44 protein-coding genes and 3 tRNA genes (1 of these 47 running past the window's edge) are annotated in these 57,671 nt (G+C 54.8%); 40 read left to right on the top strand and 7 right to left on the bottom strand.

The annotated features are described in order from the left end of the window. From purL to der, 11 genes are all read left to right on the top strand, one after another. Positions 1 to 2,213, top strand: the 3' portion of a protein-coding gene (gene purL / locus CRO05_RS00240; RefSeq protein WP_097065315.1) for a phosphoribosylformylglycinamidine synthase. The gene continues 1,810 nt to the left of window position 1, outside the view; the window shows 2,213 of its 4,023 coding nt (coding positions 1,811-4,023); its start codon lies off the left edge, out of view; it ends in the stop codon at positions 2,211 to 2,213. 286 nt (positions 2,214 to 2,499) lie between these two features. Beyond that, positions 2,500 to 3,753, top strand: coding sequence for a ChaN family lipoprotein (locus CRO05_RS00235; protein ID WP_235001224.1), 1,254 nt, complete (start codon positions 2,500 to 2,502; stop codon positions 3,751 to 3,753). 29 nt (positions 3,754 to 3,782) lie between these two features. Then, positions 3,783 to 5,837, top strand: coding sequence for a M1 family metallopeptidase (locus tag CRO05_RS00230; protein WP_235001223.1), 2,055 nt, complete (start codon positions 3,783 to 3,785; stop codon positions 5,835 to 5,837). Between the two features lie 212 nt (positions 5,838 to 6,049). Further along, positions 6,050 to 6,475, top strand: a complete 426-nt coding sequence (gene ndk, locus CRO05_RS00225) for a nucleoside-diphosphate kinase (RefSeq protein WP_097065314.1) — start codon at positions 6,050 to 6,052, stop codon at positions 6,473 to 6,475. 19 nt (positions 6,476 to 6,494) lie between these two features. Next, positions 6,495 to 7,592, top strand: coding sequence for a 23S rRNA (adenine(2503)-C(2))-methyltransferase RlmN (gene rlmN / locus CRO05_RS00220; RefSeq protein ID WP_097065313.1), 1,098 nt, complete (start codon positions 6,495 to 6,497; stop codon positions 7,590 to 7,592). A gap of 123 nt (positions 7,593 to 7,715) precedes the next feature. Then, positions 7,716 to 8,684, top strand: coding sequence for a RodZ domain-containing protein (locus tag CRO05_RS00215; RefSeq protein WP_097065312.1), 969 nt, complete (start codon positions 7,716 to 7,718; stop codon positions 8,682 to 8,684). A 39-nt stretch (positions 8,685 to 8,723) separates the two neighbouring features. Then, a complete protein-coding gene (ispG, locus tag CRO05_RS00210) occupies positions 8,724 to 9,968 on the top strand; it encodes a flavodoxin-dependent (E)-4-hydroxy-3-methylbut-2-enyl-diphosphate synthase (protein WP_097065311.1) in 1,245 nt (414 codons plus the stop codon). After that, on the top strand, positions 9,958 to 11,223 hold the full coding sequence (gene hisS, locus CRO05_RS00205; RefSeq protein WP_097065310.1) for a histidine--tRNA ligase: 1,266 nt from the start codon (positions 9,958 to 9,960) through the stop codon (positions 11,221 to 11,223). Before ispG ends, hisS begins: the two co-directional genes overlap by 11 nt. A 28-nt stretch (positions 11,224 to 11,251) precedes the next feature. Beyond that, positions 11,252 to 11,878 (top strand): tetratricopeptide repeat protein, encoded by a 627-nt coding sequence (locus tag CRO05_RS00200; protein ID WP_097065309.1) that lies wholly within the window; start codon positions 11,252 to 11,254, stop codon positions 11,876 to 11,878. A gap of 173 nt (positions 11,879 to 12,051) precedes the next feature. After that, complete coding sequence (gene bamB / locus CRO05_RS00195) at positions 12,052 to 13,371, top strand: outer membrane protein assembly factor BamB (protein ID WP_097065308.1); 1,320 nt, start codon at positions 12,052 to 12,054, stop codon at positions 13,369 to 13,371. Positions 13,372 to 13,507: 136 nt separating this feature from the next. Beyond that, positions 13,508 to 14,908: a ribosome biogenesis GTPase Der gene (der, locus tag CRO05_RS00190; RefSeq protein ID WP_097065307.1), complete on the top strand. Its 1,401-nt coding sequence runs from the start codon at positions 13,508 to 13,510 to the stop codon at positions 14,906 to 14,908. A 132-nt stretch (positions 14,909 to 15,040) separates the two neighbouring features. Here the strand turns inward: der and apaG are convergent, their stop codons facing one another. After that, a complete protein-coding gene (gene apaG, locus CRO05_RS00185) occupies positions 15,041 to 15,424 on the bottom strand; it encodes a Co2+/Mg2+ efflux protein ApaG (RefSeq protein ID WP_097066566.1) in 384 nt (127 codons plus the stop codon). Positions 15,425 to 15,593: 169 nt separating this feature from the next. Between apaG and rpe the strand changes: the two genes are divergently transcribed. From rpe to trpE, 3 genes are all read left to right on the top strand, one after another. After that, complete coding sequence (rpe, locus tag CRO05_RS00180; RefSeq protein ID WP_097065306.1) at positions 15,594 to 16,277, top strand: ribulose-phosphate 3-epimerase; 684 nt, start codon at positions 15,594 to 15,596, stop codon at positions 16,275 to 16,277. A gap of 159 nt (positions 16,278 to 16,436) precedes the next feature. Next, complete coding sequence (locus tag CRO05_RS00175) at positions 16,437 to 17,120, top strand: phosphoglycolate phosphatase (protein ID WP_097066565.1); 684 nt, start codon at positions 16,437 to 16,439, stop codon at positions 17,118 to 17,120. A gap of 140 nt (positions 17,121 to 17,260) precedes the next feature. Then, entirely contained in the window at positions 17,261 to 18,739 is a 1,479-nt protein-coding gene (gene trpE / locus CRO05_RS00170; protein WP_097065305.1) for an anthranilate synthase component I, read from the top strand. 241 nt (positions 18,740 to 18,980) lie between these two features. Here trpE and dacB read toward each other — a convergent pair whose 3' ends face one another. Beyond that, the gene (gene dacB / locus CRO05_RS00165) at positions 18,981 to 20,582 is read right to left on the bottom strand and encodes a D-alanyl-D-alanine carboxypeptidase/D-alanyl-D-alanine-endopeptidase (RefSeq protein ID WP_097065304.1); all 1,602 of its coding nucleotides are present in this window, start codon (positions 20,580 to 20,582) and stop codon (positions 18,981 to 18,983) included. Between the two features lie 119 nt (positions 20,583 to 20,701). Continuing rightward, positions 20,702 to 22,012, bottom strand: coding sequence for an adenosylmethionine--8-amino-7-oxononanoate transaminase (bioA, locus tag CRO05_RS00160; protein ID WP_097065303.1), 1,311 nt, complete (start codon positions 22,010 to 22,012; stop codon positions 20,702 to 20,704). Between the two features lie 158 nt (positions 22,013 to 22,170). On the opposite strand from bioA, the gene groES reads away from it, so the two are divergent. The 13 genes from groES (at position 22,171) to CRO05_RS00095 (ending at position 35,089) form a co-directional block, all read left to right on the top strand. Next, positions 22,171 to 22,461: a co-chaperone GroES gene (groES, locus tag CRO05_RS00155; protein WP_090883385.1), complete on the top strand. Its 291-nt coding sequence runs from the start codon at positions 22,171 to 22,173 to the stop codon at positions 22,459 to 22,461. Between the two features lie 51 nt (positions 22,462 to 22,512). Beyond that, entirely contained in the window at positions 22,513 to 24,171 is a 1,659-nt protein-coding gene (gene groL, locus CRO05_RS00150; RefSeq protein WP_097065302.1) for a chaperonin GroEL, read from the top strand. A gap of 344 nt (positions 24,172 to 24,515) precedes the next feature. Continuing rightward, positions 24,516 to 25,361, top strand: coding sequence for a presqualene diphosphate synthase HpnD (gene hpnD, locus CRO05_RS00145; protein ID WP_097065301.1), 846 nt, complete (start codon positions 24,516 to 24,518; stop codon positions 25,359 to 25,361). Between the two features lie 237 nt (positions 25,362 to 25,598). Continuing rightward, positions 25,599 to 26,345, top strand: a complete 747-nt coding sequence (locus CRO05_RS00140; protein ID WP_097065300.1) for a YciK family oxidoreductase — start codon at positions 25,599 to 25,601, stop codon at positions 26,343 to 26,345. Between the two features lie 128 nt (positions 26,346 to 26,473). Next, a tRNA-Leu gene (locus CRO05_RS00135) sits at positions 26,474 to 26,558 on the top strand. Positions 26,559 to 26,654: 96 nt separating this feature from the next. Continuing rightward, on the top strand, positions 26,655 to 27,959 hold the full coding sequence (gene tig / locus CRO05_RS00130) for a trigger factor (RefSeq protein ID WP_097065299.1): 1,305 nt from the start codon (positions 26,655 to 26,657) through the stop codon (positions 27,957 to 27,959). A gap of 1 nt (position 27,960) precedes the next feature. After that, positions 27,961 to 28,605 carry an ATP-dependent Clp endopeptidase proteolytic subunit ClpP gene (gene clpP, locus CRO05_RS00125; protein WP_218142103.1) on the top strand — a complete coding sequence of 215 codons (645 nt, stop codon included), beginning with the start codon at positions 27,961 to 27,963 and terminating at the stop codon, positions 28,603 to 28,605. Positions 28,606 to 28,676: 71 nt separating this feature from the next. Further along, the gene (clpX, locus tag CRO05_RS00120; protein WP_181319801.1) at positions 28,677 to 29,954 is read left to right on the top strand and encodes an ATP-dependent Clp protease ATP-binding subunit ClpX; all 1,278 of its coding nucleotides are present in this window, start codon (positions 28,677 to 28,679) and stop codon (positions 29,952 to 29,954) included. 90 nt (positions 29,955 to 30,044) lie between these two features. After that, a complete protein-coding gene (gene lon, locus CRO05_RS00115; protein WP_097065297.1) occupies positions 30,045 to 32,462 on the top strand; it encodes an endopeptidase La in 2,418 nt (805 codons plus the stop codon). 224 nt (positions 32,463 to 32,686) lie between these two features. Then, positions 32,687 to 32,959: an HU family DNA-binding protein gene (locus CRO05_RS00110; RefSeq protein WP_097065296.1), complete on the top strand. Its 273-nt coding sequence runs from the start codon at positions 32,687 to 32,689 to the stop codon at positions 32,957 to 32,959. 13 nt (positions 32,960 to 32,972) lie between these two features. Beyond that, positions 32,973 to 33,048: transfer RNA gene (locus CRO05_RS00105), tRNA-Val, on the top strand. Between the two features lie 16 nt (positions 33,049 to 33,064). After that, positions 33,065 to 33,141, top strand: a tRNA-Asp gene (locus CRO05_RS00100). Between the two features lie 61 nt (positions 33,142 to 33,202). Continuing rightward, positions 33,203 to 35,089: a SurA N-terminal domain-containing protein gene (locus CRO05_RS00095; protein WP_097065295.1), complete on the top strand. Its 1,887-nt coding sequence runs from the start codon at positions 33,203 to 33,205 to the stop codon at positions 35,087 to 35,089. 175 nt (positions 35,090 to 35,264) lie between these two features. Here the strand turns inward: CRO05_RS00095 and CRO05_RS00090 are convergent, their stop codons facing one another. After that, entirely contained in the window at positions 35,265 to 36,053 is a 789-nt protein-coding gene (locus CRO05_RS00090) for an enoyl-ACP reductase (protein WP_097065294.1), read from the bottom strand. Positions 36,054 to 36,562: 509 nt separating this feature from the next. Between CRO05_RS00090 and CRO05_RS00085 the strand changes: the two genes are divergently transcribed. From CRO05_RS00085 to CRO05_RS00065, 5 genes are read left to right on the top strand one after another with little or no spacing between them, the layout of a single operon-like run. Further along, positions 36,563 to 38,746 (top strand): ABC transporter substrate-binding protein, encoded by a 2,184-nt coding sequence (locus tag CRO05_RS00085; RefSeq protein WP_097065293.1) that lies wholly within the window; start codon positions 36,563 to 36,565, stop codon positions 38,744 to 38,746. Positions 38,747 to 38,752: 6 nt separating this feature from the next. Then, entirely contained in the window at positions 38,753 to 39,730 is a 978-nt protein-coding gene (locus tag CRO05_RS00080; protein WP_097065292.1) for an ABC transporter permease, read from the top strand. A gap of 22 nt (positions 39,731 to 39,752) precedes the next feature. Then, entirely contained in the window at positions 39,753 to 41,252 is a 1,500-nt protein-coding gene (locus CRO05_RS00075; protein ID WP_097065291.1) for an ABC transporter permease, read from the top strand. Continuing rightward, positions 41,249 to 43,354: an ABC transporter ATP-binding protein gene (locus tag CRO05_RS00070; protein ID WP_097065290.1), complete on the top strand. Its 2,106-nt coding sequence runs from the start codon at positions 41,249 to 41,251 to the stop codon at positions 43,352 to 43,354. Before CRO05_RS00075 ends, CRO05_RS00070 begins: the two co-directional genes overlap by 4 nt. A 35-nt stretch (positions 43,355 to 43,389) precedes the next feature. Beyond that, positions 43,390 to 44,994 (top strand): peptide chain release factor 3, encoded by a 1,605-nt coding sequence (locus CRO05_RS00065; protein WP_097065289.1) that lies wholly within the window; start codon positions 43,390 to 43,392, stop codon positions 44,992 to 44,994. Positions 44,995 to 45,122: 128 nt separating this feature from the next. Here the strand turns inward: CRO05_RS00065 and CRO05_RS00060 are convergent, their stop codons facing one another. From CRO05_RS00060 to CRO05_RS00050, 3 genes are all read right to left on the bottom strand, one after another. After that, positions 45,123 to 46,016, bottom strand: coding sequence for a fructosamine kinase family protein (locus tag CRO05_RS00060; protein ID WP_097065288.1), 894 nt, complete (start codon positions 46,014 to 46,016; stop codon positions 45,123 to 45,125). Between the two features lie 12 nt (positions 46,017 to 46,028). Continuing rightward, positions 46,029 to 47,462, bottom strand: coding sequence for an argininosuccinate lyase (gene argH / locus CRO05_RS00055; RefSeq protein WP_097065287.1), 1,434 nt, complete (start codon positions 47,460 to 47,462; stop codon positions 46,029 to 46,031). A 254-nt stretch (positions 47,463 to 47,716) separates the two neighbouring features. Beyond that, entirely contained in the window at positions 47,717 to 49,921 is a 2,205-nt protein-coding gene (locus tag CRO05_RS00050; RefSeq protein WP_097065286.1) for a primosomal protein N', read from the bottom strand. Between the two features lie 979 nt (positions 49,922 to 50,900). Between CRO05_RS00050 and CRO05_RS00045 the strand changes: the two genes are divergently transcribed. The 8 genes from CRO05_RS00045 to CRO05_RS00005 all read left to right on the top strand — a co-directional run bounded on the left by CRO05_RS00045 (position 50,901) and on the right by CRO05_RS00005 (position 57,503). Next, complete coding sequence (locus CRO05_RS00045) at positions 50,901 to 51,710, top strand: methane monooxygenase/ammonia monooxygenase subunit C (protein WP_097065285.1); 810 nt, start codon at positions 50,901 to 50,903, stop codon at positions 51,708 to 51,710. Between the two features lie 429 nt (positions 51,711 to 52,139). Beyond that, on the top strand, positions 52,140 to 52,964 hold the full coding sequence (locus tag CRO05_RS00035; protein WP_097065283.1) for a methane monooxygenase/ammonia monooxygenase subunit A: 825 nt from the start codon (positions 52,140 to 52,142) through the stop codon (positions 52,962 to 52,964). Further along, positions 52,965 to 54,251, top strand: coding sequence for a methane monooxygenase/ammonia monooxygenase subunit B (locus CRO05_RS00030; RefSeq protein ID WP_097065282.1), 1,287 nt, complete (start codon positions 52,965 to 52,967; stop codon positions 54,249 to 54,251). A gap of 209 nt (positions 54,252 to 54,460) precedes the next feature. Then, positions 54,461 to 55,036, top strand: coding sequence for a hypothetical protein (locus CRO05_RS00025; RefSeq protein WP_097066564.1), 576 nt, complete (start codon positions 54,461 to 54,463; stop codon positions 55,034 to 55,036). A gap of 119 nt (positions 55,037 to 55,155) precedes the next feature. Continuing rightward, the gene (locus CRO05_RS00020) at positions 55,156 to 55,743 is read left to right on the top strand and encodes a hypothetical protein (RefSeq protein ID WP_235001222.1); all 588 of its coding nucleotides are present in this window, start codon (positions 55,156 to 55,158) and stop codon (positions 55,741 to 55,743) included. A 129-nt stretch (positions 55,744 to 55,872) separates the two neighbouring features. Continuing rightward, complete coding sequence (locus CRO05_RS00015) at positions 55,873 to 56,301, top strand: copper resistance CopC family protein (protein WP_235001221.1); 429 nt, start codon at positions 55,873 to 55,875, stop codon at positions 56,299 to 56,301. Between the two features lie 106 nt (positions 56,302 to 56,407). Next, positions 56,408 to 57,004: a hypothetical protein gene (locus CRO05_RS15755; protein WP_097065281.1), complete on the top strand. Its 597-nt coding sequence runs from the start codon at positions 56,408 to 56,410 to the stop codon at positions 57,002 to 57,004. A gap of 4 nt (positions 57,005 to 57,008) precedes the next feature. Next, positions 57,009 to 57,503 carry a CopD family protein gene (locus tag CRO05_RS00005; RefSeq protein ID WP_143860864.1) on the top strand — a complete coding sequence of 165 codons (495 nt, stop codon included), beginning with the start codon at positions 57,009 to 57,011 and terminating at the stop codon, positions 57,501 to 57,503. The last annotated feature ends 168 nt before the right edge of the window (positions 57,504 to 57,671 follow it).

Below are 57,671 nucleotides of genomic sequence, written 5' to 3'. Positions count from 1 at the left end.
ATCCCTTGTTCGGCGACCGCCCAGTTGATATGGATCTCTCGGTACTGCTGGGCAAGCCGCCGAAAATGATCCGCGACGTGACACATGTCAAAAAAATGCTGATGCCATTTGATGCGGCGGGACTGAACCTGCGGGAAGCGGCATACCGTGTGCTTCGGTTGCCCTCCGTAGCGGACAAGACGTTTCTCATCAGTATTGGCGACCGCAGCGTTGGCGGTATGACCGCACGCGACCAGATGGTGGGACCGTGGCAGATTCCCGTTGCGGATGTGGCGGTAACACTGATGGGTTACCGCACCACTCTGGGCGAGGCCTTCGCCGTGGGCGAGCGCACCCCGGTGGCGTTGGTCGATCCCGCTGCTTCGGCACGCATGGCGGTAGGCGAAGCCATTACCAATATTACCGCCGCGCAGATTGGAGATATAGGAGAGATCAAGCTTTCAGCCAACTGGATGGCCGCGGCGGGGCATCCGGGCGAAGATGCAGCCCTGTTCGATGCAGTGCACGCGGTGGGAATGGAATTGTGCCCCCGGCTGGGAATCAGCATTCCAGTGGGTAAAGATTCGATGTCCATGAAAACTGTCTGGGAAGCGGATACCGGCCATGCCGATGCTGCAGCACGAAAAGAAGTCATTGCGCCTCTGTCCCTGATCGTTTCCGCGTTTGCGAGAGTAGCGGATGCGCGTAAAACGCTTACCCCGCAATTGCGCACCGATTGTGGCGCGACAGAACTCATACTGATCGATCTTGGAGCTGGGAGAAACCGCTTGGCCGGTTCGGCGCTTGCCCAGGTTTACAAGCAGGTAGGCGATGAAGCGCCGGACATAGATGGTCTGGAAGGAGCTGACCGACTCAAGGGATTTTTCGCAGCCATACAGCGCCTGAATCGCGAGAACAGGATAATCGCATATCATGACCGCTCCGACGGCGGCGTGTTTTCGACCTTGTGCGAGATGGCTTTTGCGGGACACGCAGGCATAAGCGTCAACCTGGATCAGTTGTGTTTCGATGCGCTCGCGACCGACATCGATGGCAGCGAACGGGAACCGGAAGCACTGGGCGGAAGATTCGTGGCGCGCATCCTGTCTGTTCTATTTAATGAAGAACTGGGCGCAGTGATCCAGATAAAGACCGATCATCGCCGGGATGTGCTGGGTGTATTATCGGAAGAAGGTTTACGCGACTTGAGTTTTGTGATTGGTAGCGTTAATGGCGAGGATGAAATCCGGTTTCTGCGCAACAACAAGCCGGTATTCGCAGAGAAGCGCGTCGCCCTGCACCGCGCCTGGTCGGAAACCACTTATCGTATGCAGAAGCTGCGCGACAATCCGGAATGCGCGCAACAGGAGTACGACCGCATACTCGATGTCGGCGATCCAGGTCTGCATGCACAACTGAGCTTCGACGTGGATCATGACATCGCCGCGCCCTACGTTCATGCAGGAACGAGGCCGCGAATCGCAATTTTGCGCGAGCAAGGTGTAAATGGTCACGTTGAGATGGCTGCGGCCTTTGATCGGGCCGGATTTGCGGCGACCGACGTACACATGAGCGATATCATTGCGGGTCGCGTCTCTCTCAGTGATTACAGGGGCTTTGCAGCATGCGGCGGATTTTCGTACGGGGACGTGCTGGGCGCGGGGGAAGGCTGGGCAAACTCCATTCTGTTTAATCCGCGAGCTCGCGACGAATTTGAAACATTTTTTGCGCAGAGCGATACCTTTGCACTGGGAGTATGCAACGGCTGCCAGATGATGAGCAACTTGCACGAAATGATTCCTGGGGCCGAGCATTGGCCCAAATTCATACGAAATAAATCGGAGCAGTTCGAGGCGCGCTTCGTCATGGCGGAGGTTCAGCAAAGCCCGTCCCTGTTTTTCGACGGCATGGCCGGGAGCCGGATACCTATTGCGGTTGCGCACGGTGAAGGTTATGCGGAATTTACCGATGAAAGCGGGGTCTCAGTAATCGCGCCTTTGGTTGCGTTGCGTTTCGTGGATAATCGGGGCAAACACACCGAGACTTATCCGCTTAATCCCAACGGCTCTCCTCAGGGTATTGCTGGTGTAACCACTGCGGATGGCCGTTTCAGCATCCTAATGCCTCACCCGGAACGCGGCTTCCGGGCCGCGCAGAACTCGTGGCATCCGGGCTGGCGCGAGGATGCGCCCTGGATGCGGATGTTCAGGAATGCGCGTAAGTGGGTGGGATGAGCAATCGAACTGGGCGACGTGGCAGCAAGATAGGTGGCAGCAAGATATCCGTCGAGAATATTATCGTAGACTTCGTCATTCCGGGCTTGACCCGGAATCCAGTCCAGATCAGAAATGGCATGCTTGGAGCGTCCCTTATACCTTCGTCATTCCGGGCTTGACCCGAACCCGTCCAAACCGGCAAGGTGTGCCTTGAACGCCCCCGATAGCGCTTTCGACGGCATGACGTTTATACTGTTTGTTCATCGAATCAAATAATTTGGATAAGAGTAAAGGAGTATCCAGCTTGAAAATTTCCCAAAGCGCTTTTTTTGCCTCCTTTGCCTCCTTTGGCGCTTTCCTGGTCTTCACTGTATTTGCGTCCAGCGTTTTCCTTGATAACGCATCGGCACAGACGAAGCCCACGGCTAGCAAGGAGAAAGAACAGCAAAGCGCGGACTGTGTCCCGGCCGGAAGCTGGCTCGCCCCTGGCAACGGGAAAATTTCCAGCACGGAAGTCATTACTCGCGCCGCCCAACGTTCGGTAGTGCTACTGGGTGAAATGCACGATAACCCCGAGCACCACCGTTGGCAATTACAGACGCTGGCGGGCCTGCATGCGCTGCGTCCCGGCATGGTGATCGGTTTCGAAATGTTTCCGCGCCGTGTGCAGAAGGCGCTCGACCAGTGGGTGGCGGGAGAACTCACGGAATCGGAGTTTCTCGCAGCCGCCGACTGGAACGGGGTCTGGAGCACCGACGTCAATCTTTACTTGCCACTTTTCCATTTTGCCCGCATGAACCGCGTGCCGATGGTCGCTCTCAATATCGATACGCGTTTGAGACGGGCGGTTGCGGCGAAGGGTTTTGGTGGCGTTCCGGAGAATGAACGCGAAGGCGTGATGCCTCCCGCTGCGCCGAGCGAAGCTTATCTTGGTTACCTGCTGCCGATCTATGGCGAGCACGAGCGCGGCGGCAAGAAGCGGGCGAATGCAGGTCGCGATGACCCCGACTTTGTACGCTTTGTCGAGGGGCAACAGCTCTGGGACCGGGCAATGGCACAGGCAATACAATCCGCGGCGAATCGGCCGGGACATCCTCTCGTTGTCGGGATCATGGGGTCGGGACATATCAAGTATGGTTATGGGGTCCCTCACCAACTGAAAGATCTCGGTATAACCGATATCGGCACGCTGTTGCCCTGGAACAGCGGCACAGGGTGCGGAAAAATCAGTGCAGGAATGGCCGACGCAATATTCGGTACCGCATCGCCCTCTGTTATATCGCACGAACCCCAGCGGCAGCGTCTCGGTATCCGGTTCGAAATGGCACAGGATGGGGGGGCTCGGGTGCTGCAGGTGGAAAAGGGCAGCATTGCCGAGAAATCGGGTCTCCGCGACAGCGACATAATTATTGAAGCCGCAGGTGCCTCGGTCAAGCGAATGGAGGATATCGTGGAAACAGTCAAGCGTCAGGCGCCCGGCACCTGGTTACCGCTCAAGCTGAAGCGCGGGGGGGATACGATTGAGATTGTGGCCAAATTTCCGGCGTTGCCAGGGTGATAATGATGAGGTGGATGATGAGGCTTACGATGGGATCGCGTACGCTGGATATATGGAGAGGCGTCGCGTGTGTTCTGCTCTCGATTCTCGCCACAACAGGCGCATACGCCGCGTCCAGGGGCACGGACACCACCGATATCCACTATGACATTACCGTGAATATTGACCCCGTCGCGCGTAGCATCGAAGGACGCAGTGTTATTACGGCAAATACACCGGAAGAGCTGACCCTTGTGCTGGGGCGCCGTTTTGGAGTGATGCATGCGCGTGTTGATGGCACCAGTTTGGGACCTGCCGCAAGCATGGGCAAGATGCGAGCCTGGGGAATTCCAGGGATTTCAGGCGAGGGGCAGTTGCCGCGCCGTATCGAGGTTCACTGGAAAGGAGACCTCTCTGCGCTTGATGCGTCGCTTGATCATTCCCAGACGCTGGGGCGGGACGAGCCGGCAAGCGGCGAGGCCGGTACTTTTCTGCCTGATTCAAGCGGCTGGTATCCGTACATCGCGGGAAAGCTGGCCAGCTATCAGGTGAATATCGAGCTTCCAGCCGGGCAGCGCGGCATTGTCCCAGGCCGATTGATGGAGGAATCCGATTCGGACAAGGGATACCGTGCACGTTTTGAATTCCCGTCCCCTACGGGTGGGATTGATCTCATGGCTGGTCCCTACGCTGTCGAAACAAGTGCCATGCGTGGCGCGGGTGGTAAGTCGATCCAGTTGAGAACCTATTTCCACCCGCAGATTGCCGACCTTGCGCCTGCTTATCTAGATTCGGTAAAAGGATATATCGAGCTTTATGAATCCTGGATCGGCGAGTATCCGTTCACGGAGTTCAGTGTCGTATCGAGTCCGACGCCGACAGGTTTTGGCATGCCGACCCTCACCTACCTTGGGATAGAGGTGTTGCGGCTACCGTTTATCCGTTCCACCTCGCTGGGCCATGAGGTGCTGCATAACTGGTGGGGAAATGGGGTATATCCCGATTATGCGAAAGGCAACTGGTCGGAGGGGTTGACCACTTTCATGGCGGATTACGCTTACAAAGAGCGCGGAAGCCCCGAAGCAGCCCTGGATATGCGGCGGGGCTGGCTGCGCGACTTTGCCGCGCTTTCTCCGGGACAGGACGCATCCCTTGCAAGTTTCACTTCACGCACGCACGGGGCCACGCAGATCGTCGGCTATAACAAGGCAGCAATGATTTTCCTCATGCTGCGCGATTTGCTCGGGCGCGAAACCTTCGATCGCGCGCTTCATGCATTCTGGCGCGAGCAGCGCTTCCGCGTTGCTTCATGGGCGGATTTGCAGCGCGCATTCGAAGCAGCATCCGGACGGGATCTGACCGTGTTTTTCGACCAGTGGCTCACTCGTGCGGGGGCACCGGTTCTTCGCATTGCGGAAGCCGAACCTGTGAAGTCAGACTCAGGCCATCACCGTGTTACAGTCACGCTTGAACAAGGGGATCCCGCGTACCGGTTGCATGTGCCGGTGGCAATCCATACCGCCGAGGGCGAGGAGCTTCGTACGCTTGACCTTGAGAAGCCTCGTCAGACGTTCATGCTTGATATAGGCGCTCAGCCGCTAAAGGTGACCCTTGATCCGGACCTCCGGTTGTTCCGGCGTCTGATGCCCGAGGAGGCCCCGCCGATTCTGCGGCAAGTAATGGTAGACCGGACAGCGGCCACCGTTTTACTTCCGGAAAGCGGAGACGCGCGCGGTGCAGCCGAAACGCTCGCGACAAAAATTCAAAATCGTGCCCCCAAGCTGGTCTCGGCGACGGACAGTCCTCCGGTTGTGCCAACACTGGTGATCGGCCTGCAGGACCAGGTCGACGCCTGGCTTGCGCGGCATCAGTTGCCTGAGCGGCCTGAGATGGTGGGAAACAAAGGCTCCGCGCAGGCCTGGACGGTGAGACGGACCAATGGCGGGACACTCGCAATCGTATCCGCACGTGACCTCGCGTCTCTCGTTGCGGTGACACGGCCGCTGCCGCATTATGGGCGCCAGAGTTATGTCGTTTTTGACGGCGCGAAGATGATCGGGCGCGGCTCATGGCCGACACGGTCGCAGGTGGTGAAACTGGATTGATGGCTCAGGGCGGAAGCTTCAGAGCGGAAGCGGTAGACACCGGATTTGAACCAAATTACCTCTGAACGGTCTCCCGGGACTGTTTCAGATGTTATTTGTCATATTATTTCGTAGACCGGAATCATCACCAGTCAACCTTTCCGATTTCCCGACTTCGAAGCGGGTATTTTTGGTAAAATGAAGTTTAATTTATTAATTTTTTGGAGTATTTGATGGCCGTCGAGAGAACTCTGTCTATCATCAAGCCTGATGCGGTGGCAAAAAATGTGATAGGAGAAATCTATTCCCGTTTTGAGAGCAATGGATTGAAAATAATCGCGGCGCGGATGTTATGGCTGTCGCAGGCGGATGCCGAGGGTTTTTACGCAGTGCATCGCAGTAGGCCGTTTTTTAACGATCTGGTGAAATTCATGATTTCCGGACCAGTCATGGTGCAGGTACTCGAGGGCGAAGACGCGATCAGAAAAAACAGGGAGCTGATGGGCGCGACAGATCCGCAAAAGGCCGAGAAAGGAACTATCCGTGCGGATTTCGCCGACAGCATCGACGCCAACGCAGTGCACGGCTCCGACGGACCCGAGACCGCGGCGGTTGAGATTGCTTATTATTTTCCCGAATTGAACATTTATTCTCGATAGACCGGCCACGACTCAACTTATGACCGTTAATCTCCTCGATTTCGATGCGAAAAGCCTCGCGGGTTTCTGTATGGAAATCGGCGAGAAGCCGTTTCGCGCCAAGCAATTGCTGCGCTGGATCCATCGATCCGGCGAGGCGGATTTCGCCGGGATGAGCGATCTGGCGAAAGGGTTGCGGGACAAGCTCTCCGCAACCGCCGTGATTGAGCCCCCGCAGGTGATCGGCGATCATGCCGCTGCCGATGGTACCCGTAAGTGGCTATTGTCAGTGGGTGCCGGTAACGGTATCGAGACAGTTTTCATACCTGAAACAAACCGTGGGACCTTGTGTATTTCCAGCCAGGTCGGTTGCGCGCTGGCATGCACTTTTTGCTCTACCGGCAGGCAGGGGTTTAACCGGAACCTGACAGTAGCGGAAATCATCGGTCAGTTATGGTGGGCGAATAAAGCGCTGGCTGAAGCGTCGGGTGGCGTGTCCGGACGTGATCGCGCCATCACGAATGTGGTGATGATGGGCATGGGCGAGCCGCTGGCCAATTTCGAGAATGTGGTGACGGCGCTCGATCTCATGCTGGACGATAATGCCTATGGCCTGTCGCGGCGGCGCGTTACGGTTAGTACCTCGGGTCTCGTACCCGCCATGGACCGTCTGCGCCAGCGCTGCCCGGTCGCACTGGCGGTATCGTTGCATGCGCCCAACGATGCGTTGCGCGACCAGCTGGTGCCGATCAACAAGAAATATCCGATCAGGGAATTGTTGGCGGCATGCGAACGTTATCTGGAATCGGCGCCGCGAGACTTCATTACTTTTGAGTATGTCATGCTGGATGGTGTCAACGACAGCGTGGCTCATGCACAAGAATTGGTGAAATTGGTACGCCACATCCCTTGCAAATTCAACCTGATCCCCTTTAATCCGTTTCCCGATTCCGGTTACCGGCGTTCGTCGGCAGATGCTGTACGCTGTTTTCGGGACGTGCTGATGCAGGCTGGACTGATCACAACGGTACGCAAGACGCGGGGAGACGATATCGCCGCTGCTTGCGGTCAGCTTGCGGGAAAAGTGCATGATAAGACCCGGCGGGCAAGCCGCGGGCTTATGGAAATGGCAAGATGAGACACATGCAGATGCAGATGGATTTCTTCAGGCGCAGTGCGCACCCCGCGCACTCTGTGGTGATAGCGACGATTTTGCCACACGACGCAGGCACCAGGTGCTGCCCAACGGCGGATTCGAGTCATGGACGCCCCTGATAACAACGACATCGGTCGTAGAGCAGAAGCAGCGCCAGCGCCAATCCAGAAAGAACGCGGCCCGGGCCGGTTGCTGCAGGATGCGCGGCTGGAGCGCGGTTTAAGTATCGAGGATGTTGCGCGCCAGTTGCGATTATCGGTACGGCAGGTCGTTGCGTTGGAGGAGGATGATTACGACAAAGTGGCGGGTGGAACGTTTTTGCGCGGATTTGTACGGAATTACGCCAAGCTGCTGCAGATCGACTCGGCACCGTTGTTGCGGCAGTTGGAGGATGTGCTTCCGCCCCCTCCCGCTCCAACCATTTCCTATCCGAGCGAAGGTATTCCCTTCCCCTCGAATCAGAAAATGGGAAAGCGCAACCTGATTATTGGTGGAGCCGTAGTTCTGGCGCTGCTTTTGCTGATTTATGAAATTTATCGTGGTAGTGAGGCCAATGTCGAAAAGCAGCCCAGCGTGCAGGCCGAAGCCGGAATTGAGGGTGAGCAAGCCGCGACATTGCCACAACTTCAGTCGTCAGACGCAATGTCGAACGGTAAGCCCCATGCAATGTCGCCTGATATGGGAGACGGCGCGCCTGAGCAGCAGAGTATTCCCTTCTCTGTCCCGCCCCCGGTTCAGCAGATTATCCCTGGATCGCCGGGCGCGGTTTCTCCCCGATCGGAGAACCCTGGATCGGCAAATATTGCCGGGACGCCGGGTCCTGTCATTGGAGAAAACGGTGTTCATCTGATATTTGAAGGAGAATCGTGGACGGAAATCAGGGACGGCAGGGGCAGGCTGCTTCTTTCCCGAGTTAACCCGCGCGGGACCGAGCAAGTCGTGCACGGTACACCGCCAATCTCCCTGACAATCGGCAACGCCGCCGAAGTCAAGCTGGTCTACAATAACAAGCCGGTGGATCTGGCGCCTTTCATCAATGCCTATGGTGGAACGGCGCGCTTGTCGCTCAAATAGAATCTCAACATTTACAATATTCTTTATTCTTATATGACTATGTCTCCCAATACTTTCCCACAACGTCGAAACAGCGTGGGCGTCCGCGTAGATGGCATCAAGGTTGGCGGCGGTGCGCCGGTGGTGGTGCAATCCATGACCAATACCGATACGGAAAATGAAGTTGCCACTGCGGTACAAGTGGCGCAGCTTGCGCGTGCGGGATCGGAACTGGTGCGCATTACCGTCAATACCGCCGCAGCAGCGCAAGCAGTGCCGGGTATCCGGGCACGCCTCGACGACATGGGGTGTGACGTGCCCCTGATAGGCGATTTCCATTTCAATGGTCATAAGCTGGTGACCGATTATCCTGATTGTGCGAAGGCGCTGGCCAAATACCGTATCAATCCGGGTAATGTGGGCCATGGCAGGAAACGCGACGAACAATTTTCCATTCTGATCGAAACAGCCTGCAAATATGGCAAACCGGTGCGTATCGGTGTTAACTGGGGCAGCCTTGATCCCGAACTGCTGACGCGAGTGATGGATGAGAATGCGCGTTCCAGCGACCCGAAGGATGCGGCCCATGTAATGCGCGAAGCGTTGATTACCTCGGCGCTTGAAAGTGCGGCAAGAGCGGAAGAGATTGGGTTGGGCCGCGACCGGATCATATTGTCATGCAAAGTAAGTGGCGTGCGTGACTTGATTTCCGTCTACCGCGACCTGGCGGCCCGGTGCGATTATGCGCTGCATCTGGGATTGACCGAAGCGGGCATGGGCTCCAAGGGAATTGTTGCCTCTACCGCCGCATTGTCGGTGCTGCTTCTGGAAGGCATCGGCGACACAATACGCATATCGCTTACGCCCGAGCCAGGGGGTGACCGCTCGCGTGAAGTTATCGTGGCGCAGGAGATTCTGCAAACGACGGGATTGCGCGCATTTGTGCCGCTGGTCGCGGCCTGTCCGGGCTGCGGTCGAACCACCAGCACCTATTTCCAGGAACTGGCGGAAAGCATCCAGGGTTACGTTCGCAGCCAGATGCTCGTTTGGCGCGAAGAATACGATGGCGTGGAAAACATGACACTGGCTGTGATGGGGTGCGTGGTCAACGGGCCCGGCGAAAGCAAGCATGCCAATATCGGCATCAGTCTGCCTGGTTCGGGAGAGAGACCTGTTGCGCCGGTTTATGTGGACGGGCAGAAGTCTGTAACGTTGAAAGGCGACAATATTGCGGGTGAGTTCCGGCAGATCGTCGATGAATATGTGCAGGCGAAATACCCGAAGAAAGCTGTCAATGCCCAATAGAGGGATACAAGCCATTCGCGGGATGAACGACATCCTGCCTGAACAGATATACCTTTGGGAATTCTTCGAGCAGGTGGTACGGGATTGGATGGCGGCTTATGGTTACCGTAACATTCGCATGCCAATTGTCGAGCAGACTGACTTGTTCGTGCGTTCCATCGGTGCGGTAACAGACATCGTCGAGAAGGAGATGTATACCTTTCTCGATCATCTCAATGGCGACAGCCTTACCTTGCGCCCTGAGGGAACCGCGTCCTGTGTGCGCGCAGTGCTGGAACACAATCTTCTCTACGCGGGTCCGCAACGGCTGTACTATTCCGGTCCCATGTTCCGTCATGAGCGTCCGCAGAAAGGACGTTACCGGCAATTCCACCAGGTGGGCGTGGAAGCACTTGGGTACGTCGGTCCGGATATCGATGCCGAACTCATCGTCATGTGTGCGGAATTGTGGAAAAGATTGCGTATTTCTGGTGTGCGTCTGGAAATTGGCACGCTTGGCAGTGCCGAATCGCGGGCAGTACACCGGGCTCGATTGATCGGATATCTGGAGCGGCATCTGGGCAGGCTCGATGATGATGCTTCGCGGCGATTGCACAGTAATCCGTTGCGAATACTCGACAGCAAGAACGCCGAGATGAGGGAAATCATTGATGGCGCGCCACGGTTGATGGACGATCTGGATGAGGATTCATTAGCCCATTTCGAGAAGCTCCAGGAGATCCTGCGCTCGCAGGGAACAGACTTCGAGATCAATCCGCGACTGGTGAGAGGACTGGATTATTACAACCGCACGGTGTTCGAATGGATAACCGACAAGCTGGGCGCCCAGGGGACAATATGTGCGGGCGGACGTTATGACGGATTGGTGGAACAGATCGGGGGAAAGGCTGCGCCGGCGTGCGGTTTTGCTCTGGGTGTGGAGCGGGTGCTGGCGCTGATGGCGGAAAATGCCAGCGAAGTAACGCGTCCCGTACCCGACGTTTATGTGATACATCAGGGTGACGCTGCCGATGGCCTGGCCTGGAAAACGGCGAGGCACTTGCGGGACGAGGGATTCAAGGCAATATTGCATTGCGGTGAGGGCAGCTTCAAGGCACAAATGAAGAAAGCTGACGCGAGCGGGGCGCGCTTTGCCATCATCATCGGGGACGACGAAGCGGCAGCCGATGAGATAAGCATCAAGCCTTTGCGGGAAGCAGCAGAGCAAGTGAGAGTCGGGCTCGCGGAAGCAGCGGATCTGCTTAAAAGAACCTGAACCAGAAAATTTTTAATCGGGAAGCTAAATGGCAGCCTACAATCCGGAAGAGCAAGAAAACATAGAGGAACTGAAATCCTGGTGGAGCACATATGGCACGCTGGTGATTGTCGTTATAGCGGCTTTTGTCACCGGTATAGGGGGTACTCAAGCCTGGAATTATTACCAGAGACAGCAGGTCGAACAGGCAGCGGAATTGTATGACTCGCTGTTGCAGGTCCAGGGAGGTGGAGATCCCAAGAAGATCAGCGATGCCGCTGGTCTGCTCATGGAAGGTTTTTCCGGGAGCGGCTACGCCTCACGCGCAGCGCTGATTTCGGCCCGAGCCAGCCTTGATGCAGGGGATTTGCAAACCGCAAAAGGCCGTCTGCAGTGGGTGCTGGATAATTCGAAGGAAGACGAACTGAAAGACCTCGTTCGTCTGCATCTGGCCGCGGTATTGCTGGATGAAAAGAAATATGATGAAGCGCTGCGCATGCTGGAAACCAGACACGGCGAATCGTTTGACGGCCTGTATGCCGATCTCAAGGGCGATGTGCTGACTGCTGCGGGCAAAGTGACAGAGGCGCGCGCTGCTTATCAAATGGCACTCGCCAAGATGGGCGGGAAAGGTACCTATCACAATATCGTTCAAATAAAACTGGACGCCTTGTGAAACATCAGCTAACGAATTTTCGATAGAGAAGGCCGAATATACCCCGCTCGGCGCTCGAGGGCGGCGCGCTGGGGCGATTGTACATTCCGACCTGCTCAGGGCCTGAATGGCTGAAAATGGTCATTAACCGCACTAATCTTTCTCAGTAGTCTCCTTTCATTGTGAATTGGAACATGCCTGCAGGCAAGCCCGCGTCTCCGAACAAATCCCTGCTTCCACGTGAGACCGCAGCCCCCTGCGCCGAATCCCATGGCGGATCGACCCAGGGTATTCCCGGGAATGCCGGCTCGATTCGCCGGCATGCTTTGCTGCTGGCGTCGTCGTTCATACTCTCCGGATGTGCAGGCATGGTAGATATGGTGCGCGATGTGGCACGCAGCCTGGCCGATATCGACGTGTCGGGCGTCACCGATATGTTCGGTGGCGGACGTGTTGAACTGACTCCCGAGCAGATTGCCCAATTGGCGGTAATTCCTCCGGCCCGGCTACTGTGGCGGAACGAGGTTGAAGAAGGACAGGCCGCCATATTTGTGCCAGTGTTGGGCGCGGATGCGGTGTATGCGGCAGGCATGGATGGGCGTATGGTGCGTTTTGATCCCGCATCAGGCAAGGAATTCGGCATTGTCGATACCAAGCACCGACTGTCGGGCGGCATCGGCAGGGGTGAGGGCATGTTGCTGGTTGGAACCTTCAGAGGTGAGGTTCTGGCATTCGATGAGAAAACTGGCGACCCTTTATGGACGGCGTTGGTATCCAGCGAGGTATTAAGTCCGCCGCAGGCTGCAAACGGCATGGTAGTGGTTCGCAGTGGAGACGGTAGAATTTTTTGCCTGGACGCGAAAGACGGCAAGCGCAAGTGGATTTATCAGGGCGCCACTCCATCGCTTACGGTGCGGAGTTTTGCCGGTGTTTTGATCGCGGATGATAAGGTGTACGCTGGTTTTCCCGGGGGAAAGCTGGTAGCGATAAACATGTCCAATGGCAACGCCGCCTGGGAGGCAGCGGTAGCGCGACCGCGAGGTCCGACGGAACTGGAGCGGCTCGCGGATATTACCAGTTTACCGGTGATGGATGAACAGCAGGTATGCGCCGTAGCTTATCAGGGACGTGTGGCCTGCTTTGAAATTGCTACCGGTAACCAGATATGGACACGCGAGGTATCAAGCAACGCCGGCTTGGCCATGGATAAAAATTACCTTTACGTAAGCGAGGATCGAGGCGCGATGCTGGCTTACGATAAAAAGGATGGAAGCAGCATCTGGACGCAAGATCTGCTCAATGGACTCAGATTGTCTCCGCCGCTTATTCAAGATTCTCGCATAGTAGTGGGAGATTCCCAAGGGTATGTCAACATCATCCGGAATGATAACGGCGCCATTATTGCCCGATCCGCCACCGACGAGAGCGCCATCGTTACCCGTCCGGTGCCTCTTCCCAGCGGTTTCGCGGTGGTGCAAACCAGAAAGGGCGGAGTCTATGCATTTAGCATGTAACCGGCAAAATTCGGGAAATTCATCCACTGCTGCAAAAAATCGGCAATACTTCATCCATTGCTGCAAAAAATCGGCAAAGCATTACATTTCTCCTTCCGTGCCGAAGGATTGACGTTTTAAAAAAGAACCCTAGATCATGAAACCCACCCTCGTACTGGTAGGGCGGCCCAATGTCGGAAAATCAACGCTGTTCAACCGTTTGACCCGCAGCCGCGATGCAATCGTGGCCGATATTCCGGGACTGACGCGAGATCGCCATTACGGGCATGGCAGGCTGGGGGATAAGCCCTATCTGGTGGTGGATACCGGCGGTTTCGAGCCAACGGTGACGGAAGGTATTCTGCACGAGATGGCCAAGCAGACGCGACAGGCGGTCGACGAGGCTGACATGGTGCTTTTCATCGTTGATGGCAGAACAGGTCTGGCGTCGCAAGATAAGATCATCGCGGAACAGCTGCGCAAGACGGGCCGCAAGATCATACTGGTGGTAAACAAGACCGAAGGCATGCCGTCTTCCGTCGTTACCGCTGAATTTCACGAACTGGGTTTGGGCGAACCTTGCGCGATTTCCGCCGTGCATGGCGACAACGTGAATGAATTGGCGGAGTTAGCGCTACAGGATTTTCCTCAACCACAGGAAGACGAAACAAAAGACAAGCATCCAAAAATTGCGATCGTGGGACGGCCCAACGTCGGCAAATCGACGCTGGTAAATACGCTGCTTGGAGAGGAGCGTGTAATCGCCTTTGATCAGCCAGGCACCACCCGCAACAGCATCTATATTGATTTCGACCGCAACGGCCGCAGGTACACGCTGATCGATACTGCCGGTTTGCGCCGTCGAGGCAAGGTGCTGGAGACAATAGAAAAATTTTCGGTGGTGAAGACTCTGCAAGCGGTGGAGGACGCCAACGTGGTCGTACTGGTGCTGGATGCGAGCAGCGAAATTTCGGACCAGGATGCACACATCGCCGGCTTCATTTTGGAGGCGGGGCGTGCACTCGTGCTGGCAGTAAACAAGTGGGACGGCCTGGATGATTATCAGCGCGATATCATAAAAAGGGAGATCGCTCGGAAGCTGCCTTTTCTGCTCAATTTTGCCAAATTCCACTACATATCGGCCCTGCGCGGTACTGGCATAAAAGGGTTGCTTCCGTCGATTGACGGCGCCTATACGGCCGCGACAGCAAATCTCTCCACCCCCAAACTCACGCGGACCCTGATGGCGGCAGTGGAGAAGCAGCAGCCGCCGCGTTCAGGTATGTCCCGTCCCAAACTGCGGTATGCTCACCAGGGCGGCACTAACCCGCCTTTGATCGTGATTCATGGCAGCGCCCTTGACCATGTGCCTCCAACCTATCGGCGCTATCTCGAAAATACGTTTCGCGAAACCTTCCAGCTCGAGGGCACGCCATTACGGGTTGAATTCAGGACGGGACGCAACCCTTACGCAGGGAAAAGTCCAGCGCCTCTTAGCGAAGCTGAAGCAAAGCGGGCTCATCGGCGCCGACGATACGGTCGAAAAAAGTATGGCTAACCGTAAATCAGCTGAAAATAAGTCTCGAAGAAGTAGGACCGTTGAAGAAGTAGGGTGGTACTGATTGGTCGCCAGGACTCGGACCTCCGCATAAAGGTGCAGTCAAGATGAGCGAGGGGAATCCACAGTTGCCTAATGCAATATCCTCGGCACGCTCAAAATAAATTCCGGAATAGCGGCATCGAAGCGAAGACCATCTTCAGCAACCATCTGGTAACTGCCTTTCATTGACCCCACTGGCGTGGAAATGGCGGTGCCGCTTGTATATTCAAAGCTGTCGCCAGGTTTTAGCAGCGGCTGCTCACCAACTACTCCCAAGCCCCGCACTTCCTGTATACCGCCGCCCCCATCCGCAATAATCCAATGGCGGCTGATAAGCTGTGCCGGAACGGTGCCGACATTGGAGAGGACGATGGTATAAGCGAATACATAACGATCAAGCGCTTCGTCCGACTGATCCGGAAGATAGGTCGTATGCACCTTTACAGCAATCTCGTATTTTTTTTCTTCAGGCATAGTCAACATTGCACACTATTTTCCAGTTCACGGCAAGGGTGGGTATTCATAAATTAGCAATCACAAGTTCAAAAAATGGAGGAAAGGTATCTCTTTCCTAGCAAAGCTGTTGGCGCGAAGTCCTGAATTACGGTTAAAATCGAGTTTTTTGATCACAAGGAAGCCCTTCATGGCTAATTATCGCATCGCTCCGAGCATTCTTTCCGCAAACTTTGCCAAGCTGGGGGAGGAAATTACTGCAGTTATCGATTCCGGTGCGGATTTTATTCACTTTGATGTGATGGATAATCACTACGTACCCAATCTCACTATTGGTCCGCTGGTGTGCGATGCGATCCGGCCCCTGACGGACGCTGTTATCGACGTGCATCTGATGGTTGAGCCAGTGGATCGTATTATTCCAGACTTCGCCAAGGCTGGCGCCAACATCATTTCCTTTCATCCGGAGGCATCCCGGCATATCGATCGCACTATTGGGCTCATCAAGGAGCAAGGCTGCAAAGCCGGCCTGGTGTTCAACCCTGGGACACCCTTGAATTATCTCGACCATGTGCTGGAAAAGCTGGATCTGGTACTGATAATGTCAGTGAATCCCGGTTTTGGAGGACAGCAGTTCATTCCCGAGGCATTGGAGAAACTCAAGGCGGTGCGCAAGCGAATAGACCAAACGGGCAAGAATATCCTGCTGGAAATCGATGGAGGCGTGAAAGTGGATAATATCGCTGAAATCGCTCGCGCGGGAGCCGATACTTTCGTTGCGGGTTCCGCTATTTATGGGGCGGGTAAGGATAGCGATCCGCATCGCTACGATACAATACTGGCAGCTTTGCGCTCAGAGTTGGGAAAGGTTTGAACCGTTTGAGACCAACTGAACCAATGACGCCAGTAAAGCCGGATTTGCGAGCATTCATTCATTATCGCGGCTTTATTCCATTCCAACCACATCCCCTATAAGGGACAATACGACGTGAACAAAAGTCTTTCCCCGGTTACGGATGCCTCCGCGACCGAAATGGAATTTCCCCTACTGATCAAAGCCGTGATGATCGACCTGGACGGTACGCTTCTTGATACGGCGCATGATCTGGCGGCAGCTGCGAATATGATGTTAAGAGAGCTGGGAAGGGCGGAGCTTCCGCCGGAAACCATTCAATCCTACATCGGCAAGGGCATAGAGAGAATGGTGAAGCGCTCGCTTACAGGCAGTATGGATGGCGAGCCCGATACGGAATTGTTCAATAGAGCGATGCCAATATATGAGCGCGATTACGCGAAAACGCTGTGTATTGATACGCGGCCCTATCCAGGGGTGCTGGAGGGCTTGAAGGCACTGCGCGAGCACGGTTTTCGCCTGGCATGCGTTACCAACAAGGCAGAGGCTTTTACCCTGCCGCTGCTTCGTGCTACAGGGTTGCTGGGCTTTTTCGATGTTGTCCTTTCGGGCGATAGCCTGCCGAAGAAGAAACCCGATCCTATGCCTTTGCTTCATGCCTGCAAACAGTTCGGGATTGAGCCCAGCGAAATGTTGCTGATCGGCGATTCCTTGAACGATGCCCAGGCAGCACGCGCTGCGGGTTGCCGTGTCTTTTGCGTACCATATGGTTACAACGAAGGGCGGGATGTGCGGGAACTTGATTGTGACGCCATCGTTTCATCGCTTTACGAGGCAACGAAACTGATCCAAAAACTGTCATGATCAATAAAAAAACGAAAATTGGAAGATGCGCAGCCAAAGCCTGCCGCCCCGAGCGTCAGGGCTTTGGATGTTGGCGTGGCTAATACTTAAGCTCACCGCGCTGTGGTCTTCTTCTTTTTTGTTTTTTTCGGAGTTAAATCATGACCGATGCCGAATTCAATGCCCTTGCGGCACAGGGATATAATCGGATCCCTCTGGTCCTGGAAACCTTTGCCGATCTCGATACCCCTCTATCAGTTTATCTGAAACTTGCCAACCAGCCGTATTCGTATCTGCTGGAATCGGTGCAGGGTGGCGAACGCTTCGGTCGCTACTCGTTTATCGGCTTGCCTGCCACTACCCGCATAGAGGCACGCGGCAACCATATCAGTCTTAGCGGCGGCATGGAACGGCAAGAGATCGAATCCGTTGATCCGCTGGCTTTCATCGAATCGTATCTGTCGCGCTTCAGGGCGGCGCCATATCCTGGCTTACCACGCTTCTGCGGCGGCCTTGCAGGGTACTTCGCCTATGACACCGTTCGATACATGGAACGCAAGCTAGCTACCCGTCGAAATGCCCATCCTGATAAGCTCGATACACCTGACATACTGCTGTTGCTAACCGAAGAGCTGGCAGTGGTAGATAACCTTTCCGGCAAACTCTACCTCATCGTTTATGCCGATCCCGGCAAAGCGGGTGCATATCTCACCGCCAGTGCCCGCTTGAAAGAACTGCTTGCTAACTTGCGCAGACCTGTGGAGATCCCGGTTGAAGCACCCTGTAAATCGGGTGGAGCTGTTTCGGAATTCAGCGAGACAGATTTTATTGCGGCGGTGGAGCGTGCCAAGCAATATATTTTCGATGGCGACATCATGCAGGTAGTGCTGTCGCAGCGGACCAGCAAGCCCTATAGCGCCTCGTCACTGGCGCTGTACCGTGCACTGCGCAGCCTCAATCCTTCTCCCTATATGTTTTATTACGACCTCGGTGGTTTTCACGTCGTTGGTGCATCGCCTGAAATTCTGGTGCGGCTCGAGGGCGAGACGGTAACGGTAAGACCTATCGCAGGCACTCGCCCTCGCGGAAAAACCGTACCGGAAGACGTAGCGCTGGCGGCCGATCTGCTGGCCGATCCGAAAGAACGTGCAGAGCATGTCATGCTAATGGATCTTGGGCGCAACGATGTGGGACGTGTTGCGCAGACTGGCACGGTGAAGGTTACTGAAAACATGCAGATCGAACGCTATTCCCACGTCATGCACATCGTTTCCAATGTGGAGGGCAAACTCAAACCCGGCCTGAATGCGATGGATGTGCTGCGGGCTACCTTTCCCGCAGGTACCGTCAGTGGTGCACCCAAAGTACGGGCGATGGAAATTATCGATGAACTGGAAGTCTCCAAGCGCGGCGTTTATGCCGGCGCAGTCGGCTATCTGGGATTCAATGGGGATATGGATCTGGCCATCGCCATTCGCACGGGTATCATCAAGGAGGGCACATTACACGTACAGGCAGGCGCCGGTATTGTTGCCGATTCCGTGCCGCAGAGCGAGTGGATAGAGACACAAAACAAGGCTAAAGCGCTGTTGCGAGCGGCGGAAATAGCCGAAAGCGGACTGGACAGCAGGATCGAGTAGAGACCAATCCGTCAGTGCCTTATCCACTCGATGGGTGTATGTGCTCGCCTACCAAATCTAATCAAATTGGTTGCCATCTGGTCGCGATTACAATAAAAAACGTGGAGCGTATGCTAATCTCTGCTGACTATTGAATCGGCTTGAGTGCTTGCGTCTATTGCAAGCAATCACGGTAGCAGAATGAAGCCCCACTCATGTTGGTCGCCCCCTGCGGCTCAGATCAGAAATTCTCCAACGCCTATTACGGCCATTCATAAACCCAGTCAAGCAATGCATCCATTGCCGGTTGGGCATTTCCCGCTTTTGGATGATTGACGAAGAAAACCACAACTACGCGCCTACCCGATTTAGTAAGCACGTATCCTGCCATGGTTTTCACACCCTCCAGCAAACCGGTTTTAATATGCGCCTGCCCTGCGGTAGCACTGCCGTTTAGCCGTTTCTTCATGGTTCCGTCCACCGCGGCGATCGGCAACGAGGATATGAACTCCGGCATGACGGAACTTTCAAATGCGGCGAGTAGAAGCGCTCCCAGATGGTGAGTGCTGATGCGCTCGTTGCGCGATAAGCCTGAGCCGTTTTCGAGGATAAGTTCAGGGAAACTCATCCCTCTGGACGCGAGCCATGTTCGGATCGCGATGTCCGACTGGAGAAGGGTGGCGCGCGGCTTGCTCTCACTATTAGCCGCGCCACTGCCTGTGCTGATGATTCCACCCTTAGCGTGGGCAGCGGCGATGCCGTTAGTCAGGCCCAACGCAAGGTATAGTTGTCGGGCAGCAGTGTTGTTACTGAATTTATTAATGTCGCGAACAATGTCTGAAAGTGGAGGGGATTGGTGGATCTCCAATGGAGCTAGTCCTTCTGGCGCTGCCCCACTGCGTACGTTGCCGTGAAATATTCCACCTTGCTCCTCCCACAGTTGCCTGAACAGCCGGGCGGTATAGCTGGCTGCATCATGCACGCTGAGAAATAAAGTTTTTTCACCGCAATCGATGGAATAACTGCCTTTGAGCACAACTGAAGCTCGGCCGTTCCTGTTATCGGTGCGAATGTCGGGAGCGAGCGCGTCGCGCCATTCACTGCATCGGGTGTTGGTAAGCAGCAAACTATTCTTGAGGTCCAATGACGAAGGCAGCGGGTCGACCACGATTCGAACCGTTTTGCTTCCAGGTTGAGGAAGGAGCCGTAGCGCCAGAGTCCGATAGTTCACCAGCAATGCTTCGGGAGGCACGTTGTAGGAACGATGGGGCTTACCGTCGAATGCAGCCGGGTCGCCGTTGGGCAAATCAAAATGGCTGCTATCCAGCACGAGGTCTCCCGCAATTTCGCGCAATCCGGTCTGGCGCAGGCGCCGCGTGAGCAACCAGAAATTTTCAAGATTCAGCCTGGGATCGCCGTAGCCCTTGATTATCAGGTTACCTTGCAGCGCATCGTCCTGCATTATGCCGTCAGCGTATACTTCGGTTTTCCAGGTATATGCTGGCCCCAGCAGCTCCAAGCCGGCAAATGTCGTGACAAGCTTCATTACTGATGCCGGATTCATCGACACGTCTGCATTAACGGCTAGCAGTGGTTGGGCTGCACCAATCTCATGAACATAAATACCGGTAGAAGACTCGGGAATGCGCGCCTGTTTGAGCGCCCCGCGCACAGGCATGGGCAAATCATGCGAAAACCCGGGTATCGGCAAGAAGACAAGTGCACAACATAGAGCAGTGCGAAGAGCGATGGCCAGTTTTTGGTTGAGCAATTTGAAATTTATAGTCTGCCGGTTTCGTTCGACCTGTTCGGCCTGACCGACTCGCTCGACCTCGGGGCCAGCCTCGGATATGCTGAAATCCATCAAAAAGCGCGCATGGTTATTCCGATGATAGCGCTGCCGGTGATTTCACCGGCAGCGCCCGAAAAATGACCCGCAGTAAGCGTTGTGGCCGCGAAGGAATTATTCAGCGGATCTCCTTTCTAGCATGAGTCCACCACCCGCAAGGTTCCTGATATCAGCAAATCGATTTCCTGCTCATCAATGGTATATGGCGGCATGAAATAGACTGTATTTCCCAGTGGGCGTAACGACAACTCCTGCTTGAGAGCGGCTTGGAAGAAGTTTCCGGAAAAAGCGGGATCGGAGGTTTCGACCTCGAATGCCCAGATCATTCCGCAGTTACGAAAGTCTCTCACCTTGGGATGAGATGCGATCGGATGTGCCGCCTGGCTAAGATAACTCGCTGTGATGCGGTTGGCATCAATAATATTATCTTGTTCAAAGATATCGAGCGTTGCGAGCGCAGCCCGGCACGCCAGTGCATTGCCCGCATGGGTATGCGAATGTAGAAAAGCGCGCGCAGCCTCATCATGATAAAAAGCCGCAAATACCGCATCCGTAGTCATTACCATGGAAAGGGGAAGGTAACCGGCAGTCAAGCCTTTACCGAGGCATAAAAAATCCGGAACCATGTTCGCCTGCTCGCACGCAAACATGGTTCCGGTTCTGCCAAAACCAACTGCGATTTCATCCGCGATCAGATGTACCTGGTACTTATCGCACAGCTCCCTTGCACGCTTGAGATAATCGGGATGATACATCCCCATGCCGGCAGCGCCCTGCACGAGTGGTTCCACAATAAATGCCGCGGTCACGGCATGATTTTCCTGTAGATAGGCTTCGAGCGCAGTAGCGGCACGAAGCGCATAATCCCTGTCAGATTCTCCCTCCGGCGCATAACGCCAGTCCGGGGTGAGAACGTGCGCGCTGGGGCGCAGTAGCGGAGCATAAATATCCTTGAACAGCGACACATCGGTAACCGAAAGCGCGCCCACGGTTTCTCCGTGGTAGTCATGCTGCAAACTGATAAACCGATTTTTTTCTGGCCGACCGCTGTTGTGCCAGTACTGAAAGCTCATTTTCAGCGCCGTTTCCACTGCGGACGCGCCGTCGCTGCTATATGAACAATGACCGAGCCTGTTCGATAGCAGCCTGCTCAGGCGTTCCGATAGTTCCACCACCGGCTCATGTGTAAACCCGGCCAGCATGATATGTTCAAACCTGTCAAGCTGGTCGCGAATGGCTGCATTGATCCGTGGGTTGGCATGGCCAAACAGATTGACCCACCAGGACCCGATAGCGTCCAGGTAGCGCCTGTCGTCGAAGTCGTAAAGCCATACGCCTTTGCCCCGAACGATCGTAATGGGAGGCAGCAACTCATGCTGTTTCATCTGTGTGCACGGATGCCAGACTGATTTTAAGCTTCGTTCAGATAAGTATTTATTGCTCATCTACTTGAAATTCCCCGCAACAGCCCCTATTATTAGCACTCGTTAGCACTCGTCACTGTTGAGTGCTAACAATTTTGTAGAGAAACCAGAGAGCCACATTTAAATGTGGGTTCCTGCTGGGTTTCATCGTTTTGATTTTTTAAAACAGGAGAAAGAATATGCAGATTCGTCCCTTACACGACCGCGTTATTGTCAGGCGACTGGAAGAAGAACGCAAGACCGCATCCGGTATTGTCATCCCCGACAGTGCCGCGGAGAAGCCCGATCAAGGCGAAATTATCGCTGTAGGCAAGGGCAAGGTCGGCGACGACGGCAATGTCCGTGCGCTGGAAGTGAAAGTCGGCGATAAAGTTCTGTTCGGCAAATATTCCGGACAGGCCGTGAAGGTGTCTGGAGAAGAGCTTCTGGTGATGCGCGAGGAAGACATCATGGGCGTTATCGAAGGTTAGTTTTTAACGACACCTTACACAACATTTTCTGGAAATTAGGAGAAAAAGATTATGGCAGCGAAAGAAGTGAAATTTGGCGATTCCGCCCGCCACAAAATGGTAAATGGGGTCAACATATTGGCCGATGCAGTCAAGGTTACCCTCGGCCCCAAAGGCCGAAACGTAGTACTTGAGCGTTCCTACGGCGCCCCTACGATCACCAAGGACGGTGTTTCAGTAGCGAAAGAAATTGAACTGAAAGACAAGTTCGAGAATATGGGCGCGCAAATGGTAAAGGAAGTGGCCAGCAAAACTTCCGATGTAGCCGGCGACGGAACAACGACGGCCACCGTGCTGGCGCAATCCATCGTAAAAGAAGGCATGAAATACGTTGCCGCCGGAATGAATCCGATGGACCTCAAGCGAGGTATCGATAAAGCCGTTACTGCGACGGTTGCAGAGCTCAAGAAGTTTTCCAAACCCTGCACTACCGGCAAGGAAATCGCACAGGTAGGAAGCATCTCTGCCAATTCCGATCCTGAAATCGGCAAGATTATTGCGGACGCAATGGAAAAGGTGGGTAAGGAAGGCGTGATCACGGTGGAAGACGGCTCCGGCCTGCAAAACGAGTTGGAAGTAGTCGAAGGCATGCAGTTCGATCGCGGATACCTTTCGCCTTATTTCATTAACAACGCCGACAGACAGATCGCGTTGCTCGAAAGTCCTTTTATCCTGCTGCACGATAAAAAGATTTCCAATATCCGTGAATTGCTCCCCGTACTGGAACTGGTAGCCAAGGCTGGCAAGCCTTTGCTGATTATTGCCGAAGATGTGGACGGCGAGGCGCTTGCAACGCTGGTGGTGAACAATATCCGTGGTATCCTCAAAACCTGTGCGGTCAAAGCGCCCGGGTTTGGTGATCGCCGTAAAGCCATGCTTGAAGACATCGCAATTCTTACGGGCGGCACCGTAATTGCCGAGGAAGTCGGGTTGTCACTGGAAAAGGCGACGCTGAAGGAACTGGGTCAGGCCAAGCGCATTGAAATCGGCAAGGAAGAAACCACTGTCATTGATGGCGCTGGCGACACCCAAAACATCGAGTCGCGCGTGAAGCAGGTTCGCAATCAGATCGAAGAAGCGACCAGCGACTACGACAAGGAGAAATTGCAAGAGCGTGTGGCAAAGCTTGCTGGCGGGGTGGCGCTGATTAAAGTCGGTGCGGCAACCGAGGTCGAAATGAAAGAGAAGAAAGCGCGTGTCGAAGACGCGCTTCATGCGACCCGGGCGGCGGTAGAAGAAGGTATCGTCCCCGGCGGCGGGGTTGCCTTGTTGCGCAGCCGTGCTGCACTGGCCGGCATCAAAGGCGACAACGCTGATCAGGATGCAGGCATCAAGATCGTGCTGCGGGCGTTGGAAGAGCCACTGCGCCAGATTGTAGCCAACTGCGGCGATGAGCCTTCGGTGGTAATCAACAAGGTGCTGGAAGGCGAGGGTAACTTTGGTTACAACGCTGCCACCAGCGAATATGGCGACATGGTGGAAATGGGCGTCCTAGATCCTACCAAGGTCACGCGTTATGCACTGCAGCACGCTGCCTCGGTAGCGAGCCTGATGCTCACCACTGATGCTCTGGTCGCAGAAATGCCGAAGGAAGAATCCAACGGAGGCGGCATGGGTGGCGGAATGGGTGGCATGGGCGGAATGGGCGGCATGGGTGGCATGGATATGTAGGTTGCCGTCTCTGCTGTCAGCATGCAGCGTAATAAAAACCCCGCTCCGGTGGGGTTTTTTATTGGAAAGCAGAATCGAGTTGGTTGTTGTCGCGGCTTGTATCCAATGGTTCTTTATAACTTCATGAAATCGGATCTAAGATGCATCAAATTGGCCGAGGCTCTGAAAAAATTAATCAACTAGCGATTTGACGGTTATTATTGACATTGGCTCCCTACTATCGATTCGGTTGAGTCGTTCACAGTTTTGTGCGATTTGAATAAGAAGATGATGAGTGCTCCAACGTAACTGCGCAGTGTGGTAGTGGCGGCCATATGTTATTTTCATAATCATAATTATTCCTCATGACACCAGACCAATATTGTCAGGAAAAAGCCGTTCAAAGCGGTTCCAGCTTCTATTACAGTTTTCTTTATCTGCCGTTGGAAAAACGGCGTGCTATAACAGCACTTTACGCTTTCTGCCGTGAAGTGGACGATGTGGTGGATGAATGCACTGACGCGTCGGTAGCACGGACGAAGCTCGCGTGGTGGCGCCAGGAAGTGGCTGCCATTCGCAATTCGGGAACTGGAGACAAGCCCAGTCATCCGGTGACAAAAGCGCTGGCCGATGTGTCGCAAACGTTCAACCTTACTGCTGAGCGATTGAACGAAATCATCGACGGCATGGAGATGGACCTTAACTATAATCGCTATGCCGATTTCGACACTCTGCGTCATTACTGTTATCACGTAGCCAGCGTGGTAGGATTATGTTCTGCAGAGATATTTGGCTATCGCAATCCGGAAACCTTGAAATATGCGGAAGATCTGGGACTCGCATTCCAGCTCACCAACATCATACGCGACGTCGGTGAGGATGCATGTCGTGACCGCATTTACCTCCCTCAGGATGAACTCCGGCGCTTTGGAGTAACCAGCGAGGATATAATCCATTCGCGTGAGACCGATAGCTTCAGGCAGTTGATGGAGTTTCAGATCGAGCGAGCGGAAAGTTATTATGCCCGGGCTTTTGCAGCACTACCTGCCGAAGATCGCAAAAATCAGCGTCCCGGTATCATCATGGCGGCGATCTATCAAGCGCTGCTGAAAGAGATCAAGGAGGACGGCTGCCATGTCCTGCGGCAGCGTGTTAGTCTTACGCCGATGCGCAAATTATGGATAGCGTGGACAACCTGGATGAGGGAGTAATCGGGCTTCCATCCGGAATTTTGTTATATACCGAATAACGAGTTCAGGCTACGAAGGCAACAGGCGTTGATTGTACGCCCAACTGACGCCAGCAGCGTGCGGTACTTCCTGGTACTTCCTGCTTTGATTTCGTTACATTGCTGCCCTGAAACCTTACTGCAGCACTCAGGCGTCACTCATGTTGCTCCTGGTTCAGTATCTTCTGCCGTCATTTTCCAATCTGTAAATTAATTCCTTATGAATGAATTCGAGAACTATAGTGCGCCCAAGGATCTGCTCAAGGATCGCGTAATCCTGGTGACCGGCGCCGGGCAGGGCATAGGCCGCACCGCAGCGCTGGCCTATGCCGCCCACGGGGCAACTATTATCCTGCACGGGCGCAATATCAAAAAATTGGAAAGCGTCTACGATGAAATAGAGACGGCAGGCGGTGCGCAGCCAGCAATTTTTCCGCTTGACCTGGAAAAGGCCGAGGACAAGGATTTTGCAGCCATTGCGCAAGCCATCAAATTACAGTTGGGCAGATTGGATGGTATTTTGCACAATGCGGCATTGCTATTTACCCTGACTCCGCTTGAGGCCCAGACAATGGAGCAATGGCTGGCGCTGCTGCGTGTAAACCTCATCGCGCCATTTGCGTTGACACGCGCCTGCCTGCCGCTGCTGAAAGCTTCATCCGATGCTAGTGTCATTATGACCTCAGATACGCATGGTAATGTTCCTGCCGCATATTGGGGCGGCTTCGCGGTGGCCAAGGCGGGGATGGAGGCGCTGGTCAAGATTCAGGCCCAGGAATGGGAAATACTGCCGAGCCTGCGCATCAATACGTTAATCCCGGGGCCTGTGCATACACCGCAACGAACCAGGACGCATCCTGGCGAGGTCAAGCAAAGCTTACGCCAGTCGCAGGATTTGATGCCATGTTACCTGTATCTAATGGGACCCGACAGTAAAGCGGTCAGTGGCAAAACGGTATTTTGCTAGGGTTATACCAGGGATTTGAGAATAGGTCTTCCGTACAGGATTTATCCAGTTTCTATTATGGCTGCTGTAATTGGGAGAAATAGGTATAATTGACCGACGCCAACGAAGATAAATCGATAAAGCGGCATGCGAAAGTGGCGGAATTGGTAGACGCACCAGATTTAGGTTCTGGCGCCGAAAGGTGTGGGGGTTCGAGTCCCCCCTTTCGCACCAGGGATTTACAAGCGTTCCGAGCGGTGCCGTATGCAGGCAATCGCGTTCCCCTGGTTGCTAACGCTGCATATTGTTATCCACCAGTCAGGAAATACAATGCAAACCAATGTTGAAGACCTCGGCGCTCTGGAGCGCCGCCTTAACGTTTCAGTTCCCCAGCAGAAAATCGAGACGGAAGTTGAGAGCCGTCTGAGGAGACTGGCGCGTACGGCGAAATTGCACGGTTTCCGGCCAGGAAAAGTGCCATTGAAAATCGTTACGCAGCAGTACGGTCCCCAGGTGAGACAGGAAGTGATAGGCGATGTGCTGAAGAAAAATTTCAGTGACGCCGTGCGCGAGAAGAACCTGCGAGTTGCGGGTTATCCCCGTTTCGAACCAAAGACGCCGGAAGGCGATGCCACCCAATTTGAATTTAGCGCCACATTTGAGGTCTATCCTGATGTGGTTCTGGGCGACTTGAGCGCAGTCCGGGTTGAAAGGCCGGTTGTCAATGTCACCAGTTCCGACGTGGATAAGACGGTAGAGGTTTTGCGTCGGCAGCGGGTTCAGTTCGAGCCTGCCGGACGGCCAGCCCAGCCAGGCGATCGAATCAATATAGATTATCGCGGCGTTATCGATGGAGTAGAGTTCGTGGGTGGTCAAGCCGAGAATTTCACCCTGGTGCTCGGCGAAGGCAGGCTCCTCAAGGATTTCGAAGATCCTCTCATCGATATGACTGCTGGGCAGAGCAAAACGTTTGAAGTTACCTTTCCGGCGGACTATCATGGGAAGGAGGTTGCCGGAAAGACCGCTACATTTGAAGTGAAGCTCAACGGAGTAGAAGCTCCCCGGTTACCGGAAGTCGACGAGGAGTTTGCCATATCGCTGGGCGTCGCCAGTGGCGATATCGAAAAAATGCGGGACGAGATTCGGGCCAACCTCGAGCGCGAGCTATCCAAGCGGGTGAACACGAGACTTAAGGAACAGGTAATGCAGTCCCTGCTCGATACAACCACTATCCAGACGCCCAAAGCACTGGTGGAAGTTGAATTGGAGCGGTTGATGCAGGATGCCCGTAATGATCTCGTGTCGCGCGGTCTGAACGCGAAGAATGTGCCGCTGCCTCGGGATTTGCTTCAGGAGCGGGCGCAACGCCGTGTCAGTCTGGGACTGATTTTGGGGGAACTGGTAAAAGTTCACAGCTTGCACCCAAAACCGGAACAGGTGCGTGCGGTGGTTGAGGATCTGGCCCAGAGCTATGAAAACCCGGCCGAGGTGGTTAAATGGCATTATTCCGCACCGGATCGGCTTAACGAAGTCGAATCGGGGGCGTTGGAAGACAACGTGGTGACGTGGGTGCTGGAAAAGGTCATGGTGGTGGATAAGCAGATGACTTTAGACGAGCTAATGGGAAGATCATGACATGATGCAACAATTGGACTGGAAACAGCGCAATCTCGAGCCGAGCGGTTTGGGTCTGATTCCCATGGTGATCGAAACCAGCGGGAGGGGAGAGCGCGCTTACGATATTTACTCTCGGTTATTGAAGGAAAGGGTCATATTTCTGGTTGGTCCGGTAACCGAGGCTTCCGCCAATCTGATCGTGGCGCAGCTTCTGTTTCTGGAGTCGGAAAACGCGGATAAGGATATTCATTTTTATATTAATTCTCCCGGCGGTCTGGTTTCGGCCGGGATGGCTGTTTACGATACCATGCAGTTTATCAAACCGGATGTCAGTACGCTCTGCATAGGGCAAGCGGCGAGCATGGGATCTTTGCTGCTGACAGCCGGCGCAAAGGGCAAGCGCTTTTGTCTCGCCAACTCGCGCGTTATGATCCATCAGCCGCTGGGCGGCTTCCAGGGACAGGCATCGGATATTGAAATACATGCCAAAGAAATTCTGTTTCTAAAAAACCGGTTGAATGAGCTGCTGGCAAAGCACACCGGGCAGAGCATAGAGACTATTGAGCGAGATACCGATCGGGATAATTTTCTGAGCGCCGAGAAGTCAGTGGAATACGGACTGATCGATGCTGTGCTAACCTACAGAAACGAGAGTACGAGTTGAGATACATGGAGCCATGGGGGAGTTGATTATTAGCTACGGGCGCAACGGCTCGGATAATGCGGGATAAAACTATGTCAGAGAAAACTGGCGGGGAAAAACTGCTTTATTGTTCCTTCTGCGGCAAGAGTCAACACGAAGTAAAGAAGCTCATCGCGGGTCCATCGGTATTTATTTGCGACGAATGTATCGAGCTTTGCAACGATATCATTCGAGAGGAAATACAAGGCGCGGAAGCCGCCAAGCTTACCAAGTCCGATTTACCGGTCCCACATGAAATCCGCCAGATTCTCGATCACTACGTGATCGGGCAGGAGCAGGCCAAAAAAATTCTTTCGGTAGCGGTGTATAACCATTACAAGCGCCTGAGAAATCTGGCGAAATCAGGGGACTCCGACGATATCGAGCTCGCAAAGAGCAACATCCTCCTCATCGGTCCGACGGGTTCGGGCAAGACTTTGCTCGCCCAGACGCTGGCGCGGCTGCTCGATGTGCCTTTTGTCATGGCCGACGCGACAACACTTACCGAAGCAGGCTATGTGGGCGAGGATGTCGAAAATATCATCCAGAAGCTGCTTCAGAAATGCAATTACGATGCAGAAAAGGCCCAGCAGGGGATCGTCTATATCGACGAAATCGACAAGATCTCGCGTAAGGCAGATAACCCGTCGATTACACGGGATGTCTCGGGTGAAGGCGTGCAACAGGCTCTGCTCAAGCTGATAGAGGGGACTATTGCCTCGGTGCCGCCTCAGGGAGGCAGAAAACATCCCAATCAGGAATTTGTCCAGGTCGACACTACAAACATCCTTTTCATTTGCGGGGGTGCATTTGACGGACTCGACAAGGTAATACGCGCCCGCTCCGAGAAGGGTGGGATAGGTTTCAGCGCCAATGTGAGAAGCCAGGACAATCGCAAGGATTTCGGCGCGGTGTTACGTGGCGTAGAGCCGGAAGATCTGGTCAAGTATGGACTGATTCCGGAATTCGTCGGCCGCCTGCCGGTGGTTGCAACCCTGGAAGAACTGGATGAGTCAGCGTTGATTCAGATTTTGACCGAACCAAAGAACGCACTTATCAAACAGTATCAGAAAATGTTTCACATGGAAGGGGGCGTCGATCTCGAATTTCGGGACCAGGCGCTCAAAGCGATAGCCAAGAAGGCGCTTGCGCGCAAGACCGGCGCGCGAGGCCTGCGCTCCATTCTGGAAAATGCCTTGCTCGATACCATGTTCGATCTGCCATCTTTGGAAAATGTCGCCAAGGTAGTGATTGATCACGGCTCAGTCAATGGCGATATCAAGCCCATTCTGATTTATTCGGATAAACCAAAGGTAGCCAAGAGCTGTTAGGTCCGAGTTCTGTAGCTTGTCTGGTCCGTTGCCTTGAATTTTCTTGCGGCGTCCCCATAACTCTTGTTTGTTTCTTATAGGTGAGCCGATATGTCTTCTCAACTGAACGATCCCAACCAAATTTCGCTACCGCTATTGCCATTACGCGACGTCGTTGTCTTTCCGCATATGGTGATTCCTCTTTTCGTCGGACGGCCTAAATCCATAAAGGCACTGGAAATCGCAATGGAGGCCGGCAAGAGTATTCTGCTGGTGGCCCAAAAATTCGCGGCCAAGGACGAGCCGGCCCCGGAAGACCTGTACGGCGTATGTACTGTAGCAAACCTGCTGCAAATGCTTAAGTTGCCTGATGGCACTGTCAAAGTGCTTGTGGAAGGCGGTCGCCGGGCGCGTATCATGAAGGTAACCGATGATGGCGCGTATTTCTCGGGCGAAGCCGCATTACTGCCCCCGGATGCGGTAGACAATCATGAAGTTGAAGCAATGCGGCGCGCAATGCTGGCGCAGTTCGACCAGTATGTGAAGCTTAACAAGAAGATTCCACCCGAAATACTGACGTCACTTAGCGGCATAGATGAAGCAGGACGTCTGGCCGATACAATCGCGGCTCACTTGCCTTTGAAACTCGAGCAGAAACAGGAAGTGCTGGAAATTTTTGATGTGCCGAAGCGTCTGGAGCATCTTCTGGGACTACTTGAAACCGAACTAGACATACTTCAGGTGGAAAAGCGCATTCGTGGGCGGGTGAAGCGTCAGATGGAGAAAAGCCAGCGCGACTATTACCTCAACGAGCAGGTCAAGGCCATCCAGAAGGAACTGGGCGAAGGCGAAGACGGCGCTGATCTGGAAGAGATCGACAAGAAAATACAATCGGCTCAAATGTCCAAAGAGGCACGTTCCAAGGCAGAGGCGGAACTGAAAAAATTGCGCCTGATGTCGCCTATGTCGGCCGAAGCGACGGTGGTTCGTAATTACATCGATGCTCTGGTAGCGCTACCTTGGAAGAAAAAAAGCAAAATCAGCAAAAACCTGGGCGCCGCTGAAGTGGTGCTGGAGCAGGATCATTATGGCCTCGAAAAGGTCAAGGAGCGTATTGTCGAGTATCTGGCTGTGCAACAGCGCGTGGATAAGTTGAAGGCGCCTATTCTTTGCCTTGTGGGTCCGCCAGGGGTGGGGAAGACTTCACTGGGACAGTCCATAGCGCGAGCCACTAACCGCAAATTCGTGCGTATGTCTCTTGGCGGGGTTCGCGACGAGGCCGAGGTGCGCGGCCATCGCCGTACTTATATCGGTTCGATGCCTGGCAAGATTCTGCAAAACATGACCAAGGTAGGTGTCAAAAACCCGTTATTCCTGCTTGACGAAGTGGACAAGATGGGGATGGATTTTCGCGGTGATCCGTCATCGGCACTGCTGGAAGTGCTCGATCCGGAGCAGAATAATTCGTTTGTGGATCACTATATCGAGGTTGAGTACGATTTATCCGATGTCATGTTTGTCGCCACCGCCAACACCCTGAATATACCGCCGGCGCTGCTCGACCGAATGGAGGTGATAAGGCTGTCGGGCTATACCGAGGATGAGAAGCTCAACATTGCAACACGGTACCTGCTGCCCAAACAGATAAAAAACCATGGCTTGAAAGAAAACGAACTGGCAGTGTCAGAATCCGCTTTACGCGACATCACGCGCTATTACACGCGGGAGGCGGGGGTACGTGCCATGGAACGGGAAATCTCCAAAATATGCCGTAAAGTGGTAAAAGCGTTGCTGCTGAAAAGTGACCAGAAAAAGATTACTGTGAGCGGCCGAAATCTGGACAAGTATCTGGGTGTGCGGCGCTATACATATGGTGTTGCGGAAGAAAAAAATCAGGTCGGGCAGGTCACAGGTCTCGCGTGGACTGAGGTTGGCGGGGAATTATTGACTATTGAGGCGGTAGTATTGCCGGGCAAGGGAAAAACCATCACAACCGGAAAATTGGGTGAAGTAATGCAGGAATCGGTTCAGGCTGCACTATCAGTGGTGCGCAGCCGTTCAAGAACGTTGGGTATCGTCGATGATTTTTACCAGAAGAACGATATTCATATCCACTTGCCGGAGGGTGCGACGCCCAAGGATGGCCCAAGCGCAGGGATCGGTATCTGCATTGCCATGGTGTCGGCTCTGACAGGCATTCCAGCGCGGGCGACCGTGGCAATGACGGGCGAAATCACGTTGCGCGGCGAAGTGCTTCCTATTGGTGGACTCAAGGAAAAGCTGCTGGCAGCGCATCGCGGGGGCATTAAAACTGTACTGATCCCTGAGGACAACGTCAAAGACCTGACGGAGATTCCCGAGAACATTAAAAATAGATTGGATATTCATCCGGTTAAATGGATAGATGAAGTGCTGGATCTGGCCCTGGAGCGCAAGCCGGAAGCGCTTCCCTCTGCAGCGTCACCGGTACCCGGTCCCGGTCCTGTTGCGGTAGAGGGCGATGCGAGAAGCACGGTTATCAAGCATTGAGTTGCCAAACTGTTTTTCTGTATTATGTTGCTTGGCCCGGTGAAACTACTCTTCGTATAGACGAACTGACTTTCGGTCGTTTTGGATGAGATTTCGCGGCAAATCGCTGCATGAAAGGTTTTTCGAAATATTTCCACAATTGCTTGACCAAGCACAAACGGCTTGATATAAAACCGATTGCAGGGTTTTTGTAACTCTTTTAACAATAACGAAAGGGGAATCACGTGAACAAATCTGAACTCATCGATGCCATTGCCAAGTCGTCCGACATTTCCAAAGCCTCTGCGGGAAATGCTCTAGATGGTGCATTGTCGGCTATCAAAGCCGCCCTTAAAAAAGGCCAAAGCGTTACCCTGGTGGGATTTGGCACATTCAAAGTAGGTGAGCGAGCGGCCCGCACCGGCCGTAACCCGCGCACCGGCGCAGCTATCAAAATCGACGCTACAAAGGTTCCAAAATTCACCGCTGGCAAGGCGCTCAAGGATGCAGTAAACTAGCGTTTTTCGGACGGGGTGCTTAGCTCAGTTGGTAGAGCGTCGCCCTTACAAGGCGAATGTCGGCGGTTCGACCCCGTCAGCACCCACCAACGGGTCGTTATTGTTGGAGTGGTAGTTCAGTTGGTTAGAATACCGGCCTGTCACGCCGGGGGTCGCGGGTTCGAGTCCCGTCCACTCCGCCAGATTTTGCGCTAAACCAGGGCGAACGCAAGTTCGCCTTTTTTATTCGTTTTTTGTCCATTAATGTTTGATTTTGTCCATAAAAAGCGACGTATAGTCCAGATCATCCTGGCACTGGCTCTACTGCCATTTTTGTTCTGGGGACTTGAGTCGTATCAAGGTAACGACGGCGGCGACCATGTTGCGCAAGCAGCAGGAGAAAAAATTTCCCGGGAGGAATTCGCTCAGGCGCTACGCAACCAGCAGGAAAACCTGCGGGCTACCATGGGGGAAAACGTTAACGATACCATGCTGGACTCCCCGGAAGTGCGATCCGCAGTATTGGAAGGCCTGATTCAACAGCGATTACTGAGGCATGAGGCATCACGTGTTGGGCTGACTGTGCCGGATTCCCAACTGGTGGAGGCGATACAAAATATTTCAGCGTTTCAGGAAGACGGAAAATTCTCGAAACAGCGCTACGAAGAATTGCTGCGTGGGCAGGGAATGAACCCGAAAGTATTTGAAGCGCGCGTGCGCCAGGAACTGATGCGGCAGCAACTGCTTGCTCCCTATAGCGAAAATGGCTTCATTTCCGATTCAGTAGCAGAAAGAGTTATACGACTGAGTGAAGAGAAACGCGAAATCAGCCTGGCTGAAATACAGCCGGAGCAATTCCTGCGGCAGATTAAACCGGACGATGCGGCCATCAAAACCTATTATGATACCCATCAGGCCGAGTTTCAGCTGCCGGAACAGGTGCAGGTCGAATATTTAGTGTTATCACTGGATGAGTTGATTAAACAGTCGCACGTCAGCGATGAAGAAGCAACCAGGTATTTCGACGAACACAGGGACGAATTTGGGCAGCAGGAAGAACGCCAGGCAAGTCACATTCTCATTAGCGCGCCTGCTACAGCCTCGGATGCGGAAAGGCAGGCCGCGCGTGCCAAAGCCGAGCAATTACTGCTCGAAGTCAGAAAGGCTCCCCAGCGTTTTGGGGATCTTGCCAAGGAGCATTCTCAGGACCCGGGCTCAGCGGCCAAAGGGGGAGACCTCGGTTTTTTCCCGCGCAACATGATGGTCAAGACCTTTGAAGATGCGGTTTTCCAGATGAAATTGGATGAAATCAGCGATGTGGTCGAGACAGAACACGGTTTTCATATTATCAAGCTCGCCGGAATAAAGGGCGCAAAACCGGTGGGTCTTGACGAAGTAAGGGGCCGAGTTGAGCAGGAAGTAAAAAGACAAAAAGCGGAAAAGATGTTTGGTGAGATGGCGGAAGACTTCGGCAATATGGTATATGAGCAGAGCGATAGCCTGCAGCCAGCCTCGGAGAAGTTCAATTTGCCCGTCCAGCAGAGTGGCTGGATCCCAAAAAACGGTGGCAAGCCTCCATACTTCACGGACGAAAGACTGCTGCAGGCGATATTTTCGGACGACGCAATCAGGGACAAACGCAATACCGAAGCAATCGAAGTTTCGCCGAACACGCTGGTTTCAGCAAGGGTGCTGGGCCACAGGCCTGCGACAACGCCTCCTGTTACAGAGTTGAGGGATGAAATTGCTCGCACCATAGCGCAGCAGGAAGCAGCCAAGGCGGCTATAAACGAGGGAAGAGAGAAACTTGCCAAGTTGCAGGACGGCAAAGATGCGATGGTCAAGTGGGGCGCTTCCCGGGAAATTTCCCGAAAGAATCCCCAGGGCCTTGGCAACGAAACAGTGCGGGCAATTTTCAAGACTGAAACCGCAAGACTGCCGTCTTATACCGGAGTGACCAATTCCCAGGGTGGTTTTACCTTGATTCGTGTCGAGCAGGTCCTTAAACCTGAACCGGCGGATGCGGCTGAAAGTAAAGCGTTTGCGGGACAGCTACAACAGCTACTCGCCCAGCAGGAACTCTCATCTTATTTGGCCGAAGTCAGGAAGCGGTATGACGTCTCGGTAAGTGGCGAAAATCTGGAGAAGTAGCGCAGGAACCTTAGACAGGGAGTTCACTTTCTTCCGATTGCGAAAATCGGGCACCTGCAGCCATCGCGCTCCTCGCTCGAATCGGGTTGCGATCTCCTTTGTTTGCCTCGTGATCATCCCGATTCCCAACGCAATTGGCAAATGAGCGCGCCAGGGGGACTTATTCAGAGATTCCTCACGAATCAATGAGGTCAAATGCAACCGTGTTAAATCCTGCGTCGACGTGAGTAATTTCGCCGGTAATACCGCTAGCCAGATCGCTGCACAGAAAAGCAGCAACATTTCCGACTTCCATGATTGAAACGTTACGCCGCAGTGGCGCGACTTTCTCGGTATAGTTCAACAGTTTTCCAAAGTTGCCAATTCCTGCCGCTGCCAGCGTTTTGATCGGTCCGGCAGAGATGGCATTGACCCGTATCCCCTTGGGGCCGAGACTGGACGCCATGAAGCGTACATTCGCCTCAAGACTTGCTTTGGCCAATCCCATGACGTTGTAACTCGGCATAACTCTTGTCGAGCCAAGGTAGGTGAGTGTAAGGAGCGAGCCGTTTCTGCCTTGCATCAGCGGCATCCCGGCCTTTGCCAGCGCGGTAAAACTGTAGGAACTGACATCATGGGCTATGCGGAACGCCTCGCGATCCACGCTTTCGACATAGTCTCCGCTCAATGCCTCACGCGGTGCAAAGGCGATTGAATGAACGATACCGTCAAGGCCATCCCAACGTTTTGCCAAATCGTCGAAACAGCGGTCGATTTCGTTGTCATTCGAAACATCGCAGGGAAACAACAAATCACTATCGAATTCGGTAATTATTTTTCCCACTCGTTCACGCACTCCTTCCCCCTGATAAGTAAAGGCCAGTTGCGCGCCCTCGCGATGCATTGCTTTTGCAATGCCGTAGGCAATGGATCGATTACTTAGCAGTCCGGCGATGAGAATGCGCTTATCGGCGAGAAGGGTCATATCATATCCTTGCGAATGTTGAGTAATCTGCGGAATAATCCTGAATCCGGTAGTTGGACGGGGTGGAGCGTGCGGTTTTTGGGGTGCAGGGCAAGGCGCGACGACGCGGAATGGTAATTCCATTCCAAGGAGTTGCAACGCAGCCATGTGCCGCAAAAACCGTTCAATTCGCCCCGTAGCGAACCCACCGAAAAGGTGAAGGTCAAGTGATACAAAAAGTCTTTGTGGATCCTAATTCTAAACTGAAAAATGAGTGGTCAACTGACGGATTTAGGATTATAGCTTCAAGTCCATGGTACTTGTAGAATCATCAGTTTTTCGCCTGAGTGGCGCCCAGGCCATGTGCCCGATATTTACGCTACACTATCGCATCAATGAAGGCAGCAGTGTTTACCGAACCTTTGAAACCGTCTTCACTTTCGCCGTTAGCGGCGGCGACAGTACCCTTGCAAAATTGGATACATAAAACGGGCCGAGCCAAACCGAGATGCCTTGAGTATCTACTGGTAATGCTTACAGCCCTGATGTGTGCGTGCAGCGGCCCCTGGAATAATCCCTATCCCGACAGCGATGCGGGAAAAAATATTCTTTATGGCGCGTTTGCCGAACGTCCCAAGCATCTGGACCCCGTGCAGTCCTATAGCTCCAACGAGATTCTTATCACAGCACAGATTTACGAGCCACCATTGCAATACCATTACCTGAAACGTCCCTACGAACTGATTCCGGCGTCAGCGGCAAAAATGCCGTCAGTGCAGTATTTCGACAAGAAGGGAACGCGTTTGCCGGACAATGCCGGTGATGAGCAGATCGCTTACACGATTTACGAGATCTCCATCATGCCTGGCATCCGCTTCCAGCCTCATCCGGCATTCGCCAAAGACCAGCAGGGGGAGTTTCTTTATCATCGTCTACCCGAAAAGGAGTTGACCGACATTCACAAACTGGGCGATTTTCCTCATACGGGTTCCCGCGAACTGACTGCTGAAGATTACGTCTTCCAGATCAAGCGGCTGGCTCACCCCCGGTTGCATTCCCCGATTTTTGGTTTGATGTCCGATTACATTATTGGCCTCAAGGAATATGCAGAAACCCTACGGACAGCCGACGAGGCGCAGCTCAAGGAGCAGGGCTCAGATGCGTATCTGGATTTGAATAGCTATCCGCTTGCTGGGGCGGAGGCGGTAGATCGCTATACCTACCACGTCAAGATCAATGGCAAATACCCTCAGTTCAAGTACTGGCTGGCAATGCCTTTTTTCGCCCCTATCCCATGGGAGGCGGAGCGTTTTTACAATCAGAAGGGATTGGCTGAAAAAAATATCAACCTTGACTGGTACCCGCTGGGAACCGGACCTTATATGCTGACCAAGAACGACCCCAATCGCATGATGGTCCTGGAAAAAAATCCCAATTTTCATGGTGAAACCTATCCGTCCGAGGGAATGCCGGTCGATGAGCAGGCCGATTTGTTACGCGATGCGGGAGCACCACTGCCCTTTATTGACAAAGTCATATACAGCCGGGAGAGGGAGAGCATTCCCCGCTGGAATAAATTCCTGCAAGGTTATTATGACGCATCGAGTATTGGTTCCGATAGTTTCGATCAGGCAGTTCAACTGGCGGGACAGGGGGAAGCAACCGTAACCGAAGCAATGCAGGAGCAAGGCATCCGATTGGAGACCGCAGTGGCGACCTCCACGAATTACATGGGTTTCAATATGCTGGACCCGGTGGTTGGGGGTATCGGCAAACAGGGACGCGAGGCTGCCAGAAAACTGCGTCAGGCTATTTCGATTGCGGTGGATTACGAAGAGTACGTTTCCATATTTGCCAATGGACGCGGTATTCCCGCCCAAGGGCCCATCGCTCCGGGTATCGCAGGTCACCGCGAAGGCAAGGAAGGAATCAATCCAGTGGTATACGACTGGGTAGATGGGCGCCCACGTCGTAAACCAATCGAGGCTGCCAGAAAACTGCTGGCAGAAGCGGGTTATCCCGACGGTATGGATGCCAAAACAGGCGCGCCACTAGTGCTTTATTTCGACGTCACCACTCGCGGAACCGAGGACAAATCCAGCCTCGACTGGATGCGCAAACAGTTCCAGAAACTCAACATTCAACTGGTGGTCAGGAACACAGACTACAACCGCTTCCAGGACAAGATACGCAAGGGCAATGCTCAAATTTTCGAGTGGGGCTGGAATGCGGATTATCCCGACCCGGAAAATTTTTTATTCCTGCTGTACGGTCCCCAGCAAAAAGTCGGAAGCGAAGGCGAGAACGCCGCCAATTACTCCAATCCGGAGTATAACCGGCTATTCGACCGAATGAAGAATATGGAAGACGGCCTCAAGCGCCAGCAGATCATTGACCGGATGATAACTATTCTTCGCCACGATTCACCTTGGCTCTGGGGGTACCATCCCAAGGAATACGGGTTATATCACGCCTGGTACGGCAATATTAAAGCGAACAGATTGTCACACAACAATGTCAAATACTTTCGGATAGATGCCGGCCTGCGGGAGCAGAAGCGGAGCGAATGGAATAAACCGGTGGTATGGCCCGCCATAGCGGGATTGATTGTGCTGGTGGCAAGCATTATTCCCGCCGTCGTCGTTTACCGTCGCAGGGAACGAGGAGCGGGAATAACGAGTACTGAATCAACAATAGAAACCCAGATGTCATGAGCTTGAATGCTTAATTACATTATCCGGCGCGTGCTGTATGCGATTCCCATTCTGATCGGCGTCAATCTGATTACCTTCACTTTATTCTTCGTGGTGAACACGCCCGATGACATGGCGCGAATGCAACTGGGAATCAAGCGCGTTACACCTGAAGCCATTGCCAAGTGGAAGCAGGAGCGCGGCTACGATAAGCCGCTGATGTTCAATAGCGGCGACGAGGGTTTCACAAAGCTGACGAATACTATTTTTTTTGAGAAGTCGGCTGCCATGTTTGCTTTCCGTTTCGGTCGCGCCGATGATGGACGGGATATTGCTTATGAAATCAAAAGCCGGATGGTGCCCAGCCTCGCCATCGCACTGCCGGTATTTCTGCTGGGATTGGGCGTCTATATAGTTTTTGCGCTGATAATGGTGTTTTTTCGGGCGACCTACGTGGATTTCTGGGGTGTGGTACTATGCGTCGCGCTAATGTCCATCTCCAGTTTATTCTACATTATCGCCGGACAATTTCTGATCAGCAAATTGTGGCATCTAGTGCCGATATCAGGCTATGGTCAAGAGTTGGACGCTGCCAAATTTCTCGTCCTGCCGGTGATTATCGGTGTGATAAGCGGAGCCGGCGCCAACACTCGCTGGTATCGAACCCTCTTTCTGGAAGAAATGGGCAAAGACTATGTCCGTACCGCCCGGGCCAAGGGCTTGCCGGAAAGTGCCGTACTGTTTGGGCACGTGCTCAGAAACGCGATGATTCCCATACTCACCGGAGCGGTAGTCGTGATTCCGCTGCTTTTTCTCGGTAGCCTGATTGCCGAATCGTTTTTCGGTATCCCGGGATTGGGCAGCTATACCATTGATGCAATCAACTCTCAGGATTTCGCGGTAGTGCGGGCCATGGTTTTTCTCGGATCGCTGCTTTATATCGTCGGGCTGATATTGACAGACATTTCCTATACGCTGGTGGACCCCAGGATCAGGTTGGAATAATGGTATCCCAACAAGCGCACTGATGTCTTTCAAACCTGTAATTCTATGGACGGATGCGCTCGTCTACCTCCTGGTTGCGGCCGTTATCCTGTTTGCCTGGTACGTATGGCGAAACGAGCATCTCTGGGCGCCGTGGCGCCGCGTCGGCCATAGTGCAAGCGGCATGGCGGCGCTCACGGTGCTGGTATTCTTTGTCATTATCGGTTTGCTGGACACGGTGCATTTACGTCCCGCCGTGGAGAATGATAGCGGCGGCGAAACAGTTTATAGCGTGGAAGTCCTAAGCCTGTTCGACGTGATCGCGACCCCGTTGCGGACACAGGTGGAAAAGACATATTCAGCACCGTTTGCCGCACATCTTTATGCTCGGGAAACAATCGAGCATCCGGGCGGCGGGCAGACACGGGAATTTCCCCGCCTGAAATTCGGCGCGGCGCACTTGCAGAATCCCGAAGCGCAGCTTGCCACCGATATCGCCTGGCGAGCGGCAGCGGGTGGCGGTCTTGGACTGTTCTTCTGGTGCCTGATTGTGGCATCGTTGACCCTGTTATTGGCACACCGCAGCGGGGAAGCATTTCTATCAATGCTCTCCACTATCAGGCGTGGTGCTACCGCCATTCCCTGGAACGCAGTATGCGTCACACTGGCGCTCATCCTGGTACTGTGCGGTGCGGCACTGACTTTATGCGGAAGCTACCATATATTGGGCACAGACAAAGTAGGGCAGGATGTTTTCTACCAGTCATTGAAAAGCATCCGTACCGGACTCGTGATCGGGACGCTCACTACATTGATGATGCTTCCTTTTGCACTGCTTCTCGGCATCACCGCCGGCTACTTTCGAGGCTGGGTGGATGATGTGATTCAATATCTGTATACCACGCTGAGTTCAATTCCCGGTGTTCTGCTTATTGCAGCGGCAGTGTTGATGACGCAAGTATACATGGAGACGCACCCGGAACTGTTCGATACGGTCGCATCCCGCGCCGATCTGCGTCTGCTGTTTCTGTGCATCATACTCGGCGTAACGAGCTGGACGGGTTTGTGCCGCCTGCTGCGTGGCGAAACACTGAAGTTGCGTGAAATGGAATATATCCAGGCGGCTCACGCGTTCGGTGTTTCCCATTGGCGTATTCTCAGCCGCCACATTCTTCCCAACGTGATGCATATCGTGCTGATTACTACGGTTATGGATTTCAGCGGCCTGGTTCTGGCTGAAGCTGTGCTGTCTTACGTAGGCGTTGGCGTTGATCCATCAACTATCAGTTTTGGCACCATGATTAATGCGGCACGTCTCGAAATGGCCCGGGATCCAATGGTATGGTGGTCCTTGCTTGCGGCCTTCAGTTTCATGTTTGCCCTGGTCTTGAGCGCCAATCTGTTTGCCGATGCGGTACAAAATGCATTTGATCCACGAGTGAAGACCCTATCGGCGAGAGTTAGAGCATTGCGGCGCAAACGCAGAGAAGAGCCAGAAGCCAAATCTTCTCCCACCAGGACCGAGAGTTCTCTTCCGTCATGAATGCGGTTTTGCAAATCAACGATCTCGAGACCATTCTCTACACGGAGGCAGCGCCGGTGCGAGCGGTGGACGGACTTACGCTACAGATCATGAGGGGTGAGACCTTCGCGCTGTTGGGTGAATCCGGCTGCGGCAAATCCATGACTGCCCTTTCCGTTATGCGATTGCTGCCAGACTCGGGGGAAATTTTGGGGGGTTCTGTCAGACTCGGTGGAGAGGATCTGCTTCTGCTGCCTGAGGCCGCCATGCGCGGCATTCGCGGAAAGCGCGTCAGCATGATTTTCCAGGAGCCAATGCTAAGCCTGAATCCAGTCATGACCGTGGCGGATCAGATTGGCGAAGTATTGCAGCGGCATTTCAATTTACGCGGTGCGGTGGCACAAAAACGCATACAGGAAATTCTGGATCAGGTGGGAATACCTGATCCGGCAAGGCGCATGAATGAGTATCCGTTCCAGTTTTCGGGCGGAATGAAACAGCGGATGATGATAGCCATGGCCCTGGCAGGAGAACCTGAACTGCTTATCGCCGATGAGCCTACCACCGCGCTGGACGTCACCATTCAGGCGCAGGTACTTGACCTCATGCGTAATCTGCAGCAACGCGACGGCATGGCTATTCTATTCATTACCCACGATCTCGGTGTGGCAGCGGAAATAGCGCATCGGGTGGGGATAATGTATGCCGGAGAAATCGTGGAGACAGCGACACGCGACGCGTTTTTCCGTGGTCCCGCACATCCCTATTCACGGAAGTTGCTCGCGTCCTTACCAGGAAGGGATAAGCGGCGGCAGGGTTTGCGGCTGGCGGCGATCAGCGGAAACGTACCGCCACTGTCACACGAATTCGCCGGGTGCCGTTTTGCGGATCGCTGTGATCATGCCTGGGAATTATGTCACGAGGTTGCGCCGGGATGGACCGCGTTGGCCGGGGAACAGCAGGTGAGGTGTCATCTTTTTAACCAGAATTGGGGGTCCCGCGTTCGGGAGCAACAATTCAAGGATGAAAGACTGGAGTCTGCTGACCAGAATTCAGGAGAGCCGGATAAGTCCGATACCGGGCCCGAGTTGATGAATCATGAATCCGGAGTTGCCGATTCATGCTTGTTGTCCGTGACCGATCTGAAAGTTTACTTCCCCATCCATAAGGGTTTCATGAAACATGTGGTGGGATATGTCAAAGCGGTCGACGGCGTATCACTTGAGATTTGCCAAGGCAAAACATTGGCGCTGGTAGGGGAATCGGGTTGCGGAAAAACCACGGTTGGCAAAGGCATCCTGCAACTGATTCCCCCCACCGGGGGCAGCGTGCGCTACGGCGGGCTTGAGCTGGTAGGGCTGGAACGCAACCGGTTACGAAAGCTACGCGGCGAGCTCCAGCTTATCTTCCAGGATCCGTATTCGTCGCTTAATCCGAGAATGCGTATCGTCGATATTATCGAAGAGGGAATGAACGCCCTGAACATCGAGGAGGATAGCAAAGCAGGGCATGCTGAGCGTGCATCCGGCACCAATAGAAACAAGGTGGACAAGCTATTGGAAAGTGTCGGGCTATCGCCGGAAACGAAATGGCGTTATCCGCATGAGTTTTCGGGTGGCCAGCGTCAGCGTATCGCCATTGCCCGCGCTTTGGCCGTCAACCCAAAACTGATCGTTTGCGATGAACCCACAAGTGCCCTGGATGTGTCGGTACAGGCGCAGATTTTAAATCTGTTGAAGGAGTTGCAGAACAATCTGGGATTGGCCTATCTATTCATCACGCACAACATTTCGGTGGTGGAGTATATTGCGGATGAAGTGGCCGTGATGTATCTGGGGAGAATAGTGGAGCGCGGCAGCGTTGATGAAGTTTTGACCAGCCCCCGGCATCCCTATACGCAGGCCCTGCTGTCGGCGGTTCCTGTAATTGAACCTGAATCGAAACGCCAGGTCATACATCTCCATGGAGATATGCCTTCTCCCTCCAATCCACCACCAGGCTGCCACTTCCATCCCCGCTGCCCCCACGTCATGCCGGTCTGCCGTGAAGTGTATCCGGCAACAAGCACATTCAGTTCATCGCATACAGCGCGCTGTTATCTTTATCCTCAGGAACAGGGTTAAGCGCATCTGGAAGCACAAGCATAAGGAATATGTATATGGTTGGTCAGGAAGTCGCACGTCGCCGTACGTTTGCCATAATTTCTCACCCGGATGCCGGCAAGACGACGCTTACCGAGAAGCTACTGTTGTTTGCCGGGGCGATTCATATCGCAGGCAGCGTCAAGGCGCGCAAGGCAAGCCGCCATGCCACTTCCGACTGGATGGAGATCGAGAAGCAGCGGGGTATTTCGGTAGCCAGTTCGGTGATGCAGATGGAGTACCGGGATTGTGTCATCAATTTACTGGATACGCCCGGACACCAGGATTTCTCCGAAGATACGTATCGTGTTCTGACGGCCGTGGATGCAGCTCTCATGGTGATCGACGCCGCAAATGGAGTTGAGGCCCAGACGTTGCGCCTGCTGAACGTTTGTCGCTCGCGTAATACGCCCATCATCACTTTCGTAAATAAAATGGACCGCGAAGTGCGTGACCCACTCGACCTTATCGACGAGATTGAACGAACGCTGGACATGGCCGCGGTGCCTTTTACCTGGCCCATGGGCATGGGTCGTGGTTTTAATGGTGTATTTGACCTGAGGCGCGATAGCATGCGTGTTTTCCGGCCGGGGTCGGACAGGTTGGATAACGAGGACGAAATCATCGAGGGCCTGAACAATCCCGCTATCGCGGAACGCTTTGCGGACAACGCCGCCAAGGTGCAGCAGGAAGTCGAATTGATACGCGGTGCGTCACCCGAATTCAGCCACGCGGCATTCCTCGCAGGCCAGCAGACGCCGATATTTTTCGGCTCGGCCATCAATAACTTCGGCGTTCGCGAGGTGCTTGAGGCGCTGGTCGATCTTGCGCCACCGCCTGGATCGCGCAACGCCTTGCAGCGTCGCGTGCAACCTGCTGAATCGAAGTTTTCAGGCGTGGTATTCAAGATTCAGGCAAATATGAATCCGGCTCACCGGGACCGCATTGCGTTCGTGAGAATTTGCTCAGGCCGGTTCGAACGCGGCATGAACCTGAGGATCGTGCGTAACGATAAGGATATCCGAACCAACGGCGTCGTCTCTTTTCTCTCCCAACGGCGGGATCTGCTCGATATTGCCTATCCCGGCGATATCATCGGAATTCCCAATCATGGGACACTGCAACTGGGTGATACACTGACAGAAGGCGAGCGACTGCAGTTTACAGGCTTGCCGTTTTTCGCGCCGGAACTTTTCCAGACTGTCGAGATTGCCGACCCGATGCGCAGCAAGCAGCTCAAATTAGGGCTCGCGCAACTTGGTGAGGAGGGCGCGATTCAGGTGTTCCGTCCTCACTGGGGAGGTACCTTGCTGCTGGGTGCCGTGGGTACTTTGCAGTTCGAGGTGGTAGCGCACCGGCTCAAGCATGAATATGGCGTAGATGCCCGGCTCGCACCCGCGAAGTACCAGTTGGCGCGCTGGGTCACTGCGGATGACCCGCGCGAACTTAAACGATTTATCGATACCAACGCGCACCGGATCGCCTACGATGTTGTCGATGCGCCGACCTTTCTGGCTTCCTATGGAGCGGAATTGAGCGTGGCCGAGGAAAGCTGGAAATCCATACGGTTTCATAGAATGCGGGAGCATGCCGGGCTGGTATTCGAGACTCTCGACGGATAAACAAGCCGGTCCCTTCATCGCGTATGTTGTCGTCATACCATTTTGGCGGAGGCATACGACGCCATGCGCTGCGCTTATTACGCCCTACCTGCTAGGTGGGCATGCACAAGAATCCGTGCAAGATTTCCTTAGCTGACCTCCGCAAGCAACCTATCGATCATTTGCTCCGCCTGACGCAGATAGCCGGCGCCAAAAAGGTTGAGGTGGTTCAGTATGTGATAGAGGTTGTATAGCGTTTTACGCGTGGCATAGCCCGGATCGAGCGGGTAGGCGTCTCGATAAGCTGCATAAAAAACATCGGGAAACCCGCCGAAAAGTTCGGTCATGGCAACATCCGTTTCGCGATCGCCGTAATATACGGCCGGATCGAATACTACCGGTTGGGCTGCCTCATCAAAACTGTAATTGCCGCTCCATAAATCGCCGTGCAATAGCGACGCAACCGGCTGTGACCCTGGAAAAAAGCAATCCAGTTGCTCCATCAGCCGTTCGCCTTGTGTCTGCAATCGTCCCGAGTGCCCCGAGTGCCCATTCACCGCAGCTAATCGCAATTGATAGCCTAAACGGTATTTACGCCAGAATTCAATCCAGTTGGACGAAGATATGTTAATTTGCGGCGTCGCGCCGATCGTGTTGTCTCGCGTCCATCCGTATTTTTCCGAAGAGAAATGATGCATTGCGGCAAGTCCTGATCCCAGCGTCGCCGCACTACTGCGTGAACCCTTGCCTATCTCCAGATATTCCAGCACCAGCCAAGCCGTAGAACTGTTTTTTCCCCAGCACACCGGCACAGGTACCCGGAGGGTGCGGGAGCTGTGGATTTCCTGAAGACCTGCCGCTTCGGCTTCGAACATCGAAAGGCAGTCCGCATTGTTCAGCTTGACAAAAAATCGCCGGCCGTTGTCCTCGATACGATACGCCTGATTAATGCAGCCGCCGCCGACGGACGAAATTTTGCCTACGGCGAACGGGATGCCGGTGGAACTGGTGATTTGCGCGCCGATTTCGGTCCAGGGCAACATAAGCGGAGAAGCTTACCGGACCGTCGGCTTGCTGCTTGAGGATAGCCATTCCCTGGCGCGCCCGATGGCCGCGTTCACCTGTGGCGACGCCGTACCGCCGGCGTGGTTTCGGCTATTTATCGAACCATCCAGCGTCAGCATCGCGAAGATATCGTCGGCAATCAGCGGAGAGAATTGTTGCAGCTCCGGCAGGGTAAGCGCGCTCAGGTCCCGTCTATTCTTTTCGGCAAAGCGCACCGCTTGCGCCACAGCTTCGTGAGATTCACGAAAAGGAAGGCCTTTTTTTGTCAGATAATCGGCCAGATCCGTGGCAGTTGCATAACCGCGCATTGCGGCGTTCCGCATCGCCCCCTCATTGACACGGATACCGGTCAGCATATCAGCATAGATACGCAGTGTGTCGGTCAGGGTGTCCACCGTGTCGAACAGCGGCTCCTTGTCCTCCTGATTATCTTTGTTGTACGCAAGCGGCTGAGCCTTCATCAGCGTAAGCAGGGCTACCAGATGTCCATTGACACGCCCGGTCTTGCCGCGAACCAGTTCGGGCACATCGGGATTCTTCTTTTGAGGCATGATGGACGAACCGGTACAGAATCTGTCTGCAAGATCGATGAAGCCGAAGGAGGGGCTCATCCATAGGATCAGTTCTTCCGATAATCGCGACAGATGTGTCATGATCAGGGCGGCAGCGGCACAGAATTCGATCGCGAAATCCCGATCGGAAACCGCATCCAGCGAGTTTTCACAAATGCCGTCAAAACCCAGTTCTCGCGCCACCATCGTACGATCGATAGGATAGCTGGTTCCTGCCAGCGCCGCGGCACCCAGCGGCAGTTTATTCACGCGCTTTCTGCAGTCGGACAGGCGCTCGGCATCGCGTTTCAGCATTTCGAAATACGCCATGAGATGGTGACCGAAGACCACCGGCTGCGCTACCTGCAAATGAGTGAAACCGGGCATCACGGTGTCCACGTGTTTTTCCGCCAGATCGAGCAGCGCGTACTGCATTGCGTGGATGAGGCCGACAATATTGTCGATCGAGGCACGCAAGTAGAGCCGTACGTCGGTGGCGACCTGATCGTTGCGTGATCGTGCCGTGTGCAGTCTTTTCCCAGCATCGCCGATCAGGGTTGTGAGGCGCCTCTCGATATTGAGGTGCACGTCTTCCAGTTCCAGCCGCCAGACAAACTCGCCACTGTAGATTTCCTCCTGAATCCGGCCCATGCCCAGTTCGATTGCAGCCAGGTCATCCGAACCAATGATGCCTCTGGCTGCGAGCATGCGCGCGTGGGCGAGCGAGCCCTTGATATCATAGTCCGCCAGCCGCCAATCGAAATCCACTGACGCGGTATACCGCTGCACCAGTTCCGAGACCGGTTCGTCAAAGCGTCCCGACCAGGTGGTTGTGCTTTCAACCGGTGCTACGGTCTTTTTTGAAGCTGCCATGATGTATTGTCAGTCTCGTTGGCATGGAAGTGATACAGCTTTTCACGCCGCTCTCTTGCAGCGCTTGTTGCCGCATTCTTTCCGTCATGCCCGTGAAAATAATGAGTATAAATCAAAACACCCGCCTCAGCGCTCTTCGCCCAATGGCTGCGAACGCGTCGGGCCGGCCAACCCTCCCGATCCCGGATATCCTCGTCAAGCCTGAAGGACTAACGGAAGGGTTTCCGCGGCGGCCGGTAAAATACTCTTCAAGCTCAGAAATCCTGTGGATCCACGTCCAGTGTCCAACGCACTTTGCGGTTGGAAAGTGTGTCCAGCTTTGCGCGCCAAGCGGCCAGGAATTCCTGTAACTTGCGGCGCGAGCGGGATTGTACCAGCAGATATGCCCGTTCCATTCCCTTTAGCCGTGCCATTTGTGCTGGAACCGGATCGAATACTTCGATCTGCTTCGGCGCCTGCGCTACTGCCGCCGCGCTCGCGAGAAAACTGAGCGCGGTATCGATCCTGGGCGCTTCCGCATGCAATAGAACCTGATAAACGAACGGTGGGAACCCTGCGGTCCTTCTTTCCTCCAGCAATGTCTGCGCCAGCAAGTCGTAATCGTGCCGCCGCAAGGCGTGGTAAAGAGGATGATCGGGGAACTCGGTTTGAATCAGCACTTCTCCCGGAATACCCGCGCGTCCTGCGCGACCTGCAACTTGCATGAGTTGCGCAAACAACCGCTCCGATGCGCGAAAATCCGTACTGAACAGGGAAGCGTCCGAGTTCAGAATGCTCACCAGAGACAGATTTGGAAAGTCATGCCCTTTCGCGAGAATTTGAGTTCCAACCAGAATGTCTATGCGTTGTTCCTGAATGTCTCTCAACATTTGTGGCCAGGCGCCTTTCCGATTCGTACTGTCACGATCTATACGCATGATTCGCGCAACGGGGAAATGATGTGCCAACGCAGCCTCTACCCGCTGCGTGCCGTGACCGAAAGGGGCGATATCCTGATCCCCGCATTCGGGGCAGACATGGGGAAACCGTTCCTGATGACCACAATGGTGGCAGCGAAGTTTTTTATCGCGCAGGTGTACCACCAAGCGACTGGCGCAGCGGTGACAGGCCGCTGCCCAACCGCATGACCTGCAAAGTAATGCAGGTGCATAACCCCGGCGATTTATGAAAACCAGGCTTTGCTGATTTAACGCAAGACATTTCTCCAGCGCGGCAATCATGGGCGCAGAAAAACTTTCTTTAGTCTTCGCGGTACGGGTATCGATACAGCGCACTATGGGCAGAGTGGCGTTCTCGACCGCGCGGGACGGCAGCCGCAGCCTGAGATAGCGGCCGGTGGTCGCATTGTAATAACTCTCAAGGGAGGGTGTGGCGGAGCCCAGTATCACTGGCACATCTGCTTGCTTGGCGCGAAAGATGGCTACATCTCGCGCCGAATAGCGCAAGCCATCCTGTTGTTTGAACGAGGCGTCCTGCTCCTCATCCACAATTATCAGTCCAAGTCTTGGCAGCGGGGTGAATATGGCGAGGCGAGTGCCGAGGATTATTTCGGCTTCGCCCTGTTGCGCTTGCAGCCAGCCCGCCACGCGCTCGGAGGGATTGAGTCCGCTATGGAGGCTTATCAGTCTCAGGGCAGGGAAGCGTGCACGGAAGATTGCTTCCAGCTGCGGTGTCAGGTTGATTTCGGGGACCAGCACGAGCGTTTGCCGCGCTTGCCCCAACAGCAGCGAAATCAGCCGGAGATATACCTCGGTTTTTCCGCTGCCCGTAACCCCGTGCAATAGCCAGGTATTGAACTCATTTATTCTGGGGGCAATCGCGTTGAAGGCATTTTCCTGTGCCGTAGTAAGGACCGGGGCCGGCAATATTTTCCCGCTGGAAGCTGGAGTGGAGGGTGGAGCAGCAGATGTCTCTTCAACCCATCGTAGTGTTACCAATTCTCTCAGGGCCCTGGGCGCCCGCGGTGACAGTTGTTTTGCCTCGCTAATACTTATTGTTGCGCCGGACTCTCTCAGCCTCGCCAAAAGCCTGTGTTTGACGATCTGGCGGGCGGGAACAGCCGATATGTCAGCTGCGCGTCCTGTGGTGGTGAGGCAGTATCGAGAAATAGCGGGAACGTTTTGCACAAAGGGTTTACTGCTGCGCAGCCTGTTGGGCAGTCCATTCATCACCACCTCCCCCAGGGGATGATGGTAGTACTCACTGCAGAAACGAAATAGGTCAAGCACTGCCTGAGGCAGCGGCGGGACGTCCCGAAATATATGGACCACGCGCTTGAGTTTCGAAGACGAGACGGAAGAGTGAGTAGTCACTTCCATAATTACCCCCGTCATCATATTTTTCCCAAACGGGACGAGCGCACGAACGCCGATATCCTGCTCCGTTACCTCAATATCGGATGCAAGGTAATCGAACAAAATATTCAGCGGAATATCGAGCGCGACGCGTATGATGGGCATGCAGGGAAGGGGTTAAAGGCGGATTAGCGGAAATAGAAGTGGGAAGAACTGCAGCTTTCACTTGTTGGAAAGCGGCAAGCTAAACGACTGTGCAATCAGGCGCGACTTATTTTTCGTAAGGTCAATGATTGGCGTGGATTGCCGTGTAATCCCTTATCCAAGAATTTTTCCACGCTTCCATGGAAATGCAGGAATAATTGTATCGTTGCGCGCGTGCCCGAATACAGATGCAAGAACTGCAGGTGGAACAATCCGCGGATAGACGAGGACATTCTCATCAAGAAATAATATCGGCATTTGCAAGCTCATCCGTCTGCCAGATTATAACCCTGAGTTGTCAGGTTTTCTTACATATCATTTGCACGGAAATAGCCGGGTAGGCGCAAGGTACTGATTCGCCAGGGCTATAAAAAACTGGCATGAGATATGCTTATGGGGGAATTAATGCACAGTCATAAATGGAGTTCAGCCCATTAATTGCCTGCGCAGTTTTTAAAGGATAGTGAATGAAAATTCAAACTGCATTTTCTTTACATCGTCCGCAAAAGACCGAGGTTTTCAATGGCATCGAGAGAGGTAGGCCTGGCGAAGAAATTGCCGAGCCTGTTACCCGACAAACTGCTTGACTTGTAGAATCTTCGGGGATAGTCTTTACGGAGTTGTGGGTATGTAAAGTACTGGTAGCAACAAAATTGGTGGTACCAATATTGTTACTGATAGTACCAATATTGCAGAAACAACTTGAAACAATTGGAAACAACTCGGCAGCACAAAGGAAACAGGAAACTTGGCAGCAACCGCGGTAGCAGGATAGTTGGCAGGATACTGGCGGTATGAAGCGGTACAGGATTGCAGCAGTAGCAAGACAGCAGTAGAGAGATGGGCGAAGCTTGCTGCCGGCGGGAAGAAGGGAGGAAGCAACTCGCCGGGTAGGCAGGCGCAGTACTTGATTAACGCAAAAGAAGCAGGAGGAAACATAATGGCAACAACACTAGGAACGTCAAGCCAGGCGAAGTCAGGCGGTCGTGATTACGACATGTCGCTGTGGTATGACTCAAGGTGGTACAAGTTTGGACTGATCACCATGCTGGCGGTGGCGATATTCTGGATTTGGTATCAACGCACATTTGCATACTCGCACGGGATGGACTCGATGGAGCCGGAATTCGAGAAAGTCTGGATGGGATTGTGGCGTGTGCACATGATCGTGATGCCGATCTTTGCCCTGGTCACCTGGGGCTGGATCTGGAAGACGCGCGACACCAACCTGGACAATCTTGACCCCAAGCTGGAAATCAAGCGTTACTTCTACTGGATGATGTGGCTGGGCGTATATCTGTTTGGTGTTTACTGGGGCGGCAGCTTCTTCACCGAGCAGGATGCCTCCTGGCACCAGGTCATCATCCGTGACACGAGCTTCACCCCGAGTCACGTCGTGGTGTTCTACGGCTCCTTCCCGATGTACATCGTGTGCGGCGTGGCGAGCTACCTGTATGCCATGACCCGTCTGCCGCTGTATGCCCGGGGCACCTCGTTCCCGCTGGTCATGGCGATTGCCGGACCGCTCATGATTCTGCCGAACGTGGGTCTGAACGAATGGGGCCATGCCTTCTGGTTCATGGAAGAACTCTTCAGCGCACCGCTGCACTGGGGCTTTGTCATCCTGGGCTGGTCGGGACTGTTTGCAGGTGGCATAGCGGCGCAGATCATCACGCGCTACTCCAACCTGACCGACGTCGTCTGGAATGGCCAGAGCAAAGTCATCCTCAACAACCGCATCGTACCGTAACGGGTTGATCGGGACGAGCCGACGGGCCTTGGCCTCTCGGCTCATCGGCTAATTAGCCTGAGCTGGATGAAACCGCATTAACGGCCGCCTGCTCCTGCAACAAGGAGAGCAGAGCGGCCGAATCACGGACCATGGACATCACTGCGGCATCACTGCAGCACGGAGCGGCACAAGCGGAAAAAAAACGGCGAAAAAAGAATGCGGAAAAAAAGCATCTTACTGTAGAGACAGCGCCGGGCACCAGAGGTTCCAGACAGGAAGCGGAAGTTAAAAAAAGCGCAGGGGACACCGGGAGCATATGCGTGTGCCAGCGCCGGAATGCAGAAAAGGGGTGGAGAGGAAAGAAATGGATCACAACCGAAAGACCGCAGTAGCGCGAACACATTATTCATGTTTCAAGATCGTAGACACATTTGAGGGGAGGGCGCGATGAGCAGAACAGATGAGATACTAAAGGCGGCGAAGATGCCGCCGGAAGCAGTAAAGATGTCCAGGATGATAGATGCGGTATATTTCCCGATTCTATGCATACTGCTGGTTGGGACCTACCACATGCACTTCATGCTGCTGGCGGGAGACTGGGACTTCTGGCTGGACTGGAAAGACCGTCAATGGTGGCCGGTGGTAACCCCGATTGTTGGGATCACCTATTGTGCCGCCATCATGTACTACCTGTGGGTGAACTACCGGCTGCCGTTTGGGGCCACCCTGTGCATCGTCTGCCTGCTGGCGGGTGAATGGCTGACCCGTTTCTGGGGCTTTTACTGGTGGTCGCACTACCCCATGAGCTTCGTGTTTCCCTCCACCATGATACCTGGTGCGCTGGTGATGGACACAGTCATGCTGCTGACGCGCAACTGGATGATCACGGCGCTGGTAGGCGGAGGCGCGTTCGGGTTATTGTTCTACCCTGGCAACTGGCCCATTTTTGGCCCGACCCACCTGCCGCTGGTAGTGGAAGGCGTACTGCTGTCGGTGGCCGACTACACGGGCTTCCTGTATGTCCGTACCGGCACGCCTGAGTATGTCCGCAACATCGAACAAGGCTCGCTGCGCACGTTCGGAGGTCACACCACCGTCATTGCCGCATTCTTTGCCGCGTTCATCTCCATGCTCATGTTCTGCATCTGGTGGTACTTTGGCAAACTCTACTGTACGGCATTCTTCTACGTGAAAGGCCACCGCGGCCGCGTCACCATGAAGAACGACGTTACCGCATTTGGCGAAGAAGGCTTTCCAGAGGGGATCAAATAAATGAACGCAAAGAACCTGATCAAACTGGGCAAGCTCGGCAAATTGGGCACACTAGGCAAGCTGGGGGTGCTGGGCCTGTACGGCATGGCCACCCTGGCCATGACCCTGGGACTGGACATCACGCCTGCCGCGGCACACGGTGAGCGCTCGCAGGAACCCTTCCTGCGCATGCGTACCATCCAGTGGTACGACATGAAATGGGGTCCCGAGACCACCAAGGTCAACGATCTTGCCAGCATGTCCGGCAAATTCCACCTGGCTGAGGACTGGCCGCGGGCGGTTGGCAAACCGGGACGCGCCTTCTTCAACGTCGGCAGCCCAAGCCCGGTGTTCGTGCGCCTGAGCACCAAACTCAACGGCGAGCCGACCATGATCTCGGGCCCGCTCGAGATTGGCCGCGACTACGCCTTTGAAGTCAAGCTCAAAGCGCGCATACCGGGACGCCACCACATGCACGCCATGGTCAACATCAAGGATGCAGGCCCGATTGCAGGCCCTGCCGCCTGGATGAACATCACCGGCAGCTGGGATGACTTCACCAACCCGGTGAAACTGCTGACCGGCGAGACCATTGATACCGAGACCTTCAACTTCAGCAACGGCATCTTCTGGCACGCGCTGTGGATGGGACTTGGCATCTTCTGGATTGGCTACTACGTTGCCCGGCCCATGTTCCTGCCGCGCAGCCGCGTACTGCTGGCCTACGGGGATGACCTGCTGCTCGATCCGATGGACAAGAAGGTTGCCTGGGTAGTGCTGATACTCACCTTTGGCCTGGTCTGGGGCGGCTACCGCTACACCGAAACCAAGCATCCCTACACCGTGCCCATCCAGGCGGGTGAATCCAAGGTGCAGCCGTTGCCGGTGAAACCCAACCCCATCGCCATCAAAGTGACCCACGCCAACTATGACGTACCGGGCCGTGCCCTGCGCGTGACCATGATGATCACCAACAGCGGCGACAGCGCGTACCGCATTGGCGAATTCACCACGGCCGGCGTGCGCTTCATCAACAAGGTGGGCCTGAAGCACATGGACCGCGGCTATCCGAAGGAACTGGTGGCGACCGGCCTGTCATTTGACAACGACACCCCGATTCAACCGGGTGAGACGCGCGAAGTCAAGATGGAAGCGAAAGATGCGCTGTGGGAAGTCCAACGGCTGATGGCGCTCCTGGGTGACCCGGAAAGCCGCTTTGGCGGATTGCTCATGACCTGGAACGATGCTGGCGATCGCAACATCAACAGCATAGCCGGCGCAGTCATACCGGTCTTTACCAAGCTCTAGGCAAAAGAGACGCTGCCCGGGTTCGACGAACACCGGGCGGCTTGTCAAAGGCATGACACCGGTCCGCCACCGTCCCAGACGGAAAGGTGGATCGGTGTTTTTTTAACGCAAGTCAAACCGGCACTCATTCCGCCCGCAGCACCGGGCGCGGACAGGACACAACGTAATACTCAGTGAACATCGTGAATAGGCAAGACAAGGACCTGTTCCTGGTCAGGCGACTCAATCAGGCAAGTATTGCCGCCCTCCTCCTGATAACGGCGCTCTACGCCGGGGCAGTGACGGCACACGGCAAGGAATCGCTGGAAGAAGACAGCTGCGTGCGCCGCATCGGCGAGAACATGGTGCATTTCAGCGCCTACCAGCCGCAACATGAGCCGAGCGCCCAATACTGCAGCGAAATCCCCAAGGGAGGCGACACCTACCTGGTGGTCGACCTCGTCGACGAAGCCCTGCGCGGCATGCCCATCGGCATGCGCGTGGTACGGGGCACCAGTGAAACCGAAGACGAGACCGTGAGCTACCTGCGTCCGAGCTACCATCCCGATGGCGTCATCAAGGGCGAGACCAGCCTGGACCAGGGGCTGTATACTGTCATCATTACCGCCGAAGGGCTGCCCCCGCTGCGCTACCAGTATCCCCTGCGGGTACAGATGATCAACTACGCGAACATCTTTCGCACCGCGGTAGGCCCCCTGATCGGCCTGCTGCTGCTGACCCTGTTGGGATACAAGCTCATGAAATCCAAGCGCATGGAGCGCTGGCGCGCCTCGCGCCGCCAGTAGGCCCGGCTACCCGGGTCAGCCGGGCCAACCCGGGCGGGCGAAAAAAAAGCGCGCACAGGCAGCTACCGGATCCGCCTGGCGGATCGACGACTCATCATTTCTTATAGGTGATATTGATAATGTCCTTACAATCTCTCAAACCTGCCCTCATCGGCCTGATGCTTGCCATCGGCATTCCCTTCTCCGCGCAGGTACAGGCCCATGGCGGCTTATCCCTGGCCGATGACGTATGCAAACTCACGATCGGGCCCTACACCATGCACTTCACCGGCTACCAGCCGGACAGCACCCAGGAAAAGGAATTCTGCGAAGACATCCCGGCCACCGGCCGCACCGTGGTCGCACTCGACTACATCGAAGAAGCGCTGCGCCCCCTGCCCACCGAAGTGCGCATCATCCGCGATACCGGCGCAGGGGATCAGGCCGGCAACGAAGCGAACCTGGAGGAAATCACCATCCTGCATATCCCGGCCAAGGTCTACCCCAACGGCTCCATCAACTTTGAATACCAGTTTGCCGAGCCGGGCAAGTTCGTGGGGCTGGTGACCGTAACCGACAAAGAGAAGTATGTTTCGCGCTTTCCCTTCTCGGTAGGCGAACCCAAAGGCACCTCGCCCTACCTGCTGGTCGCCCTGGCCGCGATCGTGGTGGGCGCCCTGGTATTCTTCCTGCGCGGGCGCAAATCCGAGAAAGTGGGCGCGACCTGAACGCCACCTGAAGTCATCCCGGCCGGCGGTGGCTGCCGCCGGGGCGATGCCTGAACCATACGGCAGCAATAGAGTCCAATGAAATAACCTGTGCCGGCCGGGAATAACGCTCCCTGCGGCGGCGCAGTCATGAAAAAGGAGAATAAAATGCAAGCATCGATGGTTTCCGCCGCAAAGCGGGTCATGGCGGGCAGTATCCTGATCATGGCGGCTGCGGCCGGCCTGCACAGCACCCCCGCGCTCGCGCACGCCATGCTGGTGAAGGCGGAACCGGCGCGCCGGGCGCAACTCACCCAGACGCCTGCGCAAGTGCGGCTGTGGTTCAACGAAGAAGTCGAGAAGGACTATGCTTCGCTGGCCGTACTCGATCCGGCCAAGGCGCCGGTTACCGAAGCCAAGCCCCATATTGCAACTGACGACCCCAAGGCCATCGTGCTGTCCTTGCCGGAACTGGAACCTGGCAAGTACACGGTCAAATTCCGGGTGCTGTCGGTGGACGGCCACGTGGTTGACTCGTCCTACGACTTCACGGTAAAGAGCAAAGCAGCGGCAAAATGATCGAGGTCATCGCGACGCTCCTGCGCTGGTTACAGCTTGCGTCCAACATGATCCTGGTCGGCGGTTGCGTGTTCCTGGCGATTGCCGGCTCCATCCACTCCCCTGGGTGACCCGTCTGGAGCGGGCGCTGCCCTGGCTTGCACTGATCCTCCTCACCGGCTTGCTGGGCATACTCGCCACCACCACCGCGCAGGCCACGGGCGTGGACGAGAACGCCTGGCGGCCGCAGGCCTGGCTTGCCCTCATGCAGAATACCCGCATGGGGCAGATATGGGTGGGACGCGCCGCCTGCGCCGTCCTGGTCGCAGCCATTGCCCTCTATATCCGCTTCTCCGCCCCGGCGCGCTGGCAATATGTATTGTGCGCCACCGTAGCCGCCATGACCTTGACCGTCGGTTCGCTCGCGAGTCACGCCGCGGCTGAAGACCTGTCGGTGATATCGATCCTGCCCTACGCCCTGCATATCATCATGGCCAGCGTCTGGTTTGGCGCATTGCCGGCCTTCCTGGTGGTATGTTTTGCCTGCACCGAAGAAGAGCCTGCCCCCCAGTCCCACGGCCAAGGCCAGACCCCGGGACGCCCCCACCGCCACAGCGAAGCCCTCGAGCGCATCCATGCCGTGTTCCAGTCCCGCCAGGACGCGATCCAGGCCGACACCCTGGCCTTGAAGCGCTCTCCGCCATGGCCCTGCCGGTCATGCTGATGTGGTGGCCACCGGCCTCATCATTACCTACCGCATGGTCGACAGCAGCTATGGGGCGCTCGTGTCCACCAACTACGGCTGGCTGCTCGACGCCAAGATCGGCCTGCTTGCGGTGGTGCTCGTCATCGCCTCGCGCGCGCGTTCCACCTGGCTGCCGCTCTTCGCCCAGCGCGATTCCAGCCTGGCCATGGCGGGCGGGCGGCGGTTGCGCAAATGGGTCAGCTTCGAATTCGTGCTGGCGCTGGGCATCGTGCTCCTGGCCACGGTGGTGGCCAATACCGTCCCGGCCAAGCACGCCATCATCCAGAACTGGCCCTATCCCTTCCGTTTCTCGCTGGCCGCCACCTGGGGCGATCCCACCGTGATGACGCGCGTCTGGAGCGGTCTTGCGCTGCTGTTCATCGCCATCGGCGCCACCGCCTACGGGCGCATCAAGCACTGGGACAAAAAGCGGCGCATCGGGCCTGCCGGTGCTGCTTGCGCTGGTGGCCGGGCGTAGGCCTGCCGCCGCTGGCGGTGGACGCCTATCCCGAGACCTACCGCAAGACGCCCGGTGCCGTTTGACACCATTTCCATTGCCACGGCTCGGCCCACTTCGCCGAGAACTGCGTGGCCTGTCACGGGTCTCCAGGGCAAGGGCGATGGCGTCATGGCCAAGAGCTTTGCC

This window comes from Nitrosovibrio sp. Nv4 (assembly GCF_900215485.1).
In the GTDB taxonomy this organism is placed as follows: Bacteria; Pseudomonadota; Gammaproteobacteria; order Burkholderiales; family Nitrosomonadaceae; genus Nitrosospira.
Note: the sequence above shows the minus strand (reverse complement) of the source record. Positions and strands in the feature narration are given on the sequence as shown.

Excerpts from the sequence above, each read along its gene's own strand:
- CRO05_RS00085 (WP_097065293.1), top strand. The coding sequence starts at position 36,563 with ATGCTTACAGCCCTGATGTGTGCGTGCAGCGGCCCCTGGAATAATCCC.
- groL (WP_097065302.1), top strand. The coding sequence starts at position 22,513 with ATGGCAGCGAAAGAAGTGAAATTTGGCGATTCCGCCCGCCACAAAATG.
- CRO05_RS00140 (WP_097065300.1), top strand. The coding sequence starts at position 25,599 with ATGAATGAATTCGAGAACTATAGTGCGCCCAAGGATCTGCTCAAGGAT.
- ispG (WP_097065311.1), top strand. The coding sequence starts at position 8,724 with ATGTCTCCCAATACTTTCCCACAACGTCGAAACAGCGTGGGCGTCCGC.
- lon (WP_097065297.1), top strand. The coding sequence starts at position 30,045 with ATGTCTTCTCAACTGAACGATCCCAACCAAATTTCGCTACCGCTATTG.
- groES (WP_090883385.1), top strand. The coding sequence starts at position 22,171 with ATGCAGATTCGTCCCTTACACGACCGCGTTATTGTCAGGCGACTGGAA.
- rlmN (WP_097065313.1), top strand. The coding sequence starts at position 6,495 with ATGACCGTTAATCTCCTCGATTTCGATGCGAAAAGCCTCGCGGGTTTC.
- CRO05_RS00070 (WP_097065290.1), top strand. The coding sequence starts at position 41,249 with ATGAATGCGGTTTTGCAAATCAACGATCTCGAGACCATTCTCTACACG.
- trpE (WP_097065305.1), top strand. The coding sequence starts at position 17,261 with ATGACCGATGCCGAATTCAATGCCCTTGCGGCACAGGGATATAATCGG.
- CRO05_RS00095 (WP_097065295.1), top strand. The coding sequence starts at position 33,203 with ATGTTTGATTTTGTCCATAAAAAGCGACGTATAGTCCAGATCATCCTG.
- CRO05_RS00230 (WP_235001223.1), top strand. The coding sequence starts at position 3,783 with ATGGGATCGCGTACGCTGGATATATGGAGAGGCGTCGCGTGTGTTCTG.
- CRO05_RS00065 (WP_097065289.1), top strand. The coding sequence starts at position 43,390 with ATGGTTGGTCAGGAAGTCGCACGTCGCCGTACGTTTGCCATAATTTCT.
- bioA (WP_097065303.1), bottom strand. The coding sequence starts at position 22,012 with ATGAGCAATAAATACTTATCTGAACGAAGCTTAAAATCAGTCTGGCAT.
- hpnD (WP_097065301.1), top strand. The coding sequence starts at position 24,516 with ATGACACCAGACCAATATTGTCAGGAAAAAGCCGTTCAAAGCGGTTCC.
- CRO05_RS00080 (WP_097065292.1), top strand. The coding sequence starts at position 38,753 with ATGCTTAATTACATTATCCGGCGCGTGCTGTATGCGATTCCCATTCTG.
- CRO05_RS00020 (WP_235001222.1), top strand. The coding sequence starts at position 55,156 with ATGTCCTTACAATCTCTCAAACCTGCCCTCATCGGCCTGATGCTTGCC.
- CRO05_RS00060 (WP_097065288.1), bottom strand. The coding sequence starts at position 46,016 with ATGTTGCCCTGGACCGAAATCGGCGCGCAAATCACCAGTTCCACCGGC.
- tig (WP_097065299.1), top strand. The coding sequence starts at position 26,655 with ATGCAAACCAATGTTGAAGACCTCGGCGCTCTGGAGCGCCGCCTTAAC.
- der (WP_097065307.1), top strand. The coding sequence starts at position 13,508 with ATGAAACCCACCCTCGTACTGGTAGGGCGGCCCAATGTCGGAAAATCA.
- CRO05_RS00035 (WP_097065283.1), top strand. The coding sequence starts at position 52,140 with ATGAGCAGAACAGATGAGATACTAAAGGCGGCGAAGATGCCGCCGGAA.
- rpe (WP_097065306.1), top strand. The coding sequence starts at position 15,594 with ATGGCTAATTATCGCATCGCTCCGAGCATTCTTTCCGCAAACTTTGCC.
- CRO05_RS00090 (WP_097065294.1), bottom strand. The coding sequence starts at position 36,053 with ATGACCCTTCTCGCCGATAAGCGCATTCTCATCGCCGGACTGCTAAGT.
- clpX (WP_181319801.1), top strand. The coding sequence starts at position 28,677 with ATGTCAGAGAAAACTGGCGGGGAAAAACTGCTTTATTGTTCCTTCTGC.
- CRO05_RS00030 (WP_097065282.1), top strand. The coding sequence starts at position 52,965 with ATGAACGCAAAGAACCTGATCAAACTGGGCAAGCTCGGCAAATTGGGC.
- CRO05_RS00200 (WP_097065309.1), top strand. The coding sequence starts at position 11,252 with ATGGCAGCCTACAATCCGGAAGAGCAAGAAAACATAGAGGAACTGAAA.
- CRO05_RS00175 (WP_097066565.1), top strand. The coding sequence starts at position 16,437 with ATGGAATTTCCCCTACTGATCAAAGCCGTGATGATCGACCTGGACGGT.
- apaG (WP_097066566.1), bottom strand. The coding sequence starts at position 15,424 with ATGCCTGAAGAAAAAAAATACGAGATTGCTGTAAAGGTGCATACGACC.
- clpP (WP_218142103.1), top strand. The coding sequence starts at position 27,961 with ATGATGCAACAATTGGACTGGAAACAGCGCAATCTCGAGCCGAGCGGT.
- ndk (WP_097065314.1), top strand. The coding sequence starts at position 6,050 with ATGGCCGTCGAGAGAACTCTGTCTATCATCAAGCCTGATGCGGTGGCA.
- CRO05_RS00050 (WP_097065286.1), bottom strand. The coding sequence starts at position 49,921 with ATGCCCATCATACGCGTCGCGCTCGATATTCCGCTGAATATTTTGTTC.
- bamB (WP_097065308.1), top strand. The coding sequence starts at position 12,052 with ATGCCTGCAGGCAAGCCCGCGTCTCCGAACAAATCCCTGCTTCCACGT.
- CRO05_RS00075 (WP_097065291.1), top strand. The coding sequence starts at position 39,753 with ATGTCTTTCAAACCTGTAATTCTATGGACGGATGCGCTCGTCTACCTC.
- argH (WP_097065287.1), bottom strand. The coding sequence starts at position 47,462 with ATGGCAGCTTCAAAAAAGACCGTAGCACCGGTTGAAAGCACAACCACC.
- CRO05_RS00015 (WP_235001221.1), top strand. The coding sequence starts at position 55,873 with ATGAAAAAGGAGAATAAAATGCAAGCATCGATGGTTTCCGCCGCAAAG.
- dacB (WP_097065304.1), bottom strand. The coding sequence starts at position 20,582 with ATGGATTTCAGCATATCCGAGGCTGGCCCCGAGGTCGAGCGAGTCGGT.
- hisS (WP_097065310.1), top strand. The coding sequence starts at position 9,958 with ATGCCCAATAGAGGGATACAAGCCATTCGCGGGATGAACGACATCCTG.
- CRO05_RS00045 (WP_097065285.1), top strand. The coding sequence starts at position 50,901 with ATGGCAACAACACTAGGAACGTCAAGCCAGGCGAAGTCAGGCGGTCGT.
- CRO05_RS00215 (WP_097065312.1), top strand. The coding sequence starts at position 7,716 with ATGGACGCCCCTGATAACAACGACATCGGTCGTAGAGCAGAAGCAGCG.